We start from the raw sequence: 50,638 nt of genomic DNA on the forward strand, positions 1-50,638 counted from the left end.
GCTGATTCTGTGTAACGTAGAGATTGCCTAACTGCCACCAGATTTGGGAGTTTTCCGGTTCTAGTTGTAGCAGATTTTCATAGGCTTTTACGCAGTCTGGATTCTCTTCTATCGCGCGCCTATAGGCTGATATTGCTGGCTCTGGCTGATTCTGCCTAACGTAGAGATTGCCTAACTGCCACCATATTTCTGAGTTTTCTGGCTCTATTTGTAGCAGCTTTTCGCAGGCTTTTAGGTCGTCTGGATTGAGTTTTATTAAGTGCAGATAAGCTACTCTTGCTTGCTCTGGCTGATTTTGTGCAACGTAGAGATTGGCTAACTGCCACCCGATTTGGGAGTTTTCTGGATCGAGTTGCAGGAGCTTTTCGCAGGCTTTTATGTCATCAGGATTGAGTTTTATTACTTGCTGATAGGCGGCTCTTGCTTTTTCAGGATGCTTTTGTTTTAGGTGGAGATTGCCTAACTGCCACCAAAGTTGCCAGTTATCGGGTTGGAGTTGTAGCAGGCTTTGGTAGACTTCTACAGCATCATTATTGATTTGAATAGCGCGATCGTAAGCGGCTATTGCTGCTTCTGGCTGATTGCGTTGCAGATATAAATTGCCTAACTGGTAGAAGAATTCCCAGTGCTCTGGTTGAAGAATTTCAGAGGCATCTGGTTTCAACTCCTTCGCCTTTTGATAACAGGCGATCGCCTCTTCCCATCGCTCTAATCTAACTAATGCTTCTGCTTGCTTGTAATAAGACCAAGCTGAGTTGGGTTTTTTTTCTATGGCGCGACTGTAAGACTGAACTGCTTCCTCCCAGCGATTAACTTTAGCCAGAGCTTCCCCCAAGTTGTGGTGAGACAAATAAAAATCGGGGTTAAGCTCAATGGCTTGGTAATAATGGGCGATCGCGTCCTCTAATTTTCCTTCATGGTTCAGTTTGTTGGCTAATTGAAAATAGTTTACAGTCATTTCTTTGTTTACACTCCTAGATTACCAAACCTCAATTCATCAGCTATTTATTATCTCGCTGGCCATCCAAATTTATCCAGAAGTCGCTTGGGAATCATGCTGGATGCTTTGTCAGCTTGTTCGGCAGTAAACACTTCCCGCCATTCGTCTATTTTTCCTTTTCTGTAGTTACTGTTAGTTTTAAATTTAGGACTATCTGGAAATGTAAATTTAGATTTTTCTATTTCATAAAAATCTAAAAGTGATTCAAAAAAATGCTGTGGCTTTGTCGCCAAATCCTCATAGGTCGTAAATAACATTTTAGGATGAAACGACAAAGACTCTTCCGCATCCAGCCAACCTTCTATCCATTTAATTGCATAAGGAAAATAGGAATTTTGTATTTGATAACTAATTTGTTCAGATAGAGACATCAAATAATAGTCTTCACAATAATTGAAAAAACGAAACAGTTCTAATTGATCGGTATAGTCAATATTTTTAGCTCTATTTGTGTGATGTACCCAAGACAACAAGGATTGACGAGGGTCACGTACATTAACCACTAATCGATCTACCAATAAACTGATTGCAAATTTATTCCACTCATGAGGATTTGGATGTTCTACTATTATGCCAGTTAGTGAAGTTTTGTATATTTGCGAACCTCGAATTACTAAGTTATAATTAAACGTACTATTTGGTTCTATGTCAATAATTTTTTTTAAACTAGGTAAATTTAAGCCTTTTTGTAAGGAGTCGCGAATATATACAGTCCCTGATTTTGGTAAGCTACATATACAAATTGTCCCGACCTCTCCTTTATTTCGTGCTTCAGCAAACTTAAATTTATTCAATTGATAATAGCTCAGCATCGCCTCTTCCCGCTTGCCGTGAATTAGAAGTGTATTGCCGATTTGCAAGGGAGCCTCTCCAGAATTAGGTTGGATTTCCTGAACTCGTTGATAGCAATGAATTGCTTTTTGTTGCTGGTTATTGCGTTGCAGTATCAGCGCTAGTTTAAAAAGTGCTTCTACAAAATCTGGTTTAATTTCAATAGCTCGCTCATAACTCTGAATGGCTAGATCGAATTGCTCCTGCTGGGCAAGCACACGACCTAAGTTATAGTGAGCTTCTGCTAAGTGAGGATGAATAGCTCTTGCCTGCTCATACATCTGAATTGCTTGAGGGAGTTCCCCCTCTTTTAGCAGCAATTCTCCTAAGTCCTTGTAAGATTCATAAAAATTAGGGTTAAGCACTATTGTACGGCGGTAAGCTCCCATAGCTTCTTGCCTGCGCTCGTGTTTCGCTAAAGCTTTGCCTAACTTTTGCCAACTTTCCCAATTGTCTGGGTCGATTTCGACCATATTTTGATAGACTTCTAATAAATTTGGTTGCAATTGAATAACTCGCTCATAAGCCTCTTTTGCTGCTTCTAATCGATTTTCTTTAGCTAAAACCTTGCCGAGCTGCCACCACATTTCCCAATTATTAGAATCGATTTCCAGTAATTTTTGATAAGCTTCTATGCACTCGGGGTTTATTGCTATGACTCGGCGATAAGCATCTGCTGCATTTCCGGGCTGATTTTTGTTAGCTAATACCTTTCCTAATTTTTGCCATATTTCCCAGTTTTCTGGCTGGATTTTTAGCAAACCTTTGTAAGCTAACACTTCATCGGGATTTAACTCAATAATGCTGCGGTAAGTTGCTGAGGCTTCTTCCAGTAGATTTTCTTGGACTTGGAGATTTCCTAATTTTTGCCAGATGTCGCAATTTTTTGGTTGAATTTCTAGCAGATTTTGATAAACTTCTACTAGGTTTGGCTTAAGTTTAATAACCCGTTCGTAAGCATTGACTGCTTCTTGCCTTCGATTTTGCTTGACCAAATATTTACCTAACTCCCACCAAATTTTCCAGTTAGTGCTGTCAATTTCCAGTAAATTTTGATAAGCTTCTATGCACTCGGGATTTATCTCTATGACTCGGCGATAAGCCTCTGCTGCATTTCCCTGCTGATTTTGCTTGACTAATGCCTTTCCTAGCTGCAACCAGATTTGCCAGTTGTGCGGCTGAATTTTTAGCAAGTTTTGGTAGGCTGACACTTCACCGGGATTTAACTCAAGAATGCGGTTGTAGGTTGCGGCTGCTTGTTCCAGTTGATTTTCTTGGATTTGGAGAGTTCCTAACTTTTGCCAGATTTCCAAGTTACCCGATTTAATTTCGAGAAGCTTTTGATAAGCTTCTATGAAGTTTGGCTTGATTGCAATCACCTGCTCGTAAGCCTTTAGTGCTTCTTCTGAGCAACTTTGATTTATAAAAACGTTGCCTAACTGCCACCAAATTTGCCAATTGTTGCTGTCGATTTCGAGTAAGCTTTGATAAGCTTCTCTGCACTCGGGATTTATCTCAATGACTCGGCGATAAGCTGCTGCTGCCTTTTCGGGCTGATTTTCTTTAGTTAAAACCTTGCCTAACTGCCACCAAATTTCCCAGTTGTTGCTGTCGATTTCGAGTAAGCTTTGATAAGCTTCTCTGCACTCGGGATTTATCTCTATGACTCGGCGATAAGCTGCTGCTGCCTTTTCGGGCTGATTTTTTTTAGCTAAAACCTTGCCGAGCTGCAACCAGATTTCCCAGTTTTCAGACTCAAGAAAAACCAAATTTTGATATCCTTCAACTGAGTCGGGATTTAGTTGAATGACATTGTAGTAACCGACTCTAGCTGAATCGCTTTCGCCGCGTTTGGCGTGCAGGTTTCCTAGCTGCAACCACAATTCCCAATTATCCGGTTGAAGGGGGCGCAGATGTTGGTAGGCTGCTAAGCAATCGGGATTGATTTGAATTACTCTTTGATAAGCGTCACTAGCTTCTTTGATCCTATTTTGTTGTAACAAAATATTGGCTAGTTGCAAGCAAGCTTCCCAGTTGTCGGGTTGAATTTGCAGCAAATTTTGATAAGCTGCTACTGACTCAGGATTTAGCTCGATCGCCCGCTGATACATCCCGATCGCCCGATCCAAATCTACCTGACTTCTGTGCCGCAGCGCCTCTCCCAAACTAGATTGAATCTCTACTTCATCAGGAGCCAGCTCGATCGCCCTTTGATAACAAACGATCGCCTCATCTAACCGCCCCAATTTAGTTAGAGCTTCCCCTTGATTGTAATATATCCAAGCCGACGAACTAGGGTTAAGCTCGATCGCCCGACTGTAAGCATTAACCGCCTCATCCCAGCGGCCAACTTTAAGCAAAACATCTCCCAAATTTGGGTAACACCAATAAAAATTGGGGTTTTCCTCAATAGCAGAGTAATAAGAAGCGATCGCCTCTTCCAATCTTCCTTCCTGCTTTAGTTTGTTGGCCGCATCAAAATAGCTTACAGTCATTGCTTCTCTCCGGCTTCCCTGAACCGTTGTTAATAATACAGTGATTTGATACTAAGGTTTATGAATATATTCTAAAGACTGCTGCTCAATCTCCTCCCAAAATTCTTCCACCCATTTGATCGCACCCGCAACTCCATCGTGCAAAGAAATCTCTGACTTCCATCCGAGTTCAGTCCGAGCTTTAGTAGAATCTATCACATAGGCAGCATCCTGCCCCAATCGTTCGGCAACCGTCTCCGTTGACTCAGCAAACGAGCGATTCATGGTATCGCAAATAGTTTGAACTACTTCGCGCACAGCATAACCTCGATCGGGCGACAAATGATAAATTTCCCCAACCCGCCCTTTTTCCATCACCGCTAATTCTCCCCTAGAAACATCGCGGATATGGATGTAAGACTTGACTGCGTGTCCGCCACCGTGCAACTGAATTGTTTTACCCAGCTTTAGGTAAATTGCCGATCGCGGAATAATTTTGAAGAGCTGCTGGTAAGCTCCATAAACATTTGTAGCACGAACCGTCACCAAAGGAAACTGAAAATTTTTATAATAAGTAGACAGCAGCATATCCGCCGCCGCTTTAGAAGCAGCATAAGGCGTAGAAGGATTCATCGGAGATAATTCGGTCACGTTTCCTTCACAAGTGCCGTACACTTCGGGAGAGGAAATGTGAACGTAACGCTGCAAGTATTTCCGGTCTTTTAAGTGGTTGATTAATTGAGCTAATGCTACAGTATTTGTTTGAAACCAGTGATCGGGATGCACCCAACTCGGAGCAACCTCACTTTGAGCCGCAAAATTAACAATATACTCCGGTGCAAACTCGTCAAGCACCTGTAAAATCTGCGGCATATCCCCGTTAAAGTCCAATTGATGAAACTTAAAATTCTGGTTTGTATGGCGCAGATACGGTAAAAAAAGTTGCCCTTTCTCGGGAGAACGGCTGATGCCCACAACTTCATTTTCACCGTCTTCGAGAAGCAAGTCAACGAAATCGCTTCCTGAAAAAGAATTGCTCCCAAGCACTGCTATTTTGCGCGGACTCATTAATAATTTCCCCTGTTATTCGCTGTATTTTTGATAATCTGACCGACTGAATTATACCTGTTACTCAAAGTATATAAAAGAACTATCTCCCGTATACCCGCAGCGATCGAACCACCACTGCCACTCATCAGGCGTATAGAAACTTTCACAAGTAAGCTGCCAGTAAAGCAGATTCGCTTTTTCGGCTTCGTTCCTATAGGACTCTACCACAATATATTTGTTCCCCTTGCCTACTCTTTCAATTTCCCGCAGAGCTTGCTCAAGCTCAAAACAATACAAATTGTGCAAAGTATTGATAGAAATCACTAAATCAAAGCTGTTGTCTGCAAATGGAAGTTCCGTCGCGCTGCACGCTTTCAAAAACGGGCGCACTTCTTCTGGGGCGTGAGCAATCCCGTATTCTGAAATATCTATACCGCAAACTTCGACTTCCGGTAAAGCTTGCGTGAAGTCGTAGAGTAAAAACGCCTTGCCGCAACCCACATCTAAAATCCGATCGCCCGGTTTCAAATTGTAGTGCTCAACTATCGCATCCGCAACCGCCCGCCAGCGACCATCATATTTATAACCACCGTAGCCAACTTTGCGATCGCCATCCCAATAATCACGATCAAATTTTTTAGCAAGCTTAGCCGCTTCCGCCTTGGGAAATTCATTCACGCGCCCCAAATAATCGCGCTGAGTTTTTTTGTGAACCGCTGATAGGAAGTCAATATAAGCCATTTAAAATTCCCTGTTTTGTTTCAGGTCTTGCAGGGCGCAACGCGCTTTTTGTAATTGTACAGCTTTGCGTACTTCCCGATCGGCAACTTGCCCCGCAAAACTTCGCCTTTGGCCGGCCACTGGCAAAAAGTCATTCAGCAGAATACAACACCATTTGACTCGATAAACAGGCAATAAAATCGCCATACGCTGTTGGTGTTGTTCGGGTTCTGACAACTGAGAAACAACAGTTTCCACAAACTTGGAATAGTAATTCAAAGGGACAGGAACCGCCGGTTGGCAAAAAAAGTCTGAAACCATTTTACCAGGATCGTCCCACCCTGCATACTCAAAATCGAGAAAGCGTAATTGCCCAGAATCGCTCAAAATCGCGTTATGAAATCCAAAATCCGATGGAGACAAACACCGGTCTAAAAGTGCGATTTCTGCTTCTAACTTTAGATTCCACTGACTTGCTTGTTCGATTGCGCGCGATCGCACTTCTCTCCAAACTTCAAACAACTCGCTGTGAATAAAGTCTACAGCAGCGCGATCGCTCTCGGAAGATGCTTCGACTGTTTGCAACCTGACAAGGCGACGTTCAACACATTGCAGATGTTCTTCAAGAGTAAAACAAGATTCCGATGCTTGAGGCAGAATTTGAGCTTCGGTAAGTTGCTTGTAACGGTTTATTTCCCGATAGAAATTCAGCGCTTGTTCAACGGTTTCTGCGGTGACATCCTGCGGTTCGATGGGCCTTCCCCGGACAAACTCATATAAACCTAAACCTTTTTGGCGATCGCACGCCAGCGGTTGAGGTAAAGCCCGCACTTTATTGTCCCAAGCAAACTGCGAAAATGCAAATTCAGTGCCCAAGCGGTCTCTGCGATCGCCTGGATGTTGAAAATAAACCTTCAACAAAAAACTTGAACCATCCGCAGCCACGCGGAAAACCCGGTTATTCCCGCCACCTGTCAGCGGATGAATTTCCACCTCACCACCCAATCCCACCACCGCCATCAACTCAACGGCTGCTTGCTGAAGCTGTTCTAAACTCAGGGAAACCGCTTCAGTCATCATAAAATTAAAGCCTCAATGGACGGCCAAGAGGTGGTGTGACGAAACGGATGTCCGGTGAGATGGTGGTTTTGGGGGTCAAACAGGATGCGATCGACTCCGGCGGGAAACCCCGACTCTCCCAAAAATTCGGGCAAGTCATCGATAAAATGGGTACACTGCTGCTTGGCAATGCGTTCTAGCTTTTCCTGCTTGGTAAGTTCAAAGTACACTTGGTCTGGGGATAAATTAATGCGATCGCGATCGTAAAACCCTTGACTTTGCAACCATCCCTGTGCTGCTGCGTGCAAATCGTATTTGGGGCCCAAATAAGGGTAGCGCGTCTTGTGGCTGACAATGCAGACATTGACTCCATCCCGAACGCAACGGGTAAAAAATTCCAGTACGCCTGGAAACGGGTCAGCTTCTTTCATGCGATCGCCATAAACGTAACCCTGCATCTGAGTCCAAGCATCTTCCTTCCCGCACTGGCGCAAATAATCCCGCACTTGGCCTTTACTGACAGGAACTTCTGGGGGAATTAACCCTTGTTCCAGGGCCACTCGGTGGAACAAGCCGTCATAACAGACGATCGTGTTGTCGAAATCAACTCCAATTAACATTTCTCACTCCACACTCATAGCTTGTTGAAAAAAATTGTTGACTTTTGGGTTTTCTGACTTTTGATAATAACCGCCCATTGGTGTATGAGGTAAAGTTAAGGCAACCTGGATCGTGGTCTCAAAATCTTCGATATCGCTGCGATCTTGCAGTACCATTTCTTCCAAACCTGCGCGCAACTGGCATCTGGCCCCTAAAATGCGATCGTATATTTCCCATCGCGACTTGGTTTTCTGCGGCAACAGAAACAAGCTAAATAGTATGATACCTTCTAGCTGCGGCAGTTCTGCCAAAACATCCGACAGCATCATATAACATCCGGGCATCGCATATTCAGTTGCACTGAGTTTATAATCTAAATTATGCCGTGTCGCGTAGTCGCGAACCACCAAGTTTTGCACGCGATGCGGGTAATTCAATCCCCGTACTGGACGGCTAGTAATGTAACCGCGATAACCTGATTGCTCACTCATCAAACCCCCCAGGCATTGTAAATTTCATCCCGATTTTCGAGGCAGCACGCACGGCGATCGGGGCGAAATATTCCCCCAGACGTTTATCGGAGTATGGTGTAAATAAACCTTTAAATCGAATATTCATAGACCATCTAGTTGTAGATTCTTGGTTGATGCGATTGCCGTGCATGACAGTAGGAGTAAATAGAAGGACATTGCCGTAGGGAACTTCCAACCATTCTAGTTCTGGCTCGATCGCCTGATAAAGACTTTCGGTTCCTGCCCCGGCAAATTCCTGTACTCTTTCCCGCCATTTAGCATCCGCCTCTGGGGGTAAAATAAACATACTTTTGGTTTGATAGCAATCTACTAACGGAATCCACAATACTACTTCAAAGGGGGAACATTCGGAACCCCAACTATCAGAATGCAGGGGTAATAAAGAACTGTTGTCATCGGGAATTTGAATGCTTAAACCGATATTGCGCTGCATCACCAGTTCGTTGCCGACAAGGGCTTCTACTAGGGAACGAGCGCAGGAAAAATATGCTTCCCGAAACCAAGATTCTGCCATTAAACCTGATAGGATATGCAGCCGAAAAGAGTTGAGTTTTTTGACTGGTACTAGAGAGGCAATTTCATCTAAAAATTCTCCGGTATCGGTCGGATATGGCACTCCTAAAAAATTAGTTGCTAAATCTACTGTTTTGTTTCGGATGCGCTCCAGGCCAGATAGATTTTCGCAGGGCTGGATGATATAGCCATTTTGAATGAAAGCAGCACTTAAGTCTGTTTCTTTTTTTTCTAGGAAGTCCATATCTTTCGATCCTGTGTTTTTTTAGGCTTTCACCGGCTTCGGGGCGATCGCCCGATACATCTGCAAGGTTTTGTCGGCGATCGCCTCTGGGGTGAGGCCAAAATACTCCCGAGCATAGTCTTGTTCTCCCGCTGCGTGCAGGAACTTGTCTGCAACTCCAATTCGCAACAAACGAGCTTTTTGATGGTCGCGATCGCTCAACCACTCAGCCACAGCGCCTCCTAGTCCGCCGATGATACTGTGTTCTTCCACCGTCGCCACTACCCAAAACTGCGAAAAAACCCGATCGAGCAATTCTCGATCCAAAGGCTTAACAGTGTGGAAACTGACAACTTGGGCGGAAACTCCCTGTTTTTTAAGCTCGTCTGCTGCTTCCAACACATTCGGTAGCAGATTGCCGGTACTCAGCAAGCAAACGTCACTTCCGGGGCGCATCACGATTGCTTTGCCGATTTCAAAATCAGGCATCCCATCATGAACCAGCGGCTCACCTTTTTTGCCCATGCGAATATAAGCCGGGCCATCCTGTTGCAAACAAGCTCGCATAGCGGCCCGCACTTCCCAAGCGTCACCAGGACAAATCACCGTCATGTTTGGCAGCATTCGCAGCAAAGCAATATCTTCACAAGAATGGTGAGTAGCGCCGTTTCCGGCATAGGACAAACCCGCCCCAACTCCCACAACAATCACTGGAACATTGTGATAGCAAACATCAACTCGAATTTGTTCAAAACAGCGAGTAGTTGTAAACGGCGTAATCGTATAAGTAATCGGTCTCAGCCCGCACATTGCCATACCAGCCGCCACGCTCATCATGTTCGCTTCGGCAACTCCACAGTTATAAAAGCGATCGGGAAAACGAGCTTTATATTTATCAAAAAGTCGGTTACCAATATCGCCAGATAGCAAAACAACCCGATCGTCTTCCGACGCGATTTCGCTCAGTTCCCCAGCAAATTCATTTCTCATCTAGCAATCCTCTCATTATTTGCAAACTCTCTCTCTGCTCTGACTCTGCGCCCTCTGCGGCCTCTGTGGTTCAATCAAAATCTGAGGAAAATTGCTATACAAGCTGAAGTTCCACTTTAGCTTTTTCAACTTCTTCAGCAGTCGGAACGCGGTAGTGCCAATTGTTGTCATCTTCCATAAAAGAAACGCCTTTTCCTTTCACAGTATGGGCAACAATCGCAATCGGTTTACCGCTACCATCAGGCACGTTACGCAAAGTATCAACCAATGCTTTCATATCGTGACCGTCTAATTCATAGGTACTCCATCCGAAAGCTTCCCATTTTTGTTTGAGAGGATGAAGAGCCATGATTTCGTTGCTCCGACCAGTAGCTTGCCACTTATTGTAATCAACGATCGCCACTAAATTATCTAATTTTTGAGCGGGAGCAAACATCGCCGCTTCCCAAACAGAACCTTCATTGCATTCGCCGTCACTCATGGTGACAAACACGCGATAAGAGCGTTTCTGAATGCGGCCGGCTAAGGCCATTCCTATCCCTACAGACAACCCGTGTCCGAGGGAACCCGTTGCTAATTCTACCCCCGGTACGCATTTGACGCTGGGGTGTTCTGGCAAGTTGCTACCGTCTTGGGCATAGGTATCGAGTAATTCTTGCGGAAAAAATCCCGCTTCTGCGAGGGTGGCGTACAGTGTTGTCGCTGCGTGTCCTTTACTGAGGATGAACCGATCGCGATCGGGATTTTCGGCATCCTGGGAATCGATTTTCAAACTTCCCCAGTAAGCTGCTACTAAAATATCGGTACAGGATAGGGAAGAACCTAAATGGGCTGTGCGAGCTTTGTGGGACAGTTCTACAATTTTGCCCCGAATTTTTCGGGCTTTGGCTTCAAGTTCGGGAATATTCATTTTTATTTTAAACTCAATCCTTGCATCGTCTTAATATTGTAATAAAGGCTATCCGTCATCGGATTCGGAATCAAATCAGCATTAAAAGCCTTCACCAAATCCTGCACGGCATCTTCAATTGTGTGCTGCGGCACAAACCCAAGTTCCTTCTTAATCTTCTCCGATGAAATGTGATAAGAGCGGTTGTCATTGGTCGGCGTGCTGACAATCTCTACTTGTTTTCCTACCACATTTCGCACCATTTGGGCAATTTGCATCACCGTATGATTTTCATAACCCGCGTTAAAAATCTTGCCATCGATCGCCTCATCAGGCAATTCGAGGGACTTGATATAAAGGTCTGTCATATCTTCAATGTGAATATTTGGCCGCTTCTGTTCGCCGCCAAATACCGTAATTTTACCATTATTGACAGCGTGGTTAGTGAGAATATTCACTGTCAAATCCAGCCGCAAACGAGGGGAATAACCGCAGACGGTTGCCGGCCGCAAAATCAAGGTAACAAACCCCGGTTCGCGGTTTGCCAGCAACACGTCCTCGCACATTGCTTTATATTTGGAATAATCTGTTAACGGTTGCAGCGGCAGTTCTTCGCTCACATTTTCGGTTTCTTTGATGCCGTACACGCTGGAAGAAGAAGCATAAATAAACCGTTTGACTCCACTGTTTTTTGCAACATCTACTAAGTCAACAAAAGCATCGTAGTTGATCGATTTACCGAGGTCTGGATCTAATTCAAAACTCGGATCGTTGGAAATGCAAGCTAAATGGATAACAGCATCGCATCCGGGTATAATTTTTTCGAGCAGCGGGCGATCGCGAATATCTCCCTTAATCTCTTCCAAACCGGGATGGCCTTTGACGGAGGATAGAACATCTTCTCCATAAATGTACAAATCCACAACCTTAACTCGATATCCAGCTTGCAGGAGTTTAGGGACTAGAACAGCCCCCACATAACCCGCTCCGCCTGTGACTAAAACTTGTTGCATTTGATTCACCCTCAATTACTCAATTACTTTGACCTTGGTAGTCCTGGACGCATTGGGGCCGAGAAACCGGGTTTTTTCACAGCAATACTTTGTTGGAGCATCGCAGATTCGGTAAAAAACCCGGTTTCTGACCACCCGTGGGGGTGAATAAACCCTTGACTGGCTTTCTTCCAGATGTCTAATATTAATTATCCCACTCAACGTGTTACGTTAAACTTTTTTGGCGGCGGATAATCACTCTCATTTTAGATTAAATTAATAATTTCTGGCATTGACGAAACTACCGTTATTTGCTCGGAAAATGGAGATTTAGACAATTCTTGCTGTTCCTGTATTCCATAGCCAGTTTGAACCAGAAAGGCTTTCATCCCTAACTGCAAACCAGGCTCTAAATCCCTGAGTCTATCCCCGATCGCCCAGCACCGACTAGGGTCTAAATTACGATCGGCGATCGCTTGAAGAAACATCCCCGGCTTTGGCTTGCGACACTCACAAACGCAACTATACTGGATAACTTGACCTTTCGGGTGGTGGGGACAAAAATAAAAATCGGCGATCGCCCCTGAAGCAGCTTCAGCATCCCGCCGCATTCGATCGTTAACCGCCTCCACTGCATCGCTCTTAAAATAACCCCTAGCTACACCAGATTGATTTGTCAGCACCAGCACTTTAATTTCGAGGTTGTTCAAAATTTTTAGCGCCGCCAACACCCCTGGAATCCATTCTATTTGGTCAGGACTGCTGAGAAAGTGACAATCTTGGATGAGAGTGCCATCGCGATCGCATAAAATAGCTTCCGGCTTCAGTAAATTACCCATCATCCTAAAACTTCAACAGCGTGGTGGCAAATTTCAACAAGCGGGCTTTTTCCACCGGTTCAGCATTACCCAAAACATTAGCTGCCATCGAGCCTGCCAAATTTCCTAGCAGCGAGCCTACAGCTAAAGGTAATTCCAACTTAGCACTCAAACTCGCCAGAGCAAAATACGCATCTCCCGCCCCAATTGTATCCTTAACTGCCAGCGTCATCGCCGGACTCAAATCTTCTTCTCCCTTAGCATTAATTCCCAGGGAACCAGACGAACCCAAAGTCAGCCAACCTTGCTGAGCGCCTAGATGTTCGTGCAAGCGCTTCAATAGATGAGAGTGGTCTCCGTGACGGCTGGAAAAAGCGAGCCGGAGTTCTTGTAAGTCCAAACAAAACGTATCAGTCCGCTGGTACTTAGTAATCAAATTGTAGCCATGATTAGCACTATTAGTTTGACAGTTTAAAGCTAAAAAGGGAGCTTTATTTTGCACCAGTTCCATCAGCGCCGTGTCTAACAATCCGTGACCGTAATCCGCTACAACTACAATGTCGTAATCCGCAATTGTTTTCTGCAAGCGGTCTAACAATTTTTGGCGTTGGACTGGAGAAGGTTGCTCTTCTTCTAAATAGTTAATAGAAAAGAGTTTGGTATAATCTTCTCTCATCCCTTGCCGTTCAATGTAACGGCGCTTGACTACTGTTGGCGAACCGTCTTCATATTGCAAATCCAGCCTGATCCCGCCATTAATGTTATTCAAAATCAAGCTGTGAATATCTGGCTCGTTCCCTACCACCCCTGCCACTGTCACGGAGTCTACAAAACTGGCAATGTGGCGGGCAATCGCTAAAGAACCCCCTAAATGCTGTTCTTTTTTCACAAAGCGAGTCGAAATGACTCTCCCTTTCGATGTCAATCCCTGCACCGTACAGTGAAAGAATTCGTCAATAATTACATCGCCTAAAACTAAAACTTTTAGCTTCTGCATAGCATCAACGCCCTTTCTAATTTCCTCAAAAGGGTATTGCTGGCTTAACTGACTGGCATAGCTTTTTACCTGCGGCGGCAAAACATCCATGTAGTTGTTTAGCAGCTTCGTTGAGCTAAAAACAATCTCGCCGGTATAGGCAATTTCACCGCCGTAGGCTTTGACTCGATCGGCTTCCCGGTCAATATTTTGGGTGACATCTTTACTGGGATCGGAATACTCGTGACCTTTGCAGTAAAAAGCTGGCTGCACGCGATCGATCACCTCTAGTGCTGTAGCCACAGGAGACAACAGCACGTAGTCTACGCAAGCGAGAGAAGCAAGGGAATAAAGGCGCAAATCATCAGAAAAAATCGGTCTTCCGGGGCCCCGATTGACGTATTGTGCTGCGGTAATCGAAACTACCAGCAAATTTCCGAGTGCTTTAGCTTCCTGCAAGTGGGTAATGTGACCCGGGTGAAGCAAGTCGAACACGCCGTGACACAGAACTATCTTGAGGTTCTGTTCTCGTAAATTAGCAAGTACATCTTGACAGGTTTCAAAATCAAGATATTTTTCCGTATTTTTTGTGATCATCTTTGAAATAAGTTGTACATTTTCCTATTTTGACCCTCTGACCTAACCGCATTCTACTGCCCTTGCCGGGTTGCTTTTCAGCAGTTATTTCAAACGGACTACTAGCCATTCCTACTGTTCTCACTACCTGAACTAGATTTTTCCTACCAGACTTTTCACGGTAAGAACACGCCTCATCAAATCTTTCCATTCCGGTGAATGGCTCAGGGAATTTGTATCGAAGTAGGCGCCATTTTCTAATGAAAACCGACCAAAAGTTTCTAACCAGTTCACAACTGTTTCTGTTGAAGAAAAAGGCGTACAAGTCAAAGATTTTTGTAAATTTTGAGACATTCTAGGCAGATCGCCATTGTTATAAGCATACCAGGCTTCCCATACTAGGACACCGTACTGTACAGGCTTGTTTTCATCCGTTTTATTTTTGATGGCGGTGTGCTGAAAACGCGATTTTTCCAATTCCTCCGCAGTTTTATGCAGTTGCGACTGCGACTGTTCTAATTCTTGGCGAGTCGAGTGTAATTGCGACTGCGACTGTTCTAATTCTTGGCGAGTCGAGTGCAGTTGCGACTGCGACTGTTCTAATTCTTGGCGAGTTTGATGGTGTTCGGCTTGGCTAAGTTCCCATTCTCCGTGGATTTGATGCAGTTGCGACTGGGACTGTTCCAATTCTTGCCGAGTTTGATGATGTTGCGACTGGGACTGTTCCAATTCTTGCCGAGTTTGATGATGTTCCGCTTGACTGAGTTCCCATTCTCCATGAATTTGATCCACTTGAATTTGGGTTGATTCCAACTCTTCTTGAATTTGATGCAGTTGAATTTGTGTTGATTCCCAATCTTCCTGAGCTTGATACATTTGTGACTCAAACCGATCGCACTCTTCCTGACTTTGATATAGTTGAGCTTGGGTTAATTCCAACTCTCCCTGAGCTTTGTGGAGTTGCGACTGGGATATTTCCAATTCCTGCCGAGTGTGATGCAGTTGGGGATGGAGTTTTTCCAACTCTTCCTGAGCTTGAAATAGTTGGGTCTGAAATCGATCGCACTCTTCCTGAGTTTGATAAACTATCGCTTGCGCCAGTTCCAATTCTCCCTGAACAGGATAAATTTGACCTTGAACTACTTCCAACTCTTTCTGAGTTTGACTCAGTTCGGTCAAGGATTGCTCTAACTCTGCCTGAGTTTGATATAGTTGCGACTGTGACTGCGCCAACTCTCTTTTACTCTGATGCAGTTGCGCTTTGCACTGTTCAAACTCTCTCCGCTGTTCGTAGGTCATATTGTAATATAAATCAGTTGGTTCTACGTTTAAGTTGAGATTAAACTCGCTTGAAACCTTGGATAATTCTATTATTGCAATTGAATTTGCCTGTGACAAAGGCCATCCGTATTCGCTCTCGCTAAGTTCTCGCACATCTACTTCTTTCCAAAGCATATAATGCTTCTCGTCGGCTGTTTCTCTATCTATTAGCTTTAAATAGTTTGCCGATATAGCATCTTTCGGAATCCCATATTTTTTCCATAAAACCTCTAAATACTCTTTGCTAAACTGAATGTACCATTCTGCATCTGTAAGTTTTCCAAAAGGAACGGTAATCAAGGCTTTTCCATTAAGAGCCAACAGATCGTATATTTTGGCGATCGCCTTCAGCGGAGCTTCCAAATCCCGGGACTCTGTTTGTTCGCCGTAGCCTCCCGAAGGATCGTCGCCTTGCCCTACGTGTTCTACACTAGAAATTGATACTATTGCATCATATTTTTCTGTTGATGGCAGGCTCATCAAGTCTTCGTTTTCCACACCGAGATCGACTTCAAATTTATCTATAATTCGTCTCGATCTCAGACCCAGATTTTCGCTCAATGAATTTTCATAGTGGGAGAGTACGTTGCCCACTTCTAGGATTTTTTGAGGATTTTCCAGATTCGCAATAAAATCAAAGGCAATAGAAATTTCTACAGCTCTTTCGGTAGGATTATTAAATTTAATTCGATTGTAATATAGCTCTTTACCTTTTAAAGTAAAGGTTCTTGTCCACTTACTCATTTTTTCCTCAACCAGCAAAATTTTAAGTTGTCCGCTGAAGCTTGCGCTGAACATAGGGACTTCTCGGGGGGAGTATCAAATGCGAGCGTTCAACCAGCGATGATAGTTCTCAATTGCACCACAACTTACAAAAATTAGCGCTTTTAACTATCGTAGATACAGTAACCGTACATAAACATTTGCTCGGCTTTGATTAGCTTCCTATTTGTTTTGGAGTTAGACGTGCAGGGCGGCAAAATTCACTCATTCCCACACAGTCGAAACAGCCTCCCCATTATCCCACAGTTCGTTCACATACTTAATACTGCCGGTAAGTATCGATGTCGCGAACAAGAAACCGCCGTGCCCGTAGGGGATAATTTTCCCTCAACTCATCTTCGCCTCTACCATCATCCGCACTACATCGGGCATCTTATACTTCGCCTCCCACCCTAACTTTTGCTTTGCTTTACCCGGATTCCCCCTCCCCACAGCAATCTCCGTCGGTCTGTAGAGACTCGCATCAGTTACCAAATGTTCCCGCCAATCCAAACCCGCAGCCACAAAAGCACTCTGCACAAACTCTTCCAAAGGATAACTTGCACCCGTAGCAATTACATAATCATCCGGTTCATCCTGCTGCAACATCAAATACATCGCCTCCACATATTCCGGCGCCCAGCCCCAGTCCCGCTGCACTGAAATGTTTCCCAAATGCAGTTTTTCGGAACTACCCGCAGCAATTCGACACACGACTGATACAATCTTTTGGGTGACGAATCTCTCCGGGCGCAGTGGCGACTCGTGATTGAACAAAATACCAGAACACGCAAACAAATTGTACGCTTCCCGATAATTTGCTACTTCCCAAAATGCCGTTGCTTTCGCCACCGCGTAAGGACTTCTGGGGCGAAACGGCGTATTTTCATCCGCTGGATTGCCTCCGGTATCCCCAAAACATTCGCTGGAACTAGCATTATAAAGTTTAATTTTGCCGCCTGTAAACCGAATTGCTTCTAACAGATTCAATGTCCCTGTGGCAATACTTTCGAGGGTTTCTACGGGTTGTTCAAAGGACAGGCCGACGGAACTTTGACCTGCTAGATTGTACACTTCGTCGGGTGCAATTTTTGCCAATACTTGCAAGACGCTGCGAAAATCGTTGAGAGACATGGATTCTAGTTTTACTCTGTCCCGGATTCCCAAACGTGCGAGGTTCCCGAAACTCGACATTTGGGCGTCCCTGGAGGTGCCGCAAACTTCATAACCTTTATCCAGAAGCAGTTTAGCTAAATAAGCTCCGTCTTGACCGGATATACCAGAAATTAATGCTTTTTTCATATAAACTGTTTAATTTGATGATTCGGCGGTTGAAAGCATTTCGGACAACTTAACGTCAAACATTCAGTCCGGCAGGGGTTGAAACCCCTGCCTCAAAGCTAAAGTCCTCTTGCATAGGACTGAAAAGAAGACTTTTAAACTCATTAGTCCTCATAGCGAGGACTTTAGCTATTAGCCAGGGGTTGAAACCCCTGGCGGACTGGCGAACTGGCAGCTTAAGTTGTCACCAATGGGCAGCGCCCGGTAACGAATAGACAGAAGTCGGGGATCTAACCTTCCCACCTTTCGGCGACCAATTCAGCCAAGTCAACTACGCGCTGACTGTAGCCCCACTCATTGTCGTACCAAGCCAAAACCTTCACCATGTCGCCGTCCATCACCAGCGTCAAGCTGGAATCCAGGATCGAAGAAGCATCATTTCCGCGATAGTCGCAAGAAACCAGAGGCAAATCGTTGTACTCCAAAATCCCCTTCATCGGGCCTTCGGCTGCTTCTTTGAAAACTTGATTTACTTGCTCGCTAAAAGTCTTTTTCTCTACCTGAGCCACAAAATCAACTACCGACACATTAGGAGTCGGAACCCGCATGGCGATGCCATTTAACTTACCCTTCAATTCTGGAATTACCAAAGCCACAGCTTGAGCAGCACCAGTAGAAGTCGGCACAATATTCATTGCCGCAGCCCGCGCCCGCCGCAAGTCGCGGTGGCTAGCATCCAGCAAACGTTGGTCGCCAGTATAGCTGTGGGTAGTGGTCATCATGCCTTTGATGATGCCAAAATTTTCGTGAAGCACTTTCAGTACGGGAGCTAGACAGTTAGTAGTACAGCTAGCATTGCTGATGACAGTGTAGTCACTGTGCTTGTAGTTGTGGTGGTTGACTCCCATCACGTAGGTGCCGACTTCAGACCCCTTTCCGGGAGCTGTGATCAGCACTTTTTTAGCGCCGGCAGTGATATGCTTCGAGGCACCAGCCTGGTCAACAAAAACGCCAGTTGCTTCAATAATCAGATCAATACCCCAATCTTTCCAAGGCAGGTTGAGCGGATTACGATCGCTCACACATTTAACTGTCTTGCCATTGAGAATAATCGAATTTTCATCCGTGCTGATGTCCACACCCTTCAACGTTCCCATCATGGAATCGTATCTCAGCAAGTGGGCATTAGTTTTTGGATCGGAAGTGTCATTAATTGCTACCAGCTCTAGCCCACTGTTTTCTCGGCCCAGCCAGCAGCGCGCAAAACTGCGCCCGATACGTCCAAAACCATTAATCGCGACTCGAATCACCTTAGTACCTCCTAACGATGGCAGCCCTTTAGCTCAGGCTTAAATTTTGGAAAAATTTAAGAATTGACTTCTGACACCAGATCATATCGCAAAGCTCGATCCTTTCTAACTTTTTGTGTTTATCAAAAAAGCTGGAAGTTTTTTTAAGAATAGAAATCCAACACCCCAAGGCCTTCAGCTTTGGGCCGCTGGTTGTTTGTAAAGCTGGTGGGCGGCCAGATAACCCCGGACAACTTCTGGAATTAGGTAGCGCAAGTCGCGATTTTCGGCGGCGAGGTGGCGGATGTGGCTCGACGAAAGCTCGATCGCCCGCATTGACAGCACCTCCCAGCGAATCTCCACGCCGAAAACAGCCATTTGTTCGGCAACTTCGAGTCCTACAGCATTTGTCTCAACCTGCATCCTGCCGCCACGGGCATCAATTGGCATATCTCTCGGACTCTCGCCCCACTCAAACATTCCCCCGATCTCCCCGCTGGCTTCTGTCTCCCCATCTCCCCGACTCGGACGCGGGCCCACCAACCAGTCGCACAATCTGCCAATTTCCGCCGAACGGTGCCATTTAGGAAGAGTTTTGAAAGCATCGCTGCCAATAATCCAGTGCAACCGATCGCCTGGATAGATTTTTTGCAAATATAGTAAAGTGTCGATCGCAAAAGAACTGCCCGAAGGATTTGAAGCAGGCGGCGCAATTTGGAAGTCAGGGCGATCGGCGATCGCCAGAGCCAGCATTGCCCGCCGCTGCTGGAAAGTTGCCAAATCCGGGCGCCTCTTGTGAGGAGGAACGCGATCGGGCACCCAAATGACTCGATCGAGATTAAATTGACTCGCCGCCGTTTCTGCTACCAACAAGTGACCCCAGTGAACCGGGTCAAAAGTCCCCCCAAAAATCGCTATTTTTCCCATATTTCCCAAAAAATCAGGATTTATACAGACACTGCCCCAATTTTATGTTTCTCCGCTTTCACCCGTAAGCTGATTAATTACACAATTGAGAACAGACCTCGGAATTGTATATCTGATATCTGAGATTGGGATAACTGATGGCAATCGGGGACACAAGAACCTGCGTGCTGTGGGATACTTTTTTAAGTGCTACTTTTAATTTTTTTAATCACAGTTAAACAACCAGGCGATCGCAGTCGAAGTCAGCAAGCGGTCGATCGAGCGCTACGAGTTGGGAAGGCGCGATCGAGGGCCCGAGCATTTGTTGGTGGGGGCGAAAAATTTTTCACCGGAAATCTTAGTTAGGGCTGTTCCCCCATTGGCAGCGCTACCAGCAGTTTCTCGAAACCATGATTTGCCGTCGAGTGATGGCTTCGCAAGTATTTCGAGCAATCCCATGACTGGTACATATACAACTCAGTAAAAATCTATACTAAAGTCGCGATCGTCTCAATCTGTGAGTATTACGAAAAAATGACCCCACAAGTAGATAAATGACTGTAAAATGAGCCAAGTTTTGTCAGTGATGTGGTAGTGTTTGGAAATCCTGATGGGTATTACCCTCAATCTTGGTAAAAAGATTGCGGGGGTTTTCTTGCCGTATCCCAGCACAGCAGGCGGATAGAGATAGAAAGAACGCAGGAGTATGCAACCGCCCAAAATTAGTCAGGGGCCCAGACCCCAAAACCCATTCTGTCTGACCTGCAATTTTCGAGCTGTGACTGTTCCGGAAAACCACTTGGTACTAAGTCATATAGGATACAAGACAAACATCTCTACCAGTCCCGCAAATCAAGGGACGCGCAGAGAATTTTGGACAAAATCTCTAGCGAACTGTATCCTGAAAAAACAATTCTTGATATGATATCGCGTGTTATTGGCGTGGTGTGGTGTGTGAGGAGCGAAGATGCCGAGTTCTGTTGATTTCAGCGGTAGACCATTTCATTTCATCGGCATTGGTGGGATTGGGATGTCAGCCCTTGCCTATATTCTAGCTAAACGCAAGTTGCCTGTGTACGGCTCCGACATTAAATCGAGTCACATAACCGAGCGCTTGCAAGGAATGGGAGCTCACATTTTTTGGCGTCAAGACGCCAGCAATTTTGAAATATTTCAAACGACAGTCAACGGTACCAGTCCCGATCGCGGAGCGCCGGAAAAAGCCGCATCCTCGGCAGTCGCTGGTACGGTAGGGACTTCCGTGGTGAGGGCCGCAGCTATGAAATTGAACGGCAACGGTTCGGGCACCCAAGCAGTTGCCCGATTGCCTCAAGTTGTATGTTCGACGGCAATTCACCCGGCAAATGCCGAATATCGAGCTGCTTTAGATTTGGGCTGTCCGATTTTTCATCGATCGGATGTGTTGGCAGCGTTAATTCAAGATTACCAAAGCGTAGCTGTAGCGGGGACACACGGCAAAACTACTACTAGCAGCTTAATCGGCTTCATGCTGATGGCAGCAGGTCTAGACCCGACGATCGTAGTAGGAGGCGAGGTAAATGCTTGGGAAGGCAATGCTCGTATGGGGTTCGGCCCATACTTAGTTGCCGAGGCTGACGAATCCGACGGTTCTCTCGTCAAGCTGGTAGCAAAAATTGGCATAGTGACGAATGTGGAACTGGATCATCCAGACCATTACGATACCCTCGACCAGGTAATAGACACATTTAAGGTGTTTGCTGAGAACTGTGAAATTTTGGTCGGCTGCATAGACGATGAAATCGTCAAAGACTGCCTTGCTCCCAATGTCAGCTACAGTTTGCATCCGGAAAGCGGTGCTGACTACACAGCTTCGGGGGTAGAGTACGGAGCCCAAAGCACCAAGGCTGGCATTTGGGAACGAGGAACTTTGCTCGGGGAAATGGAGTTGAAGTTGCTGGGGAAACACAATCTCAGCAATGCACTAGCTGCGGTAGCAGTAGGTCGATTGTTAGGGTTGGAGTTTTCGGCGATTGCGAAAGCGATTGCCGGGTTTGAAGGCGCTCGCCGCCGTTTTGAGGTGCGGGGTTTTCACAATGAAATCTTGTTTGTGGACGATTACGCCCACCACCCCAGCGAAATTCGCGTTACCTTGGCGGCTGCTCGCTTGCGGCTCGAAGGGAGTAAAGAAAATCCCCAATCAGGAAGAGTGGTTGCCATTTTTCAACCGCACCGTTACAGCCGGACTTTAACCTTTTTGCCAGAATTTGCTCAATCTTTTGGGGATGCAGATTTGGTTGTAACTTGCGATATTTATAGTGCCGGGGAGCCGAATTTAGGAGAGATTACCGGGCAGCAGGTTGCTGATTTGATTGCTAAAGAAGGCCGAGACGTTGAGTTTTGCCCTTCCCTAGAGTCAGTTACCAAGTTTTTAACCGAAAACCTGCAACCAGGAGATTTGGCTTTATTTTTGGGCGCCGGCAATCTGAATCAGATTATTCCAGAGGTTATGGCTGTCTATCAACAAGCCGATCGCCCGGATTAGATCGCCTTTGAAACTGAGTGCCGAGTCGATGGAGATAACGGCGGTGCAAATAGTACCGATACTTTTGTTCGGCTACTCGTGGGTTCGACCGGCACAACCACAGGTAAATGAATTTTCAATCAAGTCTGGAATAGAAGATATTTTTAAGGATTTTCAAGATGGTGACTATCTCGAATGACTCCTCTGTTAAGGAAAATCGGCGAGTGTATTCTCCTGTTGCTTTGCGGGGAACAGATTGCAAAATTAACTCCCAAGTTTCGCTGGCGGGGCTGACTTCCTTTCGAGTCGGCGGCCCAGCCGAGTGGTACGTTGCTCCCCGCAGCATGGAGGCTTTGCAAGCGAGTTTTGCTTGGGCACACGATGAAGGAATATCAGTGACTTTGCTGGGTGCTGGTTCTAATTTGTTGGTGAGCGATCGGGGTTTACCCGGGTTGGTTGTCGCCACTCGCTACCTCAAACAGGTGAATTTCCATGCAGAAACAGGTCAAGTTACAGCCGGGGCGGGAGAGTCAATTCCCCGCCTCGCTTGGTTGGCTGCCAAACGCGGCTGGAAAGGTCTAGAATGGGCCGTCGGTATACCGGGAACTGTCGGAGGGGCTGTGGTGATGAATGCAGGGGCTCACAGGGGTTGTACGGCGGATCTTCTGGTGAACGCTCGCATATTGTCCCCTGGTGGTAAGGTGGAAATTCTGACTCCGCAAGAGTTGGAGTACCGCTACCGGACTTCGGTGTTGCAAGGGGGCGATCGGCTGGTAACAGAAGCGACTTTCCAATTGCAGCCGGGATTCGACCGATCGCAAGTCATGGCCCTGACTAATGACAATTTCAGCCAGCGGCGGACAACTCAACCTTACCACCTGCCTAGCTGCGGTTCGGTGTTCCGCAACCCTAGCCCGAAGGCTGCGGGTTGGCTGATCGAACAAGCGGGACTCAAGGGATATCAGATCGGCGGCGCACAAGTAGCTCAACGCCATGCTAATTTTATTCTTAACTGCGGGTCGGCAACGGCCAATGATATTTTTCAAGTGATCCGCCACGTTCAACAGCAAGTCGAGCAGCGGTGGTCGCTGTTGTTGGAGCCAGAAGTTAGAATACTGGGAGAGTTCCCCTTCTAAGGCATCATTGAAGTAATACGGAAACGGCAAACTGCCAGCCCACACACCATCACAAAGTAGTTATGACAAAATCAGGACAAGGATTTGGCTTCGGCCTGGGCAAAATGAAAGAACTGACTGAAGCTTTCAAAAAAGCTCAGCAGGTTCAAGAAGGAGCTAAAAAGCTTCAAGAAGAGTTGGATGTCATGGAAATTGAGGGAACTGCCGGCGGCGGCTTGGTCAAGGTTTTTCTCAGCGGCAACCAAGAACCCCGCCGCGTGGAAATTTCCCCGGATGCCCTCGGTGAAGGTGCCGATGTAGTTTCTGAACTCGTCACGGTGGCGATGCAGGATGCTTACGCTAAGTCTACCGCTACGATGCGCGAGAAAATGGAAGAACTCACCGGCGGGCTGAATCTCCCCGGTTTCGGTTAGTCATTAGTTGTTAGTCATCAGTCATCAGTCATTAGTTAACTGTTGACTGTTGCCTGATTAAAATTTTTGGAAAACCGCTATAGTAAGGTGCGTCGCTGTGAGATGAGAAATGGAACTTGCAGATTGACTCCTTGGCGACGCACCATACAAATTAGCACTGTTGACTGTTGACTGACTAATAACTAATAACTAATGACTAATGACTAATGACTAAATTATTGTTTGTCTGCCTCGGAAATATCTGCCGATCGCCCTCAGCAGAAAATATTATGAATCACTTAATTAAACAAGCTGATTTGGGCGATCGCATTAGCTGCGACTCGGCAGGAACTGGCGGCTATCACATTGGGAGCCCGCCTGACAGCCGGATGACACTGGCGGCGAGGAAGCGCAAAATAGAATTGGTAGGCGAAGCCCGCAAATTTAAAAAGAAAGATTTTGAAGATTTCGATTTGATTCTGGCGATGGATATGGACAATTATCGCAATATTCTGGCTCTTGATACTGCGGAAAAATATAAAGATAAAGTGCGCTTGATGTGCGAGTTTTGCCGATCGCATGACTTGAAGGAAGTTCCAGATCCTTATTACGGTGGGCCGGAGGGATTCGATCGAGTAATTGATTTGTTGATGGATGCTTGCGAAGGTTTGTTGGAATACGCGATCGGTCAGGAACAGTTAACAGTTAAAAATTAACAATTAACAATTATAGCCTTTCTCAGAAAGATTCGCGGACGCATGGGCATGGGCCAAACCGGCCAAACAGGCCAAACCGGGCATAAGATTAGCGGGCATACCTCACTTTTTTGAGAAAGGCTGTACCAATTACCAATTACCAATTACCAATTAACTGTTAACAGTTAACAGTTAACAGTTAACAATTAACAATTACCAATTACCGACCAAATGGTTCTCCATCGCAAAGCGAACAAGTTCTGCTCGGTTATTGCTTTCAGTTTTTCTGAACAAGCTGCTGACGTGTTTTTCGATAGTGCGGGGACTCAGGTGCAGCCGATCGCCGATTTGAATATTAGAAAGACCTTCTGTGAGCAAATCTAGCACTTCCTGCTCTCGTTGCGTCAAATTCGGAGCATTTCGGGCGGCAGATCCGCGCGCGGCGTAGCTATCCCGCAGCGAATCGCGGGTTTCTGGCTTTTGACTTAAAAAATCCGCTTCAGGCTGGTCATGGGCGATGGTACCTGCCTCTGTTGGCATCGGTTCGGGTTCGGGGGAACGAGACGGGGCCTGAGCAATTAGAGCGTAGCGATCGAGCAAAGAGCGAATTACCGCCCCCAATTCTGGGAGTTCAAAAGGCTTAGCCAGATAATTGTCGCACCCCATCTGATAGCCGCGAATCCGTTCCTCCGTGCTGGTGCGTTCAGTTAAAAAAATCACCGGTAGTAAGCGGAAAGCCGGACGAGTCCGAACTCGGCGCACGAATTCGTAGCCATCCATCTGAGGCATAGTAATGTCGGTAACAATCAAATGTGGCTGAAATTCCTCTACCAAGCCTAAAGCTTCTTTGCCGTTCTCAGCAGCGATTACAGAGTATCCGGTAATTTCCAGATAATCGGTAATCGACAAGCGAGTCGCGAAATCGTCGTCAGCAACCAGAATAGTCAAGGGCATGGGCGGACATTAAAAATTAAACATTAAAAATAAAAAGTGAAATTAATCACTTTTTATTTTTAATTCTACTGTTTAATTCTGTTTATAACTTGCGCTTAAAGTAGCAGGTTCCCCTAATTTTCCTTCCAAAGCTACACCGCGCCCGTTGGCTGCCAAATGCCGCAGAATTTTGTAAATTGTCTCAATTTGCTCTGGTTTTCCGGCTTTTTTCGCTATTTCTGATACAGACAGAGGTGTTTGAGCGTCTTGGATAACTTGAAGTACCCGTTGCTGCAATTCTAATACAGCAGCGGCCGCTTTTTTACCTGCTTCGACCCCTGGCTGGTGATAAGCATTGACATTCACTAAGGAGCCGTAAAAACCTACGGCTCTTTCGTAGAGAGCAATTAATGCTCCTACTGTCCGAGGGTTTACTTTGGTAATTGTGACAGTAATTGAATCTCGGTGATTTTCGTACAAAGCTTGTCGAGTTCCTTGCAACAAACCAGATAAATAATCTCCGCAAGTGACGCCTGTTTCAACTTCAACAGAAATGCCTTCCCTGTCTTCCAATACTTCGATAAATGTTAGGAAGAAATTCGGCACGCCTTCTCGGAGTTGCTGGACGTAGGCGTGTTGGTCGGTGCTGCCTTTGTTGCCGTAGACAGAGATTCCTTGATAAACTGTATTGCCGTCTAAATCTTTTTCTTTGCCGATCGATTCCATGACTAATTGCTGCAAATAGCGGCTGAACAATAGCAGGGAATCTTTGTAAGGCAAAACTACCATGTCTTTCTCGCCGCGTCCGTTGCAGGCAAAATACCAGGACATGGCTAAAAGGGCAGCGGGATTGTTTTTAATGTCGGGAATTCTGGTAGCTTCGTCCATGACTTGGGCGCCGTCGAGCATCGCCCGAATGTCGATACCTTGCAAAGCTGCGGGCAAAAGTCCGACTGCTGAGAGTTCCGATGTGCGTCCTCCCACCCAGTCTGCCATCGGGAAGCTGGCAATCCAGCCTTGTGATTTGGCTAATTTGTCTAGTTGGCTGTCTGTGCCGGTGATGGCAATTGCCTGTTTGGCGAAGTCGAGTTTTTCGGCTGCGAAGGCTTTTTGAACTTCGATCATGCCGTTGCGGGGTTCGGGGGTGCCGCCGGATTTGGAGATAGTAATTACTAAGGTGCTGCTGAGTTTGTCTTTAATTTTGCTGAGGATGCGATCGATCCCAGCCGGATCTGTGTTGTCGATAAAATGAATTGCTAGGGGCGGAATATCTGGGGATAAGGCTTCGGCGACGAATTGAGGGCCGAGGGCCGAGCCGCCAATGCCGATCGAGATTATATCGGTAAATTGCGGAGCAAATGGCGGTTTAATATCGCGACTTTGAACTTTTTTGACAAATTCTTCGACTTGTGATACGCCTTCGACTATTTCTTGTTTTAATTCTGGAGTGGGAGCTAAATCGGGGTTTCGCAGCCAGTAGTGGCCCACCATACGGTTTTCGTCGGGATTGGCGATCGCCCCTGCTTCTAAAGCTGTCATGTCTTTGAAAGCTTTGTCAAATTTGGGTTTCATTGTGGCGACGAAAGCGTCGTCAAATCCCATGCGACTGATGTCGAGGTAAAGCCCCAATCCAGAGTGATAGTAAAGCCAGTCTTGGTAGCGTTGCCAGAGTGCTGTGGCATCCATAGGAATTCTCTACAATTTTTATAATGTGCGATCGGGCTAGTCGGGAATCAACCAATTGTAGTTTAAAACGATGTTATGTATGGCTTTTGCAGAATCCCAATAAATTTAAGCATTACTCGTCTGAAGGCGGAACCCTGCGACAGGCAGAAGAGTGCGACAGAATTAAGGAATAAAAAAGTGACTTGCGCGACAGTTTTAGTAGGTAGATCGCCCATTGATGGCAACGCCCCATAGATAGCTCAAAAGTCAAGCGACAGCGAGAAATAGATTTAAATGTTGTCCGGGTTCGGCTTTGGGTTTTAGTTTGACAACAGTTAAATTTTGGGAAGTCCCTTTCAAATAGGCATTGCAGTCTGGTTAAATATACTTTTAGCTATCACTCAATCATCGGCTAAAAATATAATGAACAACTGTCAAATACCCAAATTGTAGTATAATATACGGCAATACGGTTCACTTAAGACTGATCCCCCCTACTCCCCGCAACGATTCGGGGGGGACAAGAGTATTTTCTTTCGTCCCCCTACAACCAGGGGGATGCTGCAAGGGATCTCCGGGCAATAAACAGCGCTAAGAGAAACGTATTGGAATATACAGATATTATAATTAAAAGTGCGATCGACTATGCTTACTCTATCTCCAGAATTAAAAGAAAGATTAGCAACTCCGCTAAAAATCGGCGACTTAGAAGTCAAAAGCCGCGTCCTGCAATCGCCCTTATCGGGCGTAACCGATTTGGTATTTCGCCGCCTGGTGCGGCGCTACGCCCCGGATTCGATGATGTACACCGAAATGGTCAACGCTACGGGTTTGCACTACGTGAAGCAACTGCCGCGAATTATGGAAATCGATCCAAACGAGCGCCCGATTAGCATTCAATTGTTTGACTGTCGGCCGAATTTCTTGGCGGAAGCGGCGCAGAAAGCTGTGGCAGAAGGAGCGGATACAGTTGATATTAATATGGGCTGTCCCGTTAATAAAATTACTAAAAACGGCGGCGGTTCTTCGCTGCTGCGAGATCCCGAAAATGCCGAAGCAATTGTGCGGGCGGTTGTGGATGCTGTAGATGTTCCTGTGACGGTGAAAACTCGCATCGGTTGGAGTGACAAAGAAATTAATATTTTGGAATTTGCTAAGCGGATGGAGGATGCGGGAGCAAAAATGATTACCGTCCACGGCCGCACGCGCTCGCAAGGTTACACGGGCCCTGCAAAATGGGAGTGGATTCGCCGCGTTAAGGAAGTTTTATCGATTCCCGTAATTGGTAACGGAGACATTTTTTCCGTGGAAGCAGCGGTGCGCTGTCTGGAAGAAACCGGCGCTGACGGAGTGATGTGTTCGCGGGGAACTTTGGGCTATCCATTCATGGTCGGAGAAGTCGATCATTTCTTGAAAACTGGTGTGGAAAAGATACCTCCGACACCAATTGAACTTCTCGAATGTGCTAAGGAACATCTGCGGGCTTTGTGGGAATACAAAGGTGAAAGCGGTGTCTGTCAAGCGCGCAAGCACTTAACCTGGTATGCTAAGGGTTTCCCGGGTGCTGCGGAATTGCGGGGTGTGTTGGCTGTGGTAGAAACGGTTGAGCAAGGTTGTGATTCGATCGATCGCGCGATCGAGCAATTGCCAGCAGTTTAAAACCCTGGGAGAGGGGCTCGCCAAAAGCCCACTGTTGCGAGTCCAATCGCTCGCAAAAAGTAAGGTTCGTAGTGAGGACTTTAGTCCTCTGAATTAGAGGACTAAAGTCCTCACTACGAACCGTTTTTATTAACAGTTGAAAATTTGTGTGTAGGGGAAAGCATGGACTCATTAAAAGGGCGAGATTTATTAAGTCTGGCCGATTTAAGCATTGACGAATTAAATTATTTACTGGATCTCGCAACCAGTTTAAAATCGGGAATGGTCAAGCTGAAACGCAACAAAGTTCTCGGCTTGTTATTTTCCAAAGCTTCAACGCGAACTCGGGTGAGTTTTACAGTGGCTATGTATAAATTGGGAGGGCAAGTAATCGACCTCAATCCCAATGTAACGCAAGTCAGCCGCGGCGAACCTTTGGTAGATACAGCCAGGGTTTTAGACCGATATTTAGATATTTTGGCAATTCGTACTTTTGAGCAAAAGGATTTAGTAACCTTTGCCAATTATGCCAAAATTCCTGTAATTAATGCTCTGACAGATGACGAACATCCATGTCAAGTGCTGGCAGATTTAATGACAGTAAAAGACTGTTTTGGCAAGCTGGAAGGACTGACATTAACTTATTTTGGCGACGGCAATAACATGGCTAATTCGCTGATGTTAGGCTGTGCAATGATGGGGATGAATGTCAGAATTGCTTGTCCTAAAGATTTTCGGCCAAATCCTGAGATAGTGGCAAAAGCTGAGGCGATTGCTAATGGAAAAACCGAAGTTACTGTGACTGCTGATGCGGAAGCTGCTGCTAAGAATGCTCAAGTGATTTACACTGATGTTTGGGCAAGTATGGGACAGGAAGAGGAAGCTAAACTCAGGATTCCTTTGTTTGAGCCTTATCAGGTAAATGAACGACTGGTAGGGATGGCCGATCGCAATGCCATCGTACTGCACTGTTTGCCGGCACACCGGGATGAAGAGATTACGGATGCGGTGATTGAAGGTTCGCGATCGCGCGTTTGGGATCAAGCGGAAAATCGGATGCACGCTCAGCAAGCTTTGCTGGCTAGCATCCTCGAAAGCGATTAGGAAGTAGCTAAAAATTAGTCTTTCCAGTATCCCGTAGGGACACGGCACTGCCGTGTCCCTACAAGAACTATGTACCTCACAGACATCAAAAGTGCTGTATTGTCCGATCGCCCGATCGAGTCAACACCCGCTTGTAGAAGCCCTGGTTGTCGAGCGTACGATAGATGCCCGAATTGTGGGAAACAAGAACGTGCCTTTTTACCATCATCAAAAAACGCCCGCGTCAAACGCTTTAACCGATCTGATTCGCGCCGTACTTCGGATGAACGCAACGGTGCAAAAATCAGGAACACGCCTCATGCGGGGTACGGGAATCACCAATGCCCGGTGGCAAACATTGAGTGAGTTGTTCGCACTAGAAAAACGCGTCACGGTAAGCGAATTGGCGCGGCATATGGGCTTAACACGGCAAGCCGTCCAACGACTTGCTGACGATATGGCAAGCGACGGTCTGGTTGAGTTCGCCGAAAATCCCGGCGACGCCCGCGCGATGCACTTGCTGCTCACCGAAGCAGGCAGGGCAACGTATCACGCTGCGTTGGAGCGCGAATGGCACTGGACAAATGCGATCGCCGAAGACTTTGACGCGGCACAAATCACTGGTGCTGTGGCACTTCTGGAAGCCATTACGCAGAAGATGCAAAATGATGATTGACAACATATTGTCAATGCCGTAGCATAGATATTGACAGTATGTTGTCAATGTTTGTCGTAAGCAAGCCACCAACCTGATGCCACACCCAACCGCCGCCGAACAGTTCAACTCAAGTAACCCGCAATTTACCGCCGATCGATTCACGCTCCTGGCGCAGATGCGCGCTGAGGCTCCCGTAACATTCCTGCCCGCACTTCAAGTTTACGCCGTGACACGGTGGCAGGAAGTGCACGACGTTCTGGGTGATGCCGTGACATTCGCATCATCCGAAGCGTTTAGCGCGGGATTGCATCTCGCGCCCGAAGCCAGTGCCATCTATTCACTCACGTCGCCGCTGTTTGCCTACAACCCGATCAACGTCGATAAGCCGCTCCATAACCGCTTACGTGACCCCCTGATGGCGGCATTCTCACCAAAGCGCGTTCAGTCCCTCGCCCCGACGGTGATAGCAGATGTCGAAGACTTGCTCGATTCTATTGCAGCATCGGGCGATCGAACTGACCTGCTCCTGAGCTTGTGCCGACCGCTGCCGTTACGCACGATTTGCCGATTGCTGGGTGTTCCCCTGTCGGATGCCGAGAAGTTGAGCGGCTGGTCGGATGCGCTGATCGCGTTTCAGACACCGGGTTTACCCGTCGAGGTGCAAGTCAACGCCGCACAGGGTTTGCGGGAATTAGAAAACTATATGCGCGACAAGATGGCCCAAAAAGCTGCAACACCCGATGAGGGATTGATTTCTGCGTTGGTCGCCGATCGCGCTGCCGGGGAAAACGATCTGTCGGATGATGAGTTAGTTGCGGATATTGCGGTTGTTTTCTTTGCCGGACATGAAACGACGATTAATACGATCGCCAATGCGTTACATTCGCTGTTGGATCGGCGTGACTACTGGGAAGCCGTCGCATCGGGAACCGTGGACACCGACAATCTCGTTGATGAACTGTTGCGCCACGATACATCAGTGATGGGCTTATATCGACGTGCCACTGTAGATACTGCGATCGGCGGCGTGCCCATTCCCCAGGGCGCAACGGTTTGGGTGTCGTATGGGGCGGCCAACCGCGATCCTGCTCTCTTCGACGCGCCGGAAAAACTCCAGTGTCCGCGTGGGAACGCCCGCCAGCATTTGACGTTCGGCTACGGTGCTCACTACTGCGTTGGGCCGTTGCTCGCCCGTCTGCAATTGCGCGAGGCGGTCACCCGTACTGCGAAGCGTTTTCCAGAGATGCGTCTTGAGGCGGGTGCGATCGTGCCGGAAATCCCCCATCATGGTCTTCGCGCCCCCCTCACGCTGCCGGTGTTGCTGAAATAACGACGACGATCCTAACGAAATACAAGCAAAACTAAAGAAAAGAGAGCAACCATGATTTTAGTCACAGGAGCTACCGGACAGTTAGGGACAGCAGTAGTCAAAAATCTACTCGAAAAGACATCCGCCAACCAAATTGCCGCACTTGTGCGTGATGAAAGCAAAGCATCTGCCTTAAAGGAAAAAGGGGTAGACATCCGCGTAGGCAACTACGATGATGCTGCTTCACTCGACAAGGCAATGTATGGAATCGAAAAGGTCTTACTGATAGCCGGAACGGATGAGGAAAACGGCCTTGGGCAACACCAAAATGTCGTGGATGCCGCAAAAAAGGCGGGGGTTCAATGTATCGCTTACACCAGTCGGACTTTGAAAGATCGAAACACGATCGCCAACCAGTTGATGGTGAGACATTTTCAGACAGAAGATTACATCAAAGCGAGTGGGTTGAACTATGTTCTCTTTCGCAATGTCTTGTATATGGACACCATTGGGCTGTTCGTAGGAGAAAGAGTTTTTGAGACGGGTATCAACTTACCAACCGATCGCGGAAGAGTACCTTTTGCCCTCAGAAGCGAAATGGGAGAAGCCATTGCCAATGCACTGTTAGAAAGCGATCGCAGTAACCGAATCTACAAACTCACCGCAAGTGAGTCATATTCCTTTGAGGATGTTGCGGCTACCCTTTCCGACTTGTCAGGTAAAGAGGTAGATTATACACCTGCTGAGAAATCAGCATTTGAGACGCAAATGAAAGACCGGGGCACACCGGAAACTGTGGTTCAGAAGATCGTGGGTTTTCTAACCGACATCAAGAACGGGCAGGAAGAAGAGGTAAGCCCCGACATGGAAAACCTGCTTGGGCGAAAGCCTGCATCGCTTAAAGAGGGGTTGAAAGTTCTTTTCAATTTATAGAACACATTGAATACAAAGGAAGGATACGGTTATGGCTAACGGCAACCCGGACGGTGATGCAATACTTAATCACAATCATTCTCGTTCAGCAATTAGGCGAATTGTTTCCCGTCGGTCTGCACTTAGATTATTAGGATTTGGTGTCGCCGCCGCTGCCTTGATGCCCACTCTTTCCAAGACAGCACAGGCACAGAATCAAGCGCAAAGCCAGCCGCCGTATTGGACAAAAGCTGCACCACCAACGATCGCTCGGCAGGAGCTTTATCCAGAAGTTCTGAATGGAAAAATTTACGTAGTCGGCGGGTTACTCAGCCCAAACACTGAGTTCTCAGCACATTTCGAGTCTTACGATCCCGTCAAAGATGCCTGGACAGTATTGAGACCGCTACCCGAAGCCCGCCATCACATCACCCTGTCGGCAGTCAATGGTTTGCTTTACGGGGTTGGCGGTTTCACAGGTGGGTTTCCGAACTGGCGGGCACAGCCGACGATGTTTATCTACAATCGGGCCGCTAATATCTGGACTAGGGGCACTGACCTGCAAGTAGCTCGCGCAGAGGGCATAGCCGCCGTGGTCGATGACAAGATATACCTGATTGGCGGGCGCGTTCGAGCCACTGAGGATGCTCGGCTGTTCAATGACCACATCGACAGCGTGCGAAACGAAGTCTTTGATCCGACGACCCAGCGCTGGTCAGCCCGTGCCAATGCACCAACCCCGCGAAACAGTGCAGCGTCAGCCGTGATTGATGAAAATATCTACGTCGTTGGTGGTCGCAAGTTTGTCAAGAATGCTGATGGCACTAACCGCCAGGTCAATGTGCCAAATCTTGAGGTCTACGATCCGAAGCACGATCGGTGGGAGACGCGATCGTCGATGCCTCAAGCCAGAGGTGGTCTGGCTGCGACCTCGCTCAACGGCAAGCTTTACGTTTTTGGCGGCGAACAGTGGGTTCCAGAGCAGAAAGTCTTTGCCGAAAGTTGGGTGTATGACCCGAAAACCGATGGCTGGGAAGCATTACCGCCCTTGCCAACCCCACGACATGGATTAGGGGCATCGACTGTTGGCAACCGCATTTTTGTGTTTGGTGGCGGCACCAAAACAGGCGGAAATGCAGCGACAGCGATCCACGAAGTGCTGGTGTTGCCCACCCAGTAAGAAGGCTATACCGCTTTGCTAGCGATCGCGTCTTTACTCTTTGAAGAAAACCGATGGGTGAATGCTTAGAGAATTGAACTCTCTAATCGCACATTTCTCTAATTACTAACCTCAACAGTGAGAAAAATAACGATGACTAACGACAAGACGACGATCGCATTAGTAACAGGATCGAGCCGAGGATTGGGTAAAAATACTGCTTTGACCCTTGCCAAAAAAGGGGTAGATGTTGTCGTGACATACAATAGCAGTGGTGATGAAGCAGCTAAAGTCGTAGCGGAGATCGAATCGCTTGGCGCAAAAGCGATCTCACTGCAACTCGATACTTCAAACACTAAAACCTTTGACAGTTTCGTCGGACAACTCCAGCAGTCACTCAAGGACAAATGGCAGACAGAACACTTTGACTTTCTCGTTAATAATGCTGGAACGGGTGTTCACTCATCGTTTGCCGAAACGACCGAGGAAGATTTTGACCACTTGATGAATGTTCACGTCAAGGGTGTTTTCTTCCTCACCCAGAAACTGCTCCCGCTGATAAATGATGGCGGACGAATTGTAAACGTTTCTACTGGTTTGACGCGGATTATCTCCCCTGGCTATGCCGCTTATGCAAGTATGAAAGGTGCGATCGAGACCCTAACTCTCTACATGGCGAAGGAGTTGGGAGCGAGACGGATTGCGGTAAATAGTGTAGCTCCTGGTGCGATTGAAACCGATTTCCGTGGCGGTGCAGTACGCGACAATCCAGAAATAAATAAACAGATTGCTTCCCTAACTGCTCTCGGTCGCGTTGGTCTTCCCGATGATATCGGGGGTGCGATCGCATCGTTACTATCGGAAGAAAACAAATGGGTTAATGCTCAGAGGATTGAGGTTTCTGGCGGTCAATGTCTCTAATTCAAACTCGGTTAAACAGCCCTATTTCACAGTGAACTAATCAAGTCATCGCATCAGTAGAGCCGAGGGGTAAATGCCCAGAGAATTGAAGTCTCTGGCAGTCAGTTCCTCTAATTCAAATCCATTCAAACAGCCCTATTTCACTTTGCCACGCAGCATTGAAAAGCTTAAATGACGACAAAGTTATTACGCTACAGGGAGAAGCAGCCTTGACACAAACAGCTAAAGCGGCACTAGCACTGGCACCTAACTGTTTGCCCATTGAGGCGTAGCGATCGCCAGTACATCCACGAAACAAGGAAAGCATCATGAAAGCAATTGTAATCAACGAATACGGCAATCAAGACGTTTTGAATTATGTCGATGTCGATCGTCCAGAACCGAAACCGGACGAAGTTTTGGTGAAAGTTCACGCAGCGGCCGTCAATCCGGCTGACTGGAAAATCCGCAATGGGATGGGCGAAAGGTTCGGACTCAAACTTCCGATCATTCTGGGCGGCGACATCGCTGGAACCGTGGAAGAGGTTGGCGTTGAGGTTAAAAATTTCAAGCAGGGCGATGCGGTTTATGGAATGACCGTTTCCGGCGGCTTCTCCGGTGGTTATGCCGAATACGCGATCGTCAAAGCAGACGCAATTGCGCCCAAACTGGACAGCATCAATTTTGAAGAGGCGGCTGCAATTCCGATCGCCGCGTTGACTGCATGGCAAGCAATGTTCGATTTGGCACATCTGAGCAGCGGGCAGAAAATCTTGATCGCGGGCGCGTCGGGCGGAGTCGGCTCAATGGCTGTTCAGTTGGCAAAAGCAAAAGGTGCGATCGTCATTGGCACAGCTTCGGGCAAAAACGAACAATTCGTCCGCGATTTGGGCGCAGACGAATTCGTGGATTACACGCAGCAACCGTTTGAAGAAGTCGTCAAAGACGTGGATGTTGTGTTTGATACGATCGGCAGCGACACCCAGGAGCGAGCCTTTCAAACTCTGAAAAAGGGCGGCTTTCTGGTGACATCGGCGCAGACTCCATCCGCAGAAAAAGCAAAAGAATTCGGCGTAGAAGCCGCGTTTGTCTTTTGTAAGCCGAACGCCGGACAATTAACCGAAATCAACCAGCTAATTAACCAAGGCAAATTAAAAATACACATCGAAACAATTCTGCCGCTCACAGAAGTTAAAAAGGCACATCAACTTTCCTTCATGGGGCGCACGCGCGGCAAAATTGTTTTACAAATTGGAGCATAGTCACGACTTATATCAATTACGGTTGCACCAGAATGATGTTGACGGTTAACAGTGAACAGTGAACTCGAACACAATCCAGGAGAAAACTAATGAAAATGAAAAAAGCACTAATCACAGGAGCCAATAAAAGTATTGGTTTAGAAACCGCCCGTCAACTGTTGCACAAGGGATATTACATTTACTTAGGTAGCCGTAATTTAGAGAATGGTTTGGAAGCAGTAGAAAAGCTGAAAGCCGCAGGATTAACCGATGTGGAAGCCATCCAAATAGATGTCAGCGATGATGAATCGGTAAAGGCAGCCCGTGCCGAAATCGGCAAAAAAACCGAAGTGTTGGATTTACTGATCAATAATGCTGGTATTCTCGGTGGCATGACTCAAACAACAAATACAGATATCACTGTTTTTAAACAGGTATTTGATACGAATTTGTTTGGCGTAATTAGCGTTACCCAGGCTTTCATGGATTTGCTGCAAAAGTCCGCCCAACCCCGCATCGTGAATGTAACATCAGGCTTGGCTTCGCTCACTCTGCACAACGACCCTACTTGGAAGTATTACAACGTTAAAGCGGCTGTTTACAATTCATCAAAAGCGGCACTTAATATGTACACCATTGCTTTGGCTTACGAATTGCGGGATACACCGTTTCAAGTTAATGCTGTTGACCCCGGATTTACTGCCACAGATTTCAACCAGCATAGAGGAACCGGTTCCGTCGAGGATGCCGCTGCGCGTTTAGTAAAATACGCCACCATCGATGCTGACGGGCCGACAGGAAAGTTTTTTAGTGATGACAACAGCCCAAAAACGGGAGAAAGCCCCTGGTAGTTTCAGTTAGTTAACAACGCTCATTGCGAGGAATGGATGCTATATAAAAAAGATTTTATAGTGTTGTTCGGATTATTGTCCAGTTAAACTTGAAAGTCGTCTGGAACTTTGGCTTGACTTACGGAATCATAGGCAGCATCCCAACGTCCATCAGGAATGAGAAATAACAGTTAGAGTATTGATGGTAGGAGCAACTAGCAAAAAAAACTATGACAGCAAATCCTTTGCGCACTAGAATTTGGCGATCGCAGTACCTACCATCGATCGAGTTGGTGCATGGTGTTTCTAAATGCTATTCATTACCCCGCCATTTTCACGAAGAATTGGAGCTGAACATTAAGCAGGGTGACGGCTGGCAGTTTAATTACCGAGGTACGACGCACAGCGTGCCCTCAGATACCTTGGTAGTGACACAACCCTCAGAAGCGCATCAGGCTGAGTCTAAAAGCGATCGAGATTGCACTTTCCGAGGGCTACGGGTAAGTGTAGATGTACTTCACCAGGTTGCAACAGAAGTTGCCGGACGCAAAACAGATATACCATTTTTTCCGATGCCTCTAGTCCACGATCGCGACTTTAACACACAATTCATTCGAGTTCATCAAGCCATAGAACGCTCCACCTCTCGGCTCGAACAACAGACATTAATCTTAGATTTGTTAGCACAATTAATTCTGCGCTATGCAGAAAATCCACTATATCTTGCTAAGTTAGGAGCGGAAATTCAGCCCGTCGATCGCGTTCGGACATATCTAGAAGAAAATTACGAGCGCGAAATCTCGTTAGAGCAATTAGCACGGGTTGCGAACTTGAGTTCCTTCCATCTCAATCGATCGTTTAGCAAAACATTTGGAATGCCGCCGCACGCTTACCAAATTCAAGTGCGAATTTTGCAGGCAAAACGGTTGCTCAGAAAAGCGCGATCGATCGAGCAAGTAGCCTTTGAAACTGGATTTGCGAGTCAAAGCCACTTTGGCTCACACTTCAAGCGGCTTGTGTGCGTTACTCCCAGGCAATATATTCAAGACAGCAAGAACGTGATAAATTTCGATGCTTAAATTCATTAAGCTGTAGACAGGTTAGCTCTCAACCAAGGTCGTCAGCTATAAATATGAATTCAAAGACAAAATCAAGGTGGACAATAGGTAAGCTATTAATCTCTTTAGTGGCAGTATTTACCGCTGTAGCTCCGTATTTGGCGGATTGGAACGTGACCCACATCTATAATCCAGCCTGGACTCCGCACGCTAAATTTCACAACGCGCAAACTATGGTTTTGGGCACGATACTAGGTTTTCTAACCATCTATTGTTTGTGGTTTAGAAAGGGGGTTACGGAAAAGCAAAAGTTAAACGAAGCGACGGTTTTGGCATCATTATATTGGCTGGCTCAATTACCTGCGACATTCTTTCCCGGCACAGCGTTGGCAGATCCGGGAGCAGTTAAAATGCCAGTCATTTTCGGCATCGAGTTTAACCAGTTAATCATGGATATTACACTTATTTTTCCTTTAATTACACTGGGTTATTACTTGGAAAACAGAGCGCTTAAAAAGGCGGACAGCTAACACCACGATTTTTGAGACAGCATCAAACTTAAACAGGCAAAACATCATGAAACCTACAATTTTAGTAGCAGGCGGAACGGGTAATCTCGGCGGACGAATCGTTAAAGCCTCGATCGCCAGAGGTGCGGAAGTTCGCGCTATTGTCCGTAACGGTAGCGAACCGGAAAAAATCAAAAAATTGACCGAACTCGGCGCGAAGGTAATGGCGATCGATATCTCGGACGCCGAGGCGCTGAAACAAGCCTGTCAAGGCGCATCCTGTGTAGTTTCGGCGTTGTCAGGACTGCACGATGTCATCGTTGACTCGCAAACCAAACTGCTTGATGCAGCGATCTCGGCGGGTGTCCCGCGCTTTATTCCTTCGGATTTCGCTTCCGATTTTACTAAACTGCCCGCAGGCGAAAACAGAAATTTCGATCTAAGAAAAGAGTTTCATCAATATCTGGATAAATCGCCAATCGCTGCTACTTCGATATTGAATGGAGCTTTTACCGATATTTTGAGCTATGGTACGCCACTCTATGATGTGAAAAATTACAGCGTCGGCTATTGGGGAGATAAATCCGACTGGAAAATAGACTTTACGACGATGGACAATACGGCGGATTATACCGCCGCCGCCGCACTCGATTCGGCAACTCCAAGAATTCTGCGGATTGCAAGTTTTCAAATTAGTCCTAACGAATTGGTTGCTGTCGGCAAAGAAGTTAAAAAGAGAGATTTCAAACTCGTCCCGATGGGAAGTATGGCAGATTTCTCGGTATCAAATAAAAGCGCTCGGGCATCACACCCAGAAGGAGAAAAAGAACTGTTTCCAGGTTGGCAAGGTATGCAATATTTATACAGTATGTTCAGCGTCCAAAATACACCGCTGGATAATGAACGCTATCCCGATGTCCAGTGGACGAGGGTGATTGAGGTGATTTCCAAAATTTAATGTCGAATAAACTTAAAACCCTCGTCGAATGTGTTGGATTAAAGTTAGTTAAATCGAAAAGTAAATGATCCAACTTCTTACAAGGTTGCGAAAGCTAAGTTATATCAATTCCCGCTGCGCTGAAATGATATAGAGGAGACGGCAGTGCCCTTGGACTACCGTGATTAATTGTAGGGACACGGCACTGCCGTGTCCCTACTGATTTATAAACCCGGGATGCGCTGTAAGTCAATCGCAATATCACACCTCGGCGCACCCTAAAAAGTGATTAAGAGGCTCAGAAATTTATTTTTGTAACTTCACCTGCGACGACATTAACTGTTTGTTGAATCTGACTGTTATCAACCTTTAACTGATAAGAACCGGGTGAAAGCTCGATCGCCCCAAACCATCCTTTACCATCCGCGCGCAGTTGACGCACCTTGCCACCTGCATTAATCGCCTGCAATGTCAAGTTCGCACCGTCACAAGTTCTATCGCACTTTTGCAACATTCCGGCGATCGCCCCAGCAGTCGGCCGCGACTTCCAAGGCATATCAGGAATCCCCGCCGGAGTGGCCCACACAGGCTGAGTTTGAACAGTTTTACCCGTTGCACCATCAACGTATTGACTAGGCTGCGACAGCGCGTTATAAAACCAATCATTACTCTGCGATAGGAATTTCCAAGGCTGACGCGGCAAATCACCACTACCGCCCGATCGCAATTCAACGTTACTGTAAATATTGGTGCTGGCGTAGGAATACAACGCCGTACCCACGACGTTATTTCCTTTGGCTGAAGGCGCTTGGGCGCGGCGGATTTGGGCGAGGGTGTCTTCGATGTAGTTGAGATAATTGCCAGGGCCGATCGCGATTTGGCGGTTGTACTGGTGGTCTTTAGCGTACTCGATCCAGTGGTCGTAACCCATCTTTTGCTGCGGCTTGTACTCGCGCTGGTAAGTCATCGGCATCGCCATGTCGAGAATACCTTCTTCCAGCCAAGCGCGCCAATCCTGCAATACTTCTCTGTATGGCTGCGTTTTATACCAGCCTGCATCGTTAGCTGGGCCGTCTCCCCAGGCGATCGTCGCTGCCGTAATTTTAACGCGCGGTTTAATCGCCATCGCTTCTACATAAAGCTTCCGCACTAAATTTGTCACTTGATCGCGCCGCCACTGCATCCACAGAGGATCGCTGGCTGCCGGTTTGCCCGATCGACCGTTTTGTTTGTTAAAACGGGCGATCGAAGTGGGATTGTAGCCCCAATTCGGCCCGCCGTAGCGCACGTAGTCCAACTGTACGCCGTCCACATCGTAGCGCTTCAGCAAGTCCAAATAGACGGAAACAGTATAATCTAAGGCGTCTGGATTGCCAGGATCTAGAAAACCTTTAGCTTCGCCGCTCGAAGTCAGCATCGCCCAATTGTCCTTTCCTGGAGCATTGGGCCCATGTTGTTGCCAAACGTGATTGGCGGGAAGTTTTCCGCCGGAAACCACTGGCAGCGTCACCATCCAAGCGTGTACTTCTATACCTGCGGCGTGGGCTTTGTCGATCAAATCTTGGAGGGGATCGAAACCTGCTGGAACATTCGGATCGGTGGTGCGGGGTTCGATCGCACTCGTGTAAAAGGCATCGCCGCGGCGGCGGACTTGGGCGACGATCGCATTTGCATTGGCCAGTTTGGCATCTGCGATCAATTTTGTGACTTCTTGGGGTGTTTTGAAGCCGGGATTAAATGCGTCTACCCAGAAGGCTCGAAATTCGGCGGCTTGGGTTTGTGGGGGTGGATTTGCGTTAGCGCGATTCGGAAACCAGTGTGATAACCAGCCTGGAGTCAGCAGAAAACTGATTGTTAAGCCGATCGAGAATAGGCTTGACAAAAAGAGTGTTTTAGTCTTTCGCATGAGGAATGTGTGAGAGAGCGTTTAACTGTCGTTTACGGACGTTTGGTGTGAGCGTCCGCTTGACATTTTGGCACATCTTTGAGTTAAAAAAACTGATGGCGTGAAACTGTGTTCTGGAATAGCGATCGCTTATACTGGATTCTGGTATTTTGTATACAATTGCCAGAATTTTTCAATGTACGAACGCACTGATAGTGAGATTGAAGCAATTCAAGAACTACTCTCGCCACACTTTGGAACTGGCTTTGAGCCTGACGAACTGACAAATAGCGAACAGACAATCATCGAACAGGTATTGAAGTATGTAGGTAGCCGATTTACCAGGATGAAATATATCCTCGGTCTTGCGCTTGATTTTGCGATCGTCGCACAGCGTCTATCTAATGTTGATGACTCTGCCAAAAGATTAAGAGAGAATCTGACAATTGAACAATTATTTCAACGTTATCAAGTTGTCACCGAACGGGGAGAACAACAGGCAAATACACTAACTTTAAAATTTGGTCTATCAACTCAAGTAGGTATCCGACGTATAGAAGAGTCAATTGTTCAATTTTTTCACAGTCTCAATCGTTCTAAATATCCCAGTGCGTATGTTTACAATACAGGTCAATGGCAAAAGTTTCAAGACCTGCTGATTCTCTGTTTTCGTCTGTCCGAGTCTGGACGATTTCAACTCTGTCAAAAACTTATTGATTTTGGTCTTGAACGATTACCAAAAAACATATTTATTACTAGAGACTCTTTACGAGTTCGCTTATTTTCCGAGATAGTAAGCAATTACCCGCGCAGCAATCCAGATGAGAATGGAGGTTTAGTTTTTCAAGCCATTGCTTGTGGTTATTTCAAAGCCGATCGACCTCATCTTAGCTTTGTCGTTGATAAGGTACGCACAGGTTCGTCCAGACAGCGGCGTTTTGGAGATATTGACTGTTATTACGGTCTCGATTTAGAAATATCAATAGAAGTAAAAGACTGCCACATTGGCCTGAAAAACCTCAAGCAACAATTGGGAAGTTTTCAGAAACAAGTAACAGGAAATCAAATTCTTGGTGTGGCTTTTGTACTCTCCATAGACGGCGAAGCAAGTTCTGTACTTAGCGACAGCGGCATCATTTCGTTCGCACAAGACGAGCTCATTAAATCCGTGACGATCTGGGATTGGCAAAAGCAGGATGCAGCCGTGCATGAAATGCTTCACTATCTTGCTCACATCGAACAAAATCCTAGTGCTGTTAACAGGCTGCTGGGATTTATTCGCGAGCGAGATCCCGAACACAATTCTCTTGCTTATTATCAAAGTTAAACTGAGATTTCAAGAGCAAGCTGAATGGGAAAGTTTAGGTCTGCATTCAGCGATTTGATTGGTTGCGATCGCGCTTTAATAATTTCCTCATCTGAGTGACTTTGATAAGCCTTAACAACTTCCTTACCTACCGCCAGTCCTAGTAGTGGCGGTACGGCATTTCCCACTTGAAGATACTGTGATGTTCTCGAACCAATCACCTCAAAATCATCGTCGAAAGATTGCAGCCTCAATCCTTCGCGGACAGTCAATCCCCGATGCTGACTTGGATGAGTGGCTCGTGCAGACGAAGGTTTTCTCATGTTAGATGTTACAGCAATAGCTGGTTTATCACTAGCTAGTCGAGCATAGCTATTGTGAAAACCGCTGGCTGGTTGAAGGATCTCGGGAATTGACTTTCTGTTGCCACCATCTGGGATATACTTCAGAATTTCAATTAACTTTTTTGAATGATTTGCAGCCTCGTGATGTAGCAGTATATTGGCGGTTTTCCGCCTAGCTATTTGATAGTCATTTTGTGGTTTAATCTGGTAACTTTTACATATTTCTCCAGAATTTAATGGTGGCAAATCTGAAATTGCCTCAGCTACAGTCACATAATAGTGAGAACTTGGCACTGGAAACTCAGGTGGCAGCAATCCATCCAGCCAACCTATAAAAAAAGCACGTTTTCGTAGTTGGGGTACGCCGTAGTCAGCAGATTTTAAAAGGCGACATTTCATGTGATAGCCAATATCAGCAAAGCTAGCGATAACTGAATCGCGCACTTTTCCTTCCTGCATCACCAGCATTCCTTCAACATTCTCGATAATCACATAAGCAGGACGAATCTCTGCCACCAAGTCGCGAAAATTGCGCCATAAAGAATTGCGAGGATCTGTGCTTTCTCGCTTGCCAACTGTGCTAAATCCTTGGCAAGGTACTCCGCCAGTAATAATGTCAATTTCTGCTAGCGAAATTTTAAAAAATTCCTCTATTTCGGCAACGGTTGTCTGGGTTAAGTCAGATACCAGACAGGGGAGTGGAGATAGGTTGCGTTCAAAAGTTTGTTTGGCATTTTGACAGTAATCTATGCCACCAATTGCTTGAATACCAGCACGTTTAAAACCAAGAGTTAACCCTCCAATGCCACAAAACAAGTCAAGGCTACGTGGAAAATGCTGGGTTTGAGTTTTTTTCATCGTTAACTACCTCTTGAGAGAACTATATGGAATGTAAATATACTTTTACGAAGTTACGGCACTTCTGACTGGGATCAGAATTTCAGGGCTGACTTAGTTCATTTTAACGGACAACATCTGTTGCAGGCTTATTCAAAAGATGAAAATATTTGTGAGCCAGAATGATGCTAAAATACGCTGTTTGTATGGCTGGTGCTGGCATCAGCACAACATATACTGTGATGTCAGCGGTTGAATTGACCGGAAATTGTCGATCGCACTCAGTAAACCAAATCAGTAGTTAGGCAAAATATGTCTGCAATGGAAAAAAAACCGATCGATGGATTGTGGGTATCAGTATTGTACTTCGCTCAGGGTCTCCCGTACACCGTCGTTAATTTAATGTCGGTGATTTTTTTGAAAGGGATGGGAACCAGCAACGAACTAATCGGATTGACAAGTTTGTTGTCTTTTCCCTGGGTATTAAAAGGTTTGTGGGGCCCGGTTGTTGATTTGTATTCAACTAAACGTAAGTGGATTTTAACAACGGAAATTATTTGTGCTTTTCTGTTTGCTTTCCTAGCTTTTGGTGTGTTGACGCCCCTGGCTGTTATTATATCGCTGGTTGTCTTTACAGCGATCGCCTTTGTTTCAGCGACTCACGACATCGCCATTGACGGATTTTATTTAAACACTCTCAATAAAGACAAACAAGCACTATTTGTCGGTGTTCGCAACACGGCTTATAGAGGTGCTGTGATTGTCGGTAGCGGTCTCTTGGTTTTCTTGGCAGGTAAACTAGCAGAACAGCATTTAATCCCGGTAAATACAGGCCCTAGCAAAACATATGAAGAAATTCCGCTGTCACTTTTCGGTTCGTCTTATAATGTGTCTCCGATTAACTACGGATGGGCGACAGCCTTTGGCATTTGCGCGCTGATTTTTGTGCTGATTTATCTGTTTCAGCGGTGGTATCTTCCCTATCCTAGAAATTATGCTGCGGAAACAGGCGCACCCCAACAAACAACCAGCTTTTTCGAGGCATTTAAAACCTATTTCCAGCAAGATAAAATTGGTTGGATTGTTACTTATGTCTTGATTTTCCGATTGGGCGATGCCTTAACATTCAAAATGGCACCTCCCTTTTTAATGGATAAAGTTGAGAAGGGAGGATTGGCGGTTTCTACGTCGGAGATGGGTTTGCTATCAGGTACTGTCGGGATAATTTTTCTGTTAATCGGAGGGTTGCTGGGCGGTTATTTGATTGCGAAACAAGGACTGAAAAAATGGATGTGGCCGACGGCTATCCTGCAAAATTCGACTAACCTGTTGTATTGGATGTTGGCAATCAATCAACCAGGGATTGAATGGGCCTATGCTGTAAATTCGATCGAGCAATTTACTTACGGGCTGGGTGTAGCTGCCTATACAGTGTTCTTAATGCGGACTGTCCGCCCTGATTACGAAGCATCCCACTACGCGATTACCACGGCTTTTATGGCCGCAGGAGTGCTGATTCCGGGCGTTTTTAGCGGCTACTTACAGACTGCATTGGGCTATCAAAATTATTTCTTGTTCAGTTCACTGGCTGTGATTCCTGGTATGCTGACGATTTTCTTTTTGCCGCTAGAAGACGAGCAAAAATTAGCATCTATGCCCAGACCCGGACTGGACGATTTGGATTAATATACAGCAAGATTGCAGATTGAACTAGCATATTTGAGAAATAAGGACACAACAATGTTGTGTCCCTACCAAATATCTGTCTTGTAACAGGGAACTAAATCACAATAAAATCGTTGGCTGTTAGCGGGCTTCTTCGGAGACCGGGAATATTAGCAAGAGCTTGGCCGTTACTTGCAAGTTCGATGGTTGTTGAAATATCGCCTTGAGTGATTTTCAGTTGGTTGAAGGTCAAACCTTTGCTTAAACCGATTAAATCTTGACCCTGTTGAAAGTCTAAAATTGTGTCCGGGCCAGCGGTTGGTGCTAACACTAATACGTCGCGTCCAGCGCCGCTAATTATCAGGTCTGCACCCAATCCTCCGATCAGCGTATCGTCTCCTTCTCCACCGTTCAAAACGTCGTCTCCTTTGCCGCCGTATAGCAGGTCGTTGCCGATGCTGCCGCTGATATTATCCATGCCGCCGTTGCCGCTGAGAGTGTCGTTTCCGCCATTACCAATGATAATATCGTCTCCGGCAAAACCTGAGGCTGTATTGTTGGCATCGTCGCCTACTAATTTGTTAGATCGAGACGGATCTAAAGCAGCTTTGATTGCTACTGTGTTTCCGATAAAAGAGCCTCCAGGAGAGGTTCTTAATTGCTCTAAACTGCTGCGGGTTCGCAGTGCTGTTCCCTGTAGTGGCAGTGCGTAGTCTAAGGCTGCCAACAACTCTAAATAATCGGAATCGGTGAAAGTGAAATCAGGGCGGTTCAACTGGTCTACAGAGATATCTGTTTTATTCAAACCGGGAGGAGGAGAGCTTAACAAACCAGTTTGTGTGTGTTTATCTAAGACAAGTGACGGGTTGATAATTGGGCTTGTATATGTTTCTAAAACTACTTTTCCCGGGATAAAAGCTTCTCCTCCTAAGCTGACAAAATCGCCGCTAACTATGTAGTGAGTTACAGTTTTACCTGCTCCGGCTTTTTGCTTATATGTATTGACGCTACTCTGAGCAATTCCGGGAGAATTGAAGGTGACAATATCTCCGACAATAGATGTAAATTCGGTGGCTGCTAGCTGCGTTAAAGCACCGCCCAAGCTGTGTCCGAGCAGGTCTGGCCCTAAGCGGCGGGGGTTTTTTGCTGTATCTTGACTGATTTGTGTCAGCCAATTTCCTAAGGCTTGTTTGTTGGCTTCAAATTGGTTGAAACCGACGCCTCGCTTGTCTCCGTTGGCAAGGTCGTCTACGAGGGAGTCGGTGCCGCGAAATACTAGAACTGGCGGTTTGTCGGGGGTGGTGGAAATTAAGCCGATCGCGTGAAATCCAGTTAGCGGATCGTCAAAAGTGCGATCGATCTGGTAACCAGCAGCAGCCAAACCTGCTTGAACTAAAGTTTGAGACTGGGGGTTGTTATCTATGTAAACTAATTGCTTGGCTATGGTTTCGTAAGCGGCGGGAGAGGAGGGCATATTTTTATTGTTTCCTATTGTTTGATGGTGATTGGCTTTTTAAGCTACTTAACTCATTTTACAGGAAACCGCACTTATTTACAATATTAATTTTTCTATTAGCTGCAACTAAAACCATACAACAATCTGCTTGAAAAACCGGATTAAGTAACAATAATAAATCTAAACATAATTGGGCGATCCAAAAACAAGGAGGTTTTAATGTCACCCAAAATACAAAATTTTTTGTCACTAAAGCTGTACAAAATCCGGTCGGGTAATGTCGCTCGCCACCACGCCTGTGAGAATAGCAAGAATTTCACCAGTAACCGGGATAGTAATTAAAGCTCCGTCAGCACCCGGGCTGACTTTAATTTGAGCAAAAGTTAGACCCCGCGATAATGCAATTAAATCTTCACCTTTTGTAAAATCGGCAATTACATCTGCTCCGCCGCCGGATTCCAAGACAAATCGATCGCGCCCCGCGCCACCAATTAAAAGATCGTTGCCAAACTCACCCGACATCAAATCGTTGCCCTCGCCGCCCTCCAAATAATCGTTATCTCTGCCGCCGTACAAGAAGTCGTCGCCAAGGCCGCCGAGCAAGCTGTCATTACCTCGATTGCCTCTGAGAGTATCGTTACCAGCGTTGCCGATAATGGTATCTTGTCCACCGCCTCCGGTAGCAGTATTGTTGCGAGCGTCGCCTAGTAAATAATTCGGTTGTAGGGGAGCCAAACCAAATTGCATTTGTCTGATTAAGTCCACAAAAGAAAATTGTGGTGCTGTTCTCAAACTCTCTGCACCGGCTCGGTATCTAATGGCGACTGACACGTTGGGGAGCGGCAAATTGAGCGCTGCAATAAATTCGTTAAAATCTGAGTCGTTGTTGGTATAGGCAAAGCCGGGACTGTTTAAGTCTTCAAGGGGAATTTGTCTTTGAACAAAATCTGAGGGCGGAGTTGTTAACAAATTTTCAATTCGATGTTTTGCTAAAACAGTTAAAGGATTAATGCTCGGGTCTATAAAGCTTTGAAGAAATACTTTTCCCTGTATAAATGCTTCGCCAAACAAGCTGACAATATCACCGCTGACAATGTAGTGACTGACATTTTTGTTGCCGACTTTGCTGAGGTTTCTGCGAAAATTGTTGGCGATACTTGCTGACACTCCCGGAGAGTTGAAAGTCAAGATATCGCCAGTAATTGATATGTATTCTGTTGCTACGATTTGAGCGATCGCTCCGCCCCAACTGTGACCCACGACATCGGGCAATAATTTGCTGGGGTTTTTAGCGGTATCTTGACCGATTTGTGTGAGCCAGTTTTTGACACTATCTTTGTTGTTTTCAAATTCCGGCAGCCCAATGTCCGGGGAGTCGGAAAACGTAGCGTCGCCGTCGATGAAGTCGGTACCTCGGAATACCAGGACTGGCGGTTGTTTGGGATCGGAGGAACCGAAGCCGATCGCGTAAAAACCTGTTTCTTGGTCGTCGAATACGCGATCGATATAGTAGCCGTTATTATCCAGGAATCGCGAAACTTGATTTTGAGCGCTCGGCTTTTGATTCAAAAAAACAATTGACTTAGCTAGATATTCATAAACAGCAGGCGATGCACTCATAATATTTTATTTGGTGTTTTTGGGTGTTGGGGGTCGCCAGAAGTGTTGAGCTAATTTGGCACTGCCAGCCATTATAACTGACAAGATTTGTATGGTACACTTGATAATATCTACTCAAAAATCAATTTTTTGCGGTTATGGCTATCATTCGTCAATACATTGCTCCATTTATAGCGGTATTAGTATTTTTAGCGGCTCTGGTAGCAGTCAGCGCTCGCATCTTTTTGCCGGCTGACATGGCTGCCCCAGCACCGATTGAGGAAGCGATCCCCCAAAAGCAAGCGGCAGCAGTGAATCCAATTTTCTTGGGGCTAAATTATTCCCCTCTCCGTGTCCGCTAAACCGATGTCAGCCCAGATATTACCGGGCTACTGGCTGCGATCGGGTTCTGGACTCGATCGCGCAAAACTGCTAAAGTTCCTCCACCATACTTACCGAGAGCTTTACCCCGATCGGGAATTGGGACATTTGGCTCAAACTGTTGACCAGTATTTTTCTAACCAGACGCCGCTTTGGTGGGTTGAGTGCCTGAAAAACAACCGCTTGGAGGCAGAAAATTTTTCCGGGCTGCCCTCGCAGTCTGCCAATCCCAAATCGGTTGTCGGGTGTTTGTGGTTGGGAAATGCGATCGACCAAACCACTGGAGAGCGCCACGGTCACATTTTTCTGCTCTACATAGCACCGGAACACCGCCGTCAGGGACTCGGTGCAGCTTTAGTTATTCAAGCAGAAAATTGGGCGCGTTCAAGGGGCGATCGGCAAATTGGTTTGCAAGTTTTTCTGAGCAATCAGCCGGCGATGAATCTCTATCAAAAATTAGGTTATGAGAGTCATTCTGTATGGATGATCAAATCTCTTTGAAAAACTACAAGTATAGCTATTCTCAAGGACGGCGAGGTATATAGGGTAATTGGTAATAGGGAGTATCTCAGTTTTGCATTTATAGTGCTGTCCCCGCGTGCGTGTATAAGCTTTGCTGTGCGGGGACACCACGGAAAATAAAAAATGCTTCTTGCAAAACTGAGATGCTCCCAGGTAATAAAGCAATCGCTCGTGTTCGACCGAACTTGAGAACTACTATATTTGTTTCTAGTCAAAACTTTACTTCTGATTCATTCAAATGCTCGGGACGAATAGTTCTCACTGCGAAGTTTATGGATGACTAAAGTCCGGGCTACAAACTTAGGTAACAGCAGAGGTATTTGTTTGTAGTCATGTGCGCCCGATCGCACCCTACAATTATTGACCGTTAACTGAGTTGCACTCGGAGCATCCTCTGTGCGGTAAAGTTTTTTTATGAACAATAACGACTACCCCAACGGCCTCGATCTTGATACGGAACTGGAAAGCCCTTTGGATCATTTTGATGACTCCGAACCCCCGCTACCAGATCCAGAGGAAATGCTGCCTTTGCTGGAATCGCCGGAACCTCAGCACCGGATGATGGCGGCACGGGCTTTTTGCGAATTGCAGGACGATCGCGCGATTTCGCATCTAATTAATTTATTGAGAGACGGTTGTCCCTTGGTGCGGGTAAGCGCCGCCTATGCTTTGGGGCGAAATCCGAGTCCCGATGCTGTGGAACCGCTGATTCTTCAGCTCAACCGCGATTGGAACGGTTACGTTCGCAAAGGCGTAGTTTGGGCCCTGGGAAATTGCAGAGATCACCGCGCTTTATCGCCCTTAATTGATGCTCTGAGAACCGATATTTCGGCGGTGCGTTTGTGGGCGGCGAGTTCTCTGGGTCAAATGGCCAAAGTTGGTTACTATGTGGTGATTGCCGGGATTCCGCCGTTAATTGAAGCGCTGCGGGGAGATGCTGTATCGGCTGTGCGCAGTAACTCCGCTTGGGCGATCGGGCAACTGGCGCGCGAGTTACCGAATAATGTAGTGTACGCTGGGGCGATCGACGCTTTAATTGAATCATTAGAAGAAGATCCAGACATGGGCGTGCGCGACGATGCTAAATCTTCGCTGTTGCGAGTCGGAGACCCGCGCGGTTTGCAGATTATTGAAGACTTAGAAATGGAAGGAATATTATAATGAATATTCCCAAATTAAACACCGTTTACAAATTAGCAATTACCCGTTACCAATTATGAACTTTATCAATCCCAAAACAGATTTTGGCTTCAAAAAAATCTTTGCCTCCCCCCAGCACAAAG

At 46.4% G+C, this 50,638-nt stretch carries 45 protein-coding genes; 21 read left to right on the forward strand and 24 right to left on the reverse strand.

What is annotated here, in order from left to right; translation table 11 throughout:
* The 17 genes from QT974_RS00110 to nadD all read right to left on the reverse strand — a co-directional run.
* On the reverse strand, positions 1-958 hold a 958-nt coding region (locus QT974_RS00110; RefSeq protein ID WP_333466522.1), incomplete at its 3' end, for a tetratricopeptide repeat protein.
* 50 nt (positions 959-1,008) lie between these two features.
* Positions 1,009-4,326, reverse strand: a complete 3,318-nt coding sequence (locus QT974_RS00115) for a tetratricopeptide repeat protein (RefSeq protein WP_333466523.1) — start codon at positions 4,324-4,326, stop codon at positions 1,009-1,011.
* Positions 4,327-4,377: 51 nt separating this feature from the next.
* A complete protein-coding gene (locus QT974_RS00120) occupies positions 4,378-5,373 on the reverse strand; it encodes a GDP-mannose 4,6-dehydratase (RefSeq protein WP_333466524.1) in 996 nt (331 codons plus the stop codon).
* Positions 5,374-5,433: 60 nt separating this feature from the next.
* Complete coding sequence (locus tag QT974_RS00125; RefSeq protein ID WP_333466525.1) at positions 5,434-6,096, reverse strand: class I SAM-dependent methyltransferase; 663 nt, start codon at positions 6,094-6,096, stop codon at positions 5,434-5,436.
* Positions 6,097-7,155, reverse strand: coding sequence for an aminoglycoside phosphotransferase family protein (locus tag QT974_RS00130; protein WP_333466526.1), 1,059 nt, complete (start codon positions 7,153-7,155; stop codon positions 6,097-6,099).
* Positions 7,152-7,754, reverse strand: a complete 603-nt coding sequence (locus QT974_RS00135) for a hypothetical protein (RefSeq protein WP_333466527.1) — start codon at positions 7,752-7,754, stop codon at positions 7,152-7,154. Before QT974_RS00135 ends, QT974_RS00130 begins: the two co-directional genes overlap by 4 nt.
* Before the next feature lie 3 nt (positions 7,755-7,757).
* A complete protein-coding gene (locus QT974_RS00140) occupies positions 7,758-8,225 on the reverse strand; it encodes an LIC12192 family sporadic carbohydrate cluster protein (RefSeq protein ID WP_333466528.1) in 468 nt (155 codons plus the stop codon).
* Entirely contained in the window at positions 8,218-9,024 is an 807-nt protein-coding gene (locus QT974_RS00145) for a sporadic carbohydrate cluster 2OG-Fe(II) oxygenase (RefSeq protein WP_333466529.1), read from the reverse strand. Before QT974_RS00145 ends, QT974_RS00140 begins: the two co-directional genes overlap by 8 nt.
* A 21-nt stretch (positions 9,025-9,045) precedes the next feature.
* On the reverse strand, positions 9,046-9,993 hold the full coding sequence (locus QT974_RS00150) for a transketolase family protein (protein WP_333466530.1): 948 nt from the start codon (positions 9,991-9,993) through the stop codon (positions 9,046-9,048).
* A gap of 94 nt (positions 9,994-10,087) precedes the next feature.
* On the reverse strand, positions 10,088-10,903 hold the full coding sequence (locus QT974_RS00155; RefSeq protein WP_333466531.1) for a transketolase: 816 nt from the start codon (positions 10,901-10,903) through the stop codon (positions 10,088-10,090).
* Positions 10,904-10,905: 2 nt separating this feature from the next.
* Positions 10,906-11,895, reverse strand: coding sequence for an NAD-dependent epimerase/dehydratase family protein (locus tag QT974_RS00160; protein WP_333466532.1), 990 nt, complete (start codon positions 11,893-11,895; stop codon positions 10,906-10,908).
* 245 nt (positions 11,896-12,140) lie between these two features.
* The gene (locus QT974_RS00165) at positions 12,141-12,716 is read right to left on the reverse strand and encodes a D-glycero-alpha-D-manno-heptose-1,7-bisphosphate 7-phosphatase (RefSeq protein WP_333466533.1); all 576 of its coding nucleotides are present in this window, start codon (positions 12,714-12,716) and stop codon (positions 12,141-12,143) included.
* Position 12,717: 1 nt separating this feature from the next.
* Positions 12,718-14,265 carry a PfkB family carbohydrate kinase gene (locus QT974_RS00170; RefSeq protein WP_333466534.1) on the reverse strand — a complete coding sequence of 516 codons (1,548 nt, stop codon included), beginning with the start codon at positions 14,263-14,265 and terminating at the stop codon, positions 12,718-12,720.
* A 132-nt stretch (positions 14,266-14,397) separates the two neighbouring features.
* The gene (locus tag QT974_RS00175) at positions 14,398-16,362 is read right to left on the reverse strand and encodes a hypothetical protein (RefSeq protein ID WP_333466535.1); all 1,965 of its coding nucleotides are present in this window, start codon (positions 16,360-16,362) and stop codon (positions 14,398-14,400) included.
* Between the two features lie 312 nt (positions 16,363-16,674).
* Positions 16,675-17,628, reverse strand: coding sequence for a GDP-mannose 4,6-dehydratase (locus QT974_RS00180; RefSeq protein ID WP_333466536.1), 954 nt, complete (start codon positions 17,626-17,628; stop codon positions 16,675-16,677).
* A gap of 269 nt (positions 17,629-17,897) precedes the next feature.
* On the reverse strand, positions 17,898-18,917 hold the full coding sequence (locus QT974_RS00185) for a type I glyceraldehyde-3-phosphate dehydrogenase (RefSeq protein ID WP_333466537.1): 1,020 nt from the start codon (positions 18,915-18,917) through the stop codon (positions 17,898-17,900).
* Positions 18,918-19,091: 174 nt separating this feature from the next.
* Positions 19,092-19,823: a nicotinate (nicotinamide) nucleotide adenylyltransferase gene (nadD, locus tag QT974_RS00190; RefSeq protein WP_333466538.1), complete on the reverse strand. Its 732-nt coding sequence runs from the start codon at positions 19,821-19,823 to the stop codon at positions 19,092-19,094.
* A gap of 946 nt (positions 19,824-20,769) precedes the next feature.
* On the opposite strand from nadD, the gene murC reads away from it, so the two are divergent.
* The 4 genes from murC (at position 20,770) to QT974_RS00210 (ending at position 24,549) form a co-directional block, all read left to right on the forward strand.
* Positions 20,770-22,326, forward strand: coding sequence for a UDP-N-acetylmuramate--L-alanine ligase (gene murC / locus QT974_RS00195; RefSeq protein WP_333466539.1), 1,557 nt, complete (start codon positions 20,770-20,772; stop codon positions 22,324-22,326).
* A gap of 158 nt (positions 22,327-22,484) precedes the next feature.
* Complete coding sequence (gene murB, locus QT974_RS00200; RefSeq protein WP_333466540.1) at positions 22,485-23,441, forward strand: UDP-N-acetylmuramate dehydrogenase; 957 nt, start codon at positions 22,485-22,487, stop codon at positions 23,439-23,441.
* A gap of 62 nt (positions 23,442-23,503) precedes the next feature.
* Positions 23,504-23,854 (forward strand): YbaB/EbfC family nucleoid-associated protein, encoded by a 351-nt coding sequence (locus QT974_RS00205; protein WP_333466541.1) that lies wholly within the window; start codon positions 23,504-23,506, stop codon positions 23,852-23,854.
* A 206-nt stretch (positions 23,855-24,060) separates the two neighbouring features.
* The gene (locus QT974_RS00210; protein ID WP_333466542.1) at positions 24,061-24,549 is read left to right on the forward strand and encodes a low molecular weight protein-tyrosine-phosphatase; all 489 of its coding nucleotides are present in this window, start codon (positions 24,061-24,063) and stop codon (positions 24,547-24,549) included.
* A gap of 192 nt (positions 24,550-24,741) precedes the next feature.
* Here QT974_RS00210 and QT974_RS00215 read toward each other — a convergent pair whose 3' ends face one another.
* On the reverse strand, positions 24,742-25,482 hold the full coding sequence (locus QT974_RS00215) for a response regulator transcription factor (protein WP_333466543.1): 741 nt from the start codon (positions 25,480-25,482) through the stop codon (positions 24,742-24,744).
* A 72-nt stretch (positions 25,483-25,554) separates the two neighbouring features.
* Positions 25,555-27,147, reverse strand: a complete 1,593-nt coding sequence (locus QT974_RS00220) for a glucose-6-phosphate isomerase (protein WP_333466544.1) — start codon at positions 27,145-27,147, stop codon at positions 25,555-25,557.
* A gap of 624 nt (positions 27,148-27,771) precedes the next feature.
* Between QT974_RS00220 and dusB the strand changes: the two genes are divergently transcribed.
* The 7 genes from dusB to QT974_RS00255 all read left to right on the forward strand — a co-directional run bounded on the left by dusB (position 27,772) and on the right by QT974_RS00255 (position 34,806).
* Positions 27,772-28,785: a tRNA dihydrouridine synthase DusB gene (gene dusB / locus QT974_RS00225; RefSeq protein WP_333466545.1), complete on the forward strand. Its 1,014-nt coding sequence runs from the start codon at positions 27,772-27,774 to the stop codon at positions 28,783-28,785.
* Positions 28,786-28,947: 162 nt separating this feature from the next.
* Positions 28,948-29,868 carry an ornithine carbamoyltransferase gene (argF, locus tag QT974_RS00230; RefSeq protein ID WP_333466546.1) on the forward strand — a complete coding sequence of 307 codons (921 nt, stop codon included), beginning with the start codon at positions 28,948-28,950 and terminating at the stop codon, positions 29,866-29,868.
* Positions 29,869-29,920: 52 nt separating this feature from the next.
* Positions 29,921-30,523 (forward strand): MarR family winged helix-turn-helix transcriptional regulator, encoded by a 603-nt coding sequence (locus QT974_RS00235; RefSeq protein WP_333466547.1) that lies wholly within the window; start codon positions 29,921-29,923, stop codon positions 30,521-30,523.
* 76 nt (positions 30,524-30,599) lie between these two features.
* The gene (locus QT974_RS00240; RefSeq protein WP_333466548.1) at positions 30,600-31,835 is read left to right on the forward strand and encodes a cytochrome P450; all 1,236 of its coding nucleotides are present in this window, start codon (positions 30,600-30,602) and stop codon (positions 31,833-31,835) included.
* A 51-nt stretch (positions 31,836-31,886) separates the two neighbouring features.
* Complete coding sequence (locus QT974_RS00245; protein WP_333466549.1) at positions 31,887-32,747, forward strand: SDR family oxidoreductase; 861 nt, start codon at positions 31,887-31,889, stop codon at positions 32,745-32,747.
* A gap of 31 nt (positions 32,748-32,778) precedes the next feature.
* On the forward strand, positions 32,779-33,906 hold the full coding sequence (locus QT974_RS00250; protein WP_333466550.1) for a Kelch repeat-containing protein: 1,128 nt from the start codon (positions 32,779-32,781) through the stop codon (positions 33,904-33,906).
* A gap of 132 nt (positions 33,907-34,038) precedes the next feature.
* Positions 34,039-34,806, forward strand: a complete 768-nt coding sequence (locus QT974_RS00255) for an SDR family oxidoreductase (protein WP_333466551.1) — start codon at positions 34,039-34,041, stop codon at positions 34,804-34,806.
* A gap of 115 nt (positions 34,807-34,921) precedes the next feature.
* On the opposite strand, the gene QT974_RS00260 is transcribed toward QT974_RS00255, so the two are convergent.
* A complete protein-coding gene (locus QT974_RS00260; RefSeq protein WP_333466552.1) occupies positions 34,922-35,116 on the reverse strand; it encodes a hypothetical protein in 195 nt (64 codons plus the stop codon).
* On the opposite strand from QT974_RS00260, the gene QT974_RS00265 reads away from it, so the two are divergent.
* The 5 genes from QT974_RS00265 (at position 35,115) to QT974_RS00285 (ending at position 39,381) form a co-directional block, all read left to right on the forward strand.
* Positions 35,115-36,047, forward strand: coding sequence for an NADP-dependent oxidoreductase (locus QT974_RS00265; protein ID WP_333466553.1), 933 nt, complete (start codon positions 35,115-35,117; stop codon positions 36,045-36,047). The two genes, QT974_RS00260 and QT974_RS00265, sit on opposite strands and share 2 nt — an antisense overlap.
* An 89-nt stretch (positions 36,048-36,136) precedes the next feature.
* The gene (locus tag QT974_RS00270) at positions 36,137-36,877 is read left to right on the forward strand and encodes an SDR family oxidoreductase (RefSeq protein ID WP_333466554.1); all 741 of its coding nucleotides are present in this window, start codon (positions 36,137-36,139) and stop codon (positions 36,875-36,877) included.
* Positions 36,878-37,086: 209 nt separating this feature from the next.
* The gene (locus QT974_RS00275; RefSeq protein WP_333466555.1) at positions 37,087-37,935 is read left to right on the forward strand and encodes an AraC family transcriptional regulator; all 849 of its coding nucleotides are present in this window, start codon (positions 37,087-37,089) and stop codon (positions 37,933-37,935) included.
* Positions 37,936-37,988: 53 nt separating this feature from the next.
* Positions 37,989-38,444, forward strand: coding sequence for a DUF6640 family protein (locus QT974_RS00280; protein WP_333466556.1), 456 nt, complete (start codon positions 37,989-37,991; stop codon positions 38,442-38,444).
* A gap of 46 nt (positions 38,445-38,490) precedes the next feature.
* A complete protein-coding gene (locus QT974_RS00285) occupies positions 38,491-39,381 on the forward strand; it encodes an NmrA family NAD(P)-binding protein (protein ID WP_333466557.1) in 891 nt (296 codons plus the stop codon).
* A gap of 277 nt (positions 39,382-39,658) precedes the next feature.
* On the opposite strand, the gene QT974_RS00290 is transcribed toward QT974_RS00285, so the two are convergent.
* On the reverse strand, positions 39,659-41,242 hold the full coding sequence (locus QT974_RS00290) for a family 10 glycosylhydrolase (RefSeq protein ID WP_333466558.1): 1,584 nt from the start codon (positions 41,240-41,242) through the stop codon (positions 39,659-39,661).
* A 199-nt stretch (positions 41,243-41,441) separates the two neighbouring features.
* On the opposite strand from QT974_RS00290, the gene QT974_RS00295 reads away from it, so the two are divergent.
* Entirely contained in the window at positions 41,442-42,572 is a 1,131-nt protein-coding gene (locus QT974_RS00295) for a hypothetical protein (protein WP_333466559.1), read from the forward strand.
* Here the strand turns inward: QT974_RS00295 and QT974_RS00300 are convergent.
* Positions 42,569-43,753: a DNA cytosine methyltransferase gene (locus QT974_RS00300; protein WP_333466560.1), complete on the reverse strand. Its 1,185-nt coding sequence runs from the start codon at positions 43,751-43,753 to the stop codon at positions 42,569-42,571. The genes QT974_RS00295 and QT974_RS00300 overlap by 4 nt on opposite strands.
* Positions 43,754-44,044: 291 nt before the next feature.
* Between QT974_RS00300 and QT974_RS00305 the strand changes: the two genes are divergently transcribed.
* Positions 44,045-45,418, forward strand: a complete 1,374-nt coding sequence (locus tag QT974_RS00305) for an MFS transporter (protein ID WP_333466561.1) — start codon at positions 44,045-44,047, stop codon at positions 45,416-45,418.
* Positions 45,419-45,512: 94 nt separating this feature from the next.
* On the opposite strand, the gene QT974_RS00310 is transcribed toward QT974_RS00305, so the two are convergent.
* Both QT974_RS00310 and QT974_RS00315 read right to left on the reverse strand, forming a co-directional pair.
* Positions 45,513-46,871 carry a calcium-binding protein gene (locus QT974_RS00310; RefSeq protein ID WP_333466562.1) on the reverse strand — a complete coding sequence of 453 codons (1,359 nt, stop codon included), beginning with the start codon at positions 46,869-46,871 and terminating at the stop codon, positions 45,513-45,515.
* A gap of 231 nt (positions 46,872-47,102) precedes the next feature.
* Positions 47,103-48,473: a calcium-binding protein gene (locus QT974_RS00315; protein WP_333466563.1), complete on the reverse strand. Its 1,371-nt coding sequence runs from the start codon at positions 48,471-48,473 to the stop codon at positions 47,103-47,105.
* Between the two features lie 137 nt (positions 48,474-48,610).
* Here QT974_RS00315 and QT974_RS00320 point away from each other — a divergent pair, with 137 nt between their 5' ends.
* The 3 genes from QT974_RS00320 to QT974_RS00330 all read left to right on the forward strand — a co-directional run bounded on the left by QT974_RS00320 (position 48,611) and on the right by QT974_RS00330 (position 50,516).
* A complete protein-coding gene (locus tag QT974_RS00320) occupies positions 48,611-48,814 on the forward strand; it encodes a hypothetical protein (protein ID WP_333466564.1) in 204 nt (67 codons plus the stop codon).
* A gap of 4 nt (positions 48,815-48,818) precedes the next feature.
* Entirely contained in the window at positions 48,819-49,334 is a 516-nt protein-coding gene (locus QT974_RS00325; protein ID WP_333466565.1) for a GNAT family N-acetyltransferase, read from the forward strand.
* A gap of 435 nt (positions 49,335-49,769) precedes the next feature.
* Positions 49,770-50,516 carry a HEAT repeat domain-containing protein gene (locus QT974_RS00330; RefSeq protein WP_333466566.1) on the forward strand — a complete coding sequence of 249 codons (747 nt, stop codon included), beginning with the start codon at positions 49,770-49,772 and terminating at the stop codon, positions 50,514-50,516.
* Positions 50,517-50,638: the final 122 nt, after the last annotated feature.

It is taken from the genome of Microcoleus sp. BM001215392, from assembly GCF_036700185.1.
GTDB lineage: Bacteria > Cyanobacteriota > Cyanobacteriia > Cyanobacteriales > Microcoleaceae > Microcoleus.

What these genes read in the sequence shown, in the direction of transcription:
- QT974_RS00140 (WP_333466528.1), bottom strand. Translation starts at nt 8,225, where the DNA reads ATGAGTGAGCAATCAGGTTATCGCGGTTACATTACTAGCCGTCCAGTA.
- murB (WP_333466540.1), top strand. Translation starts at nt 22,485, where the DNA reads ATGGTGACTATCTCGAATGACTCCTCTGTTAAGGAAAATCGGCGAGTG.
- argF (WP_333466546.1), top strand. Translation starts at nt 28,948, where the DNA reads ATGGACTCATTAAAAGGGCGAGATTTATTAAGTCTGGCCGATTTAAGC.
- QT974_RS00115 (WP_333466523.1), bottom strand. Translation starts at nt 4,326, where the DNA reads ATGACTGTAAGCTATTTTGATGCGGCCAACAAACTAAAGCAGGAAGGA.
- QT974_RS00145 (WP_333466529.1), bottom strand. Translation starts at nt 9,024, where the DNA reads ATGGACTTCCTAGAAAAAAAAGAAACAGACTTAAGTGCTGCTTTCATT.
- QT974_RS00180 (WP_333466536.1), bottom strand. Translation starts at nt 17,628, where the DNA reads ATGAAAAAAGCATTAATTTCTGGTATATCCGGTCAAGACGGAGCTTAT.
- QT974_RS00245 (WP_333466549.1), top strand. Translation starts at nt 31,887, where the DNA reads ATGATTTTAGTCACAGGAGCTACCGGACAGTTAGGGACAGCAGTAGTC.
- QT974_RS00265 (WP_333466553.1), top strand. Translation starts at nt 35,115, where the DNA reads ATGAAAGCAATTGTAATCAACGAATACGGCAATCAAGACGTTTTGAAT.
- nadD (WP_333466538.1), bottom strand. Translation starts at nt 19,823, where the DNA reads ATGGGAAAAATAGCGATTTTTGGGGGGACTTTTGACCCGGTTCACTGG.
- QT974_RS00155 (WP_333466531.1), bottom strand. Translation starts at nt 10,903, where the DNA reads ATGAATATTCCCGAACTTGAAGCCAAAGCCCGAAAAATTCGGGGCAAA.
- QT974_RS00240 (WP_333466548.1), top strand. Translation starts at nt 30,600, where the DNA reads ATGCCACACCCAACCGCCGCCGAACAGTTCAACTCAAGTAACCCGCAA.
- QT974_RS00275 (WP_333466555.1), top strand. Translation starts at nt 37,087, where the DNA reads ATGACAGCAAATCCTTTGCGCACTAGAATTTGGCGATCGCAGTACCTA.
- QT974_RS00220 (WP_333466544.1), bottom strand. Translation starts at nt 27,147, where the DNA reads ATGGATGCCACAGCACTCTGGCAACGCTACCAAGACTGGCTTTACTAT.
- QT974_RS00150 (WP_333466530.1), bottom strand. Translation starts at nt 9,993, where the DNA reads ATGAGAAATGAATTTGCTGGGGAACTGAGCGAAATCGCGTCGGAAGAC.
- murC (WP_333466539.1), top strand. Translation starts at nt 20,770, where the DNA reads ATGCCGAGTTCTGTTGATTTCAGCGGTAGACCATTTCATTTCATCGGC.
- QT974_RS00260 (WP_333466552.1), bottom strand. Translation starts at nt 35,116, where the DNA reads ATGATGCTTTCCTTGTTTCGTGGATGTACTGGCGATCGCTACGCCTCA.
- QT974_RS00210 (WP_333466542.1), top strand. Translation starts at nt 24,061, where the DNA reads ATGACTAAATTATTGTTTGTCTGCCTCGGAAATATCTGCCGATCGCCC.
- QT974_RS00250 (WP_333466550.1), top strand. Translation starts at nt 32,779, where the DNA reads ATGGCTAACGGCAACCCGGACGGTGATGCAATACTTAATCACAATCAT.
- QT974_RS00300 (WP_333466560.1), bottom strand. Translation starts at nt 43,753, where the DNA reads ATGAAAAAAACTCAAACCCAGCATTTTCCACGTAGCCTTGACTTGTTT.
- QT974_RS00160 (WP_333466532.1), bottom strand. Translation starts at nt 11,895, where the DNA reads ATGCAACAAGTTTTAGTCACAGGCGGAGCGGGTTATGTGGGGGCTGTT.
- QT974_RS00270 (WP_333466554.1), top strand. Translation starts at nt 36,137, where the DNA reads ATGAAAATGAAAAAAGCACTAATCACAGGAGCCAATAAAAGTATTGGT.
- QT974_RS00305 (WP_333466561.1), top strand. Translation starts at nt 44,045, where the DNA reads ATGTCTGCAATGGAAAAAAAACCGATCGATGGATTGTGGGTATCAGTA.
- QT974_RS00215 (WP_333466543.1), bottom strand. Translation starts at nt 25,482, where the DNA reads ATGCCCTTGACTATTCTGGTTGCTGACGACGATTTCGCGACTCGCTTG.
- QT974_RS00325 (WP_333466565.1), top strand. Translation starts at nt 48,819, where the DNA reads ATGTCAGCCCAGATATTACCGGGCTACTGGCTGCGATCGGGTTCTGGA.
- QT974_RS00285 (WP_333466557.1), top strand. Translation starts at nt 38,491, where the DNA reads ATGAAACCTACAATTTTAGTAGCAGGCGGAACGGGTAATCTCGGCGGA.
- QT974_RS00120 (WP_333466524.1), bottom strand. Translation starts at nt 5,373, where the DNA reads ATGAGTCCGCGCAAAATAGCAGTGCTTGGGAGCAATTCTTTTTCAGGA.
- QT974_RS00165 (WP_333466533.1), bottom strand. Translation starts at nt 12,716, where the DNA reads ATGATGGGTAATTTACTGAAGCCGGAAGCTATTTTATGCGATCGCGAT.
- QT974_RS00130 (WP_333466526.1), bottom strand. Translation starts at nt 7,155, where the DNA reads ATGATGACTGAAGCGGTTTCCCTGAGTTTAGAACAGCTTCAGCAAGCA.
- QT974_RS00170 (WP_333466534.1), bottom strand. Translation starts at nt 14,265, where the DNA reads ATGATCACAAAAAATACGGAAAAATATCTTGATTTTGAAACCTGTCAA.
- QT974_RS00280 (WP_333466556.1), top strand. Translation starts at nt 37,989, where the DNA reads ATGAATTCAAAGACAAAATCAAGGTGGACAATAGGTAAGCTATTAATC.
- QT974_RS00135 (WP_333466527.1), bottom strand. Translation starts at nt 7,754, where the DNA reads ATGTTAATTGGAGTTGATTTCGACAACACGATCGTCTGTTATGACGGC.
- QT974_RS00310 (WP_333466562.1), bottom strand. Translation starts at nt 46,871, where the DNA reads ATGCCCTCCTCTCCCGCCGCTTACGAAACCATAGCCAAGCAATTAGTT.
- QT974_RS00255 (WP_333466551.1), top strand. Translation starts at nt 34,039, where the DNA reads ATGACTAACGACAAGACGACGATCGCATTAGTAACAGGATCGAGCCGA.
- QT974_RS00330 (WP_333466566.1), top strand. Translation starts at nt 49,770, where the DNA reads ATGAACAATAACGACTACCCCAACGGCCTCGATCTTGATACGGAACTG.
- QT974_RS00205 (WP_333466541.1), top strand. Translation starts at nt 23,504, where the DNA reads ATGACAAAATCAGGACAAGGATTTGGCTTCGGCCTGGGCAAAATGAAA.
- QT974_RS00175 (WP_333466535.1), bottom strand. Translation starts at nt 16,362, where the DNA reads ATGTTCAGCGCAAGCTTCAGCGGACAACTTAAAATTTTGCTGGTTGAG.
- QT974_RS00315 (WP_333466563.1), bottom strand. Translation starts at nt 48,473, where the DNA reads ATGAGTGCATCGCCTGCTGTTTATGAATATCTAGCTAAGTCAATTGTT.
- QT974_RS00125 (WP_333466525.1), bottom strand. Translation starts at nt 6,096, where the DNA reads ATGGCTTATATTGACTTCCTATCAGCGGTTCACAAAAAAACTCAGCGC.
- QT974_RS00320 (WP_333466564.1), top strand. Translation starts at nt 48,611, where the DNA reads ATGGCTATCATTCGTCAATACATTGCTCCATTTATAGCGGTATTAGTA.
- dusB (WP_333466545.1), top strand. Translation starts at nt 27,772, where the DNA reads ATGCTTACTCTATCTCCAGAATTAAAAGAAAGATTAGCAACTCCGCTA.
- QT974_RS00295 (WP_333466559.1), top strand. Translation starts at nt 41,442, where the DNA reads ATGTACGAACGCACTGATAGTGAGATTGAAGCAATTCAAGAACTACTC.